This is a genomic window from Pantanalinema sp. (assembly GCA_036704125.1).
GTDB lineage: Bacteria > Cyanobacteriota > Sericytochromatia > S15B-MN24 > UBA4093 > JAGIBK01.
This window is the reverse complement of record DATNQI010000096.1, coordinates 1-55,281: the sequence shown is the minus strand read 5'-3', so window position 1 is coordinate 55,281 and position 55,281 is coordinate 1. Positions and strand designations below refer to the sequence as shown.

The following is a 55,281-nucleotide window of genomic DNA, read 5'->3' as shown; positions in this document are numbered from 1 at the left end:
CGGACACCCAGGGGGCCACGGCGATCGCGAGCCACCGCGGCGTGCTCTACGTGGGCACCGCGGACGGGTGGGTGCTCGCCAGCGCCGATGACGGCCGGAGCACCCATGCGCTCGGCAAGATGGCCGACGCGCCCATCGAGGCCCTCGGTGCCGACGAAAGCTGGCTATACGCGAGCAGCGGCAACGCCATCACCATGATGGATCTCAAGACCTTCACCCCCATGCCCTGCCACTCGGGCTTCGCAGCTCCCGTCTCGAGCCTCACGATCCTGGACGGCCAGACGGTTCTGGTGGGCATGCGCGCGCAGGGTCTCACGTCCATGCCGCGTTAGAGGGGGCCCCGTGTGCTAAGATGGGCTGACCATGAACTTTTTGAGCTGCTGCATCCAGTCCCCCGTCACCGGCACCCCCCTGGTTCGCGAAGACTCCATCTTCGTCGACTCGCGCGGCGTGACCTTCAAGACCACCCGTCACGGCTTCATGTGCGCCCAGGGGGCGCACATGGTCACCGCGACGGGGCCTTGCGCGCGCTGCGAGAAGGAATGGTGGTCCAAGCAGGGCCGCATCTCGGTGAGGGCCATCGAGGGCTGGGTCCACGAGACCCTCAAGGTCGCGAACGAGGAGCGCCAGATCCTGGTCCAGCAAGGCTGGCTGATCGACAAGATCACCGCCCAGTACACGTACCTGGTGCCGCCGGCGGGCGAGGGAGACCTCTTTCTGCCCACCTACGACCCCGAGGACATCCCGCGCGACGTCCGAAAGAGCTTCACGATCCAGGCGGGGCCCGAGCTGCCGCCCGACGAGCAAACGACGGTGACGCGGATGACGCGCAAGGGCCTGATGGCCTACAAGCGCGTGGCCCCCACCCTCACGACCATCGAAGCGCATCTGTCGTACCTGGCGGAAAACAACCAGGCCCCGCGGATCCGGGGCGGCGCCTTCGAGGTCTAAAGCGGCAGCTGGTCCGAATCGGGCACGGTCTCGGCGCCGAAGTAGGTCAGGACCGTGTCCAGCTCCCCCATCTCCGACGAGGCCACGACGGCGGAATCGGTCGCGACGGGGGCCGAGGCCTGCTTGATGCCGTTGAAGTAGAGCAGCATGCCCGCCGCGGCGATCCCGAGCGGGAGCCAGCGCCGCATGGGCCGTCTGGGCGACGCGAAAGTCGCAAGCTTGCTGACCCTGCCCTCCTCCGAAAAGCCCAGCCGCTCCATCAGCTCGCCGGGAGCACTCGCGCTCAAGCGATCGCCGGCCAGCCGGCCGACGACGCGCTCGATGCCGGCGCGATAGGCGCGGCAATCGGCGCAGGACGAGAGATGGCTCTCCAGGGCGGCACCGGGCCCGCTATGAGCGTCGAGTCCTTCCTGGATCAGCTGGTGAGCGGTGGTACAGGTCATGGGGTGATTCCTCTTTGCTCGAGCAACGCGCGCAAACGCTCGCGTCCCCTGAATAGCCAGGTCTTCGCCGTGCCGACGGGCACGCCCAGCGCCTCGGCGATCGCATCGTATGGCATGTCGTCCAGGTGGCGCAGCACGACGGCTTGCCGCCACTGCACCGGCAGCTGGGCGAGGGCGGCGAGCAGGTCCGTCTCGTCGGCGACGCGCGCGAACGCGGGGTCCTCGGCGCCAGGCTCGTGCCACTCCCCGTCCTCGATCGCCGCATCCAGCGACTCGCTCCGGCGAGACCGCACGTGGTCGACGAAGAGGTTGTTCGCTATCTTCATGAGCCACGGCCCGAGACTCGCCCCCTCGCGGAAGCCCCCCAGGGCCGAGAAGGCCCTGAGGAAGGTCTCCTGCGAGAGGTCGAGCGAAAGCTCGCGATCGCCCGACAGGCGCAGCAGCAGCCCGTAGACGCGGTCCTGGTAGGCCCGGACGATGGCGCCCTGCGCGGCGCGATCGCCTTTGGCCCCCTTGCGGACCCACTGCGCCTCGCGGCGATCGACGGGCTTTCGCACGCCGAACGGGGGGTGCGGCACGGAGCCTATCACCTAGCGCTGGCCCTTGTCGTCGCGGTCGCGACGGAAGCCCTTGCCCTCGCGGGCGCCGAAGTCGAAGGCCTCCATCTTCTTGAGCTGCTCGGGGGTCAGCACCGCGCGCGAGTCGAACCAGGACTGGATGCGCGACTCGCTCAGCTTCTGCTTGATGCCGTCGATCTCGCGGTTCTTGGCGAGGGCCTGGTCCCTGGTGGCCGAAGGGCTCTTGAGCAGGGTGCTCAGCTCCTTCTCCTTGGACTTGAGTACCTGGCGCTGGGCCTTGGCGAACTCGGTCTGCTTGCGGTGGATCTCCTCGAGCTTGGTGCGCTGCTCGGGGGTCACCTCCAGGTGCCGGAACATGCGGTCCATCCGTCGCTCGACCATGCGCTGCACGTCGCCGTGGCCTCGCGGGCCGTCGGGACCGGCGAACGCTGCGGGGGCGCCCAGGGTCGCAAGGCCCAGGGTCAAGGCGAACAGGGCAGGAAGGATTCGGGCTTTCATGGTCATTCTCCTTGTCAGGACGGGCTCGCTGCCGAGCCCGCGCTTCATCGCTCTATCCTGACTACGGGAGGCGGGCTTGAAAAGTTTCACCCATGAGGGGCAGGATAGGGATCGCCGCACGGGCTGTCAAGTCGAGCGCCCCCAGGAGCCAGCCATGACCGACGTCTCTCACCGCTTCTTCGAGCGGGTCTACGCCCTCGTCTCTCAGATACCCAGCGGACAGGTGGCCACCTACGGCCAGATCGCCCACCTGCTCGGGGCCCCCAGGGCCGCGCGCGCCGTCGGCTACGCGCTCGCTCACCTGCCGAGCGACACGCGCATCCCCTGGCAGCGGGTCGTCAACCAGCAAGGCCGGGTCAGCCCCCGGGGGATCGGGACGCTGCCGGGCGACCGCCAGCGCGCCCTGCTCGAGCAGGAGGGGCTTGGCTTCGACGCCGAGGGGCGCCTGGACCTCCGGCGCCTGCGCTGGGAAGGCCCGCCGGCATGACGCGAAGGGCCGGGGATTCCCCCGGCCCTTCGCGTCGCGAAACTGGCACTCGCTAGGCCTTCACGGCCTCCTTGACCTTCACGCAGCGGTAACCGACCCCGCGCACCGTCTTGATCTGGACCGGACAGCTCTCGAAGCGCTCCAGCTTCTCGCGCAACCGGCAGATGTGCACGTCCACCACGCGGTCGTCCCCGAAGAAGTCGTCCCCCCAGACCCGGTACAGGATGGAGTCGCGGCTGATCGCCTTGCCCAGGTTGCTCACCAGGAGGTGCAAGAGGGAGTACTCCTTGAAGGGGAGCTCGATGGGCTCGTCGTGGATCGAGACGACGTGCTGGTCCGTGTCGATGATCAGGCCGTCGACCGCCATCCGGTTGGGCGAGTCCACCATGCTGCGCTTGAGGCGATCCACCCGGCGCAGGTTCGCCTTGACGCGCGCCGTCAGCTCGATCAGGCTGAAGGGCTTGGTCATGTACTCGTCCGCGCCCACCGCGAGGCCCACCACCTTGTCGGTGTCGGTTCCCTTGGCCGTGAGCATGATGATCGGGGTGACCATCTCCGGCCGGATGGTCCGACAGACCTCCAGGCCATCGACGTCGGGCATCATCAGATCGAGGATCAACAGGTCGGGCAACTCGCGCCGGGCCGTGTCGATGGCGGCCTTGCCGCTCGCCACGGTCATGACGCTGTAACCTTCGTACTCGAGCTGCTTCTGGAGAAGCAGACGGATGTTGGGATCGTCGTCTGCAACCAAGATTTTCGCCATGAAGAGGTCCTCCTTCGGGCAGGCGAGCGATTTTCGCTTGGATCGTATATACCCTGAGGCAGCGGCTTCAAATGGATTGCCTGCCTTAGCGAGTCCTTCATACCCGGATCGCGGTGGCGGCCTCTTGCGGTTATGTTAAGCGGAAATGAAGCTCGAGCGCCTGCTGGTCGAGCTTCGCCCCGAGCCGATCGAAGACGGCGGCGGCTTCCTCGCGCTTGCGATCCGCCGCGGCGCGATCGCCCATCGCCGCCAGGATCCGAGCCTCGACCGCGGTGGCGCGGGCAAGCTCGATGGGCGCGCCGGCCTCGCCGAGGGCCGTTAGCGCCTCTCGGATCGCCTGCCGGGCCTCGACGAGCTCATCGCGCTCGGCGTGAATCAGGGCCGCGGCCGTCTGGGTCAGCCCGACCTGGGCGTCGCTCTTGTTGTCTTGCGCCTGGGCGAGGGCTTGCCGCAGTGCCTCGCGGGCCTCGGGATCGCGCGCGCCGAGATGGTAGGCCTTGGCGAGCGCCGCCAGGGCCTCGGGCAGGACCTCGACCGCATTGATGCCGCGCATGATCCCGATGCCTTCCTGGAGTCGCTCGATGGCCTCCTCGGCGCGATCGCCCGCCACCAGCACGAGCCCCATGCCGACCGCGGCCACCCCGGCCCCGAACGAATCCTGGATCTCCCGGCTCCGGTCCAGGGCCTGCCGATGGAAGTCCAGGGCCTGGGCGAGATCGCCCCGGTTGCGCAGCAGATCTCCCAGGTTGTTCATCTGGATGATCTGTCGGCTCACATCGCCGATCTGCTCGTACAGGCGCAGGCTCCGCTCGTAGTTCTCGGCGCAGCGCGCCCAGTCCCCGAGCTCCAGGTAGAGGGCGCCCAGGTTGTTGAGGCTCGAGGCCACGCCGAACACGTCCTGGATCCGCTCGCGCAGCTCCGCGGCCTGCATGTGATACGCCTCGGCCGCGCTCAGCTGGTTCTGCCGGTAGCAGACGATCCCGAGGATGCTCATGGCCATCGCCGTCTCCTTGGGATGCGCGTCGTCGTTCAGGGCCGCGAGGCTTAGCTGGCAGAGCGCGACGACCTCCTGGTAGCGGCCCTGGCGAAACAGGCTGAGGGCCTGGTCCAGGAGGATGCGCGCCCGCACGAGGGGCGCCTCGCATGCCAGGAGGTCCGAGAGGCCTTGCTCGTAGTAGGCCATCGCCTCGCCGTACTGGCCCTGCAGGTTGTAGATCCCCCCCAGGCGGCGCATGGTCTCGGCACGCTCGTGCGGCTGATCCTGCTCGGCGAGCACCGTTTTCAGGTGCGCGATCGCCTGCGCGTACTGGCCGGTGGTCGAAAGCAGCTCCGAGAGGGCGAGCAGGACCTCGGCGCGCGAGGGCGTCGCGCTTAGGTCCGTCCCGCGGTCCATGAGGGCAAGGCACTCCTCGAAGCAGTGAAGGGCTTCCTGGTTCGAGAAACCGCGCAGCGCCTTCTCGCCGGATCGAAAGAGGTAGTAGAGCGCCTTGGAGGGCACCTCGCCGAGCAGGAAGTGGCGCGCGAGCACCTCGGGGCTCTGCTCGCAGCGATCGCCGAGCTGCTGCTCTAGCGCCTGGCCCACCTTGCGGTGCAGGTCCCGGCGCGTCGCGAGCAAAAGCGAGTTGTAGACCGTCTCGTGGATGAGGGCCTGGTAGAATTGCCACTCGCCGGACGACCTGCGATGCAGGAACTCGGCGCTCACCAGCGCATCGAGCGGGTCGGCGACCTCGGGCTGCTCGGAGACGGTCGCGATCAGGCCGGGCTCGAAGTTTCGCCCGACGACCGAAGCCAGCTGAAGCACCGAGCGCAGCGAGGGACCGAGCCGATCGAGGCGCGAACGGATGACGCCGCTCACCGTGCTGGGCAGCTGGCTCGCGGCGGTCTTGACGACTTGCCAGGCGCCCGTCGCGTCGCGCTCGAGCACGCCCGCCTCCTCGAGCGAGCGCACGAGCTCTCGCAAGAAGAGGGGATTCCCCTCGCCCCGCGAGAGCACCTGCTCGCCGAGCTTGCGAAGCTCCTCGGGCCATGCGTCCGGCTCCTGCGGCAGGCCCAGCTGGAGCGCCACCAGGGCCCAGCTCTCGGTCTGGTTCAGGGGGCGCAGGACGAGGGTCGTTTGCGCGATCGGGACGCGCCACCGCGTCAGCGGGCTGCCCTCGACCGGCCGGGCCTGGCACAGCACGAGGACCCGGCTCTGCTGGAACTCGCGGGTCGCCAGGGCGTCGAACAGGGACTGGATCCACTCGATCGAGGCCTCGTCCGCCCAGTGCAGGTCCTCGAAGTTGAGGAGCATGGGCCGCTCGCGCGCATGGCCGAGCAGCAGGCCGTTGAAGGCCCGAAAAGCCATGGTGCGGCGCTGCTGCGGGGTGAGCTGAGCGAACTCGGCGCTCTCCGAACCGATGCCGAGCAAATAGGAGACGGCCAGGATCGTGCGCTTCCGGTCCTCGCCGGGCAAGGGCTCGAGGGCCTCGACGCGCTGCCGCAGGCGCGAGCGGATCCCGTCCGGCGTCTCCTGCTTCTTGACGCCGAGCCAGCGAAGGATGAAGTCGCTCAACAGGGCGTAGGGCGTCGCCTGCTCGTAGGAGATGGCGCGTACCCGCTGGGCATCCACCTCGCGCGAGGGATCCAGGCCGAAGACCAGGGCGCTCGAGAGCAGGGACTTGCCGATGCCGGCCTCGCCCGATAGCAGGACCACGCCAGGCTCGGCGGCTGCGGCCTCGGCGAAGGCCCGCTCGAGGATCGCAAGCTCGGCCTCTCGCCCCACCATGGCCACGGGCTCGATCCGCGCAGCGGGCTCGGCCTTGGGGCCGACCAGCTCGTAGACGAGGACCGGATCGACCTTGCCCTTGACCCGGATCGGCTCGAGGGGGGCGAAGTCCATGGCCTGCGTGGCGTGCCGGTAGGTCTCGTGGGTGACGAGGACCTTGCCCGGGCGCGCGGCGCCCTCCATCTGCTGGGCAAGGTTCACGGTGTCGCCCATGACGGTGTAATCGCGCTTCTGAGCGCCGCCGACCGCACCCGTGACGACCAGGCCCGTGTGGATCCCGATGCGCACCTTGAGGGTGATGCCGGTCTGGGCCTGCAGCTCCTCGGCGAAGGCGGCGGCGGCGAGCTGCATGTCGAAGGCGGCGCGCACCGCCCGCTCGGGATCGTCCTCGTGGGCGATGGGGGCCCCGAAGAGGGCCATGATCGCGTCCCCGATGTACTTGTCCACCACCCCGCCGAAGCGATAGATCGGCTCGGTGAGCACCGCGAAGAACCGGTTCACGATGGCCGTGACCTGCTCGGGGTCGAGCTTCTCGCTCATGGCGGTGAAGCCCGAGACGTCCGCGAACAGCACCGTGACCACGCGGCGATCACCCGCAGCCTCGGCGGCGCTCTCGGCGTCTATCAGCTGGCGAACACCGCACTGCGCGCAGAAGAGGGCATGGGTGGGAAGCTCGTATCGGCAGGCGTGGCAGTGCAAGAGGAACCTCGTCTCGTCGGGCCTTCAAGTATAGCGCGCGCGATGAGCAACGGCCAACTTCCCGCCTGCCGGCCTCACTGAAGGACGATGCCCACGCCGGGGTTCGGAAGGGGGGAGGGCTCGGGGGGCAGCGTCGGCAGCGGCTGCGGCGCGGCCTGCTGGCGGACCTGCTCGGCCTCCTTGAGGACCTGGCCCAGGTCGACCTGGTCGGCGACCGCCTCGAAGAGGGTCTGCGACGGGTTGCCCGCATCCGGGACGAAGGCGCCGATCTTCTCGACCAGCTGGCCGATGACGGCCGTCTGGAGGCTCAGGGCCGTCCCGGTGTCGATCTGGTCGAGGTTCGCGCTCGCCGCCTTCTGGGTGAGGGCCTTGACGTGGCTCGTCAGCACCGCCGAGGCGGTCGCGGTCTCGCCGAGCAGGGTCTCGAAGCGGGAGCTCTCGCTCAGGGCGCTGCTCTGGTTCAGCACCGCCACCGCCTTTCCCAGGCTCGTCGGCGAGACGCCCTGGGTCAGGGTCGCCAGGCGCTGGCTCTTGATGCCCTCGAAGCCCTTCTCGACCTGGAAGTCGGGATAGGCCTCGGTCATGAGGGTGGAGGCGAAGGTCACGAGGGTGGATCCCGGCGTCACGTCCACCACCTGGCGCTTGTCCTTGACCGAGGCGATGGTCGCCCCGAGCGGGGCCGCGAGGAAGCCCGCCACGCCCTGCGGGTTGCGCAGGATCGTCTGGATGATGAAGGGATGGCGCGCCCCCTGGACGACCATCCGCAGCGAGTAGCGGCCCTGCGCATCCGTCAGCGCCGTGGCCTTGACTTCCCCGGTGAGGGGGTCCACCACCTGGATGGTCGCGTTGCGCACCGCTCCGTCCGCGGTCCACTCGGCTTGCAGGGCCTGGATCCGAAGGCCGATCAGCTGGATCCGGTACGGCGCCGTGGCCAAGGGAGCCACGGTGGTCAAGGGGGCCACCGTCGTCAAGGGGGCCACGGTGGTCAGGGGCGCGACCGTGGTCAGGGGGGCCACCGTGGTCAGGCTCGGCGGCAGCCTGACGGCGCCGTCCAGGCTGAACGCGCGATAATCGGGCTCCGAGCCAGGACCGAAGCCTTGCGCGTTGCCGAGGGCCACCCCGAGCCCGTACAGGCTGCAGCCCGCCAGGGGGAGCATCGTCAGGACGATGACGCCTCTTTGGACCGCGCGCCGCATGCCACGTCCCTCCCCCATCGCCCTAGAACCCGCTCAGGGCGAACGAGGCGGTGATGACCCCCGCCTCGCGGCCGTAGACGGCGCTGTAGGTCCGCTCGTAGCGGTAACCGATGGCCGCGCGATCGCCCCAGAAGGTGATGCGCGGGTTCAGGCTCACGCTCCAGAACGAGGGCAACGCCAGGCGGCTGTCCCCGAGCTGGGCGAAGCCGTGAGGCATTGCCGCCGCGTCGAGGGCCAGGCCGAAGGGACCGAACAAAGGACGCCGGTAGTCCGCGAGGAAGGCCACCCCGTGGAAGACCTGCCAGGGGGCGAAGAGGAAGGCGGGATCGGTGCCGGGCGCCTTGGCGCCGCTCATGACCTCCACCAGGCGCGCGGCGTACCCCACCCCGAGGCCGAGCGCGCCGCCGAGCATCTCGTAGGCCAGCATCCCCCCTACCAACCCTTCGGTCTCGGTGCGCTGGTGGATGGTGCCGGGGAAGTCAGGATCGGCGATCGAATAGCCGCCGCGCGAGAGGGTGAGTAGCACCCGTGTGTCCATGGCCGGCTGCCAGCGCCAGCCGAGGTGGTAGCGCTCGAAGGAGGAGATGCGAAGCGAGAGGGCTTCGGGCGCGTAGGTCTCGGAGGCCGGCCCCCGGGAGAGGCCGAAGCGCATGCCCTCGTCGCTCGCCAGCGCGGGAGCGGTCGCCTGGAGCGCGAGGCCCGAGGCGAGAAGAAGGGTCGCTGCGTCTTGGCGCATGGCTAGATCCCCCCGGGCCAGGGGCGCAAGAGCCGCAGCTGGTGGTTGTCTCGGTCGGCGATGACGACCTCCTGAAAGGGGGTCAGGGCGATCCCCCACGGGAAGGAGAATTTCCCGCTCACCGTCGCCAGGCCATTCTCGAAGCCCGAGCCGGAACCGCCCGCCAGCGTCGAGATCTGGCCGTCGTAGCCCAGCTTGCGGATCCGATGGTTGCTCGAGTCGGCGATGAGCACGTTGCCGGCCGAGTCGATCGCAACAGCGCTGGGATTGGCGAGCTGGGCCGACATCCCGGCGATGAAGTCGGCGTTGAAGCCGGCGGTCCCGGTGCCGGCGATGGTCGCCATGGCATCAGCGGCAAGGCCTTGCCCGTAGCGGTTCCCGGCGACGGCCGGGAGCAGCCGCACGCGGTGATTCATGGTATCAGCCACGACCAGGTCCCCCCAGGAATTCAGGGCCACCGCGGTTGGATAGGCGAGCCTGGTCGACGTCCCCGGCATCCCGTCCCCATCGAAGCCCCCGATGCCCGTGCCGGCGATCTTGTACAGCGAGTTGGCGGCCATGGACTTGCCGAAGTAGGAGCCCGCGGCCACCGGCACCATGCAGACCAGATGGTTGCCGCTATCGGCGATGTACAGGTTGCCGCTCGCGTCCACCGCGACCCCCGAGGGGCCACTCAGCTGGGCACTGGTCGCGGGATAGCCGTCGGTGCAGGGGCCGGCCACGCCGTTGCCGGCGAACGTGGTGATGGTCCCCGACGGATTGACCCGCCGGATCTTGTTGTTGGTGGTGTCGGCGATGTAGAGGCTCCCGAGGGGATCGAGGGCGAGCCCGGTGGGATACTGGAGCCTGGCGGCAGTGGCCGGCCCGCCGTCGCCGCTGTTGCCGGGGGATCCGTCGCCCGCCACCGTGTAGACCCGGCCCGCGTCCATGGCGACACCGAAGTACGTGCCTGGCACCTTGGGGACCATGCGGACGCTGTGGTTGGCCCTCTCGACGAAGAGGACGCTCCCCGACGCGTCCATCACCACGCCCGTGGGCTGGTTCAGCAGCGCGCTTGCGGCCGAGGTGCCGTTCGGGCTGAAGCCGGTGCCGCCGCTCCCCACCAGGGTGCCCAGGGTCCCGCCCGTCGGCTGGACCGAGAGGGTCGCCACGTTCGGCCCAGCCACCAGGGCGATGGCGGTGCTGCCCGAGGCGATCAAGGATCCCGACGCCCCCCCGTGGAAGAGGGCGGCCTCGATCGAGGCCGAGCCGACCGGGACGCTGAAGCCGACCGAGAGCGACGCCGCGCTGGTGGAGAGCGGCGACGAGACCAGCGGCGCCTTGAGGTGCTGCGAGCTCACCGTCACCACCACCGTGTCCCACGCGGCCGGCGCCGGCAGGGCCTGGACGCGGCGCTCGAGCTCAAGGGCCAGGTCGATCCTCGCCTGGTAGAGGCCGAGTCCCGGAGCGATCGCTTGCGGGGCGCGAGCAGCGGGACTCACCGTCGCCGGGGCGCACCCGGTGACGGCCAGCGCCACGATCATCGATCGCCTAAGGGCGCGCATGGCGTGACTCGGCCTACTGGAGGTTCACGTCGATGTGGGCGCCCCGCTGCACCAGGACCCTGCGCGTCCGGCGGCTCACGACGCGATTGGACGCATCCAGCCCGACCAGCGAGACCTCGCGCACCCCTTCGAGATCGGCCGGCGCGAGGGCCGGCACCGTGACGGTCTGGCTCGCCGCTGCCGTCACCGGCGTGGAGAAGGTGGCGTTCAGCAGCGCTCCGCCCAGGTCCCGGAACTCGGTGTAGAACTTGGCGAAGGGGGAAGGCAGCTGGAAAGCGGTGAGCACGTCGATCGGCTCTCCAGCCATCAGCTGCGGGAAGCCGAACGAGGCGGTCGCCGAGCTGGAGGAGGCGTAGTAGACGGGGCTGTCGAACCAGATCTGACCCACGGTGTTGATGTAGATCGAGACGGTCGCGTCCCGCCCGGCCTCGAGCCTGATGCTGTCCGAGGCCCCCTGGCCGACGATGGCGTCGCCGGTCGCCGTGAGGCTGACAAGCAGCGAGTAGTCCGCAGAAGGCGGCAGGCCCGTGAGCACGGGGGACGTGAAGACGTTGTTCGCCGGGACCCCTGCGCGCAGGACCGTATCGGTGCGCGGCGCCTTGAGCCGCGCCGAGTTGACCCTCAGCACCAGCTGGTCCCAGGGATCGGCGTCCGCGACCCCCTGCGTCGCGAACCCCCGGCGCATGTCGACCACGCGCATGGTCAGCGAGCCGAGGCCGCTCGCGTTGGTGAAGAGCTTGACCTTGGGGACGCTCGCGCCTGATTGCTGCTGCTCGGGCCCGGCCGCAGGGGCGATACAGCCCACCAGCGTCAGCGTGGCAGCGGCCATGACAGCCAGAGCGTGGCGAGTGGGTTGGAAGGCCATGCGGAATTCTCCTGCTCGAAAACGAGAAAACGTGGGGACACCCATCCCTTCAATACCCTTGCCTGGCAGTGGATAATCCAAGCGCAGCGTGATGTTTCTCACGCTGCGCTTGAGGCATCGGGCACCTTTGGCCTACTCGAAAACCACCTCGACCCCCTTGGCCGGGGTCGGCGAGGGCAAGGGCGGCAGCGAGGGCAGGGCGGTCTTGATCTGATCCCCGTCGGTGCGGGCCTGGCCCAGATCCACTTGCTTGCCGACTGCCTCGAAAAACCCCTGGGTGCTGTCCGCGGAAGGGGGCGTGGTGAGGCTCGCCAGGCGATCGACGAGCTGCCCCAGGATCGCCGCGTTGACCCCGGGGGCCTCCTCGGTGATGCTCGCGGCGCCCGTCGCCTGCTGGGCCAGCTTGCGGACCTCGTAGGTCATGACCGCCGAGGCGGTGGCGGCGTCGCTCAAAAGCTTGTCGAAGGAGTCGGCGTTCAGGGTGCGGCTCTGGTCGAGCAGGCTCGCCGCCCCCTGCAGGCGATGGGGGGGGATGGTCCCGACCATTGCGGCGAGGCGCCCGCTCTTGATCCCCGCATACCCCTTGGTCATGTCGAAGGTCGGGTAGGCGTCGCTGAGCAGCGTGGTCGAGAGCGCGACGAGCGTCGAGCCCGCGCTGAGATCCAGGGAAGGGCGCTTGCCCACCGGCAGCGAGACGTCCACGCCCACCGGGGCTGCGAGGAAGCCCACCACCTGGCCGCGAGCGTTGCGCAGGATCGTCTGCGCCATGTAGGAATGGCGCGTCCCCTTGAAGACCAGGCGCGTCGCGTAGAGGCCGTCCTGCCCCGTCGTGGCCGTGGCTGCAACCTCCCCCGTCTCGAGGTCGACGAACTCGACCAGCGCCTCGCGCACCCCCTCGGGGCCGAAGCTGGTCGCCTGGACCGAGCGGATGGAGCTCGGGGCGTAGAGGTGGACCCCGGCGAGCGGCGCCACGGCGAGCAGGGGTGAGACCACCGTCAGGGGGCTCATTTCTGCGAGCGCCTTCGTGCCGCCGAGGGCGGCGGGCACCTGGACGTGGCCCGAGAGGACGCTGATGCGATCGGTGGCGATCTCGCTGGTCGAGCGGCCCTCGGTCGCGCCGAAGCCCATGGAGGAGGCGAGCCCGTACACGCTGCAGCCGGCCAGAGGCGCGAGAACCCCGAGCAAGAGGCCCAGCCGGAGGGCGAGGCGGCTCATCGCGCATCCTCCGGCCGGGAGCCGGCGGCCTTGGTGAAGGCGTCCCACGGGCTCCAGAGGCCGATGCCCACGAGGCCGACCCCGCCCGCCACGCGCAGGGCCTGGTCCGAAGAGCCCGAGCCCAGCTGGGTCAGCCCCAGGCAAACGGCGGCGAAGCCGAGGTGCGAGAGCCCCTTGAGCAGGTCGCCCTGCAAGACCTGGCCGGTGCCGGGCACGACGAACGAGGCGCCGACCGGCACGTAGTGGGTCCAATCGGGGGCGGCCTCTTGCCGGACCTGGGGCACCGGGGCGGCCTCGAAGCCCGGAGCCGCGCCGGAGAGCGCCAGGGTGGTGGTCAGGGCCGCAATCATGAGGGGCATCGCGATTCTCCTGTTCAGAAGCCCGAGAAGCTCATGCCGAGCGTCACGCCGCTGGATTCGCGGTGGAAGGGATCCCCCATGGTGCGTTCGTAGAAGTAGCCGAGGGTCACCCGCTGATCCGGCCAGAGGCTCAGCCTCGGCTCGACGCGAAATGCCGTCAGCCAGGGCATGCGCGTGCCGTCGTCGATGTGGGCGAAGGCGTACGGCACCCATTCCAGATCCAGGCCGACCCCGAGGGGCCCGACGACCTGGCCCCGGAGGGACTGGCGAAGGAGCGGGCCATGGAAGAGCTGCGAGCCGGCGAAGAAGAGGGTCGGGCTGGCGACCGCCTGGCTGCTGTCCGAGCGGGTGAACGTCGCCCGGTAGCCGAAGCCGGTGCTGCCTTGGAGGGGGCCCATGGCGTAGCGGCGGGAGAGCGCCGCCGCCACGCTCGTCTCGCTGCGCCGGTGCGTCACCCCGGCGTAGTCCGGGTCGTCGTAACGGTAGCCGCCGTAGCCGAGGCGCAGGGGGACGCCGTAGTCGCCCATGCCGGGCTCCCAGCTCAGGCTGAAGCGGTTGGCCCAATCGGCGCCGCCGATGAGGGCCTGAGGGGTGTAGCGCTCGGAGGTCGGACCACCGGCGTAGCCCAGGCTCGGGGCCGGGAACTCCCATGCCGGACCGGCCTTGGCGGCAGGCGCGAAGGGGCGCGCATGACCTCCGCCGCGCGGCACCACCGTGACTCGCTGCAGCACCGTCGCGGTGGGGCGCATGGCGCCCGCGCGCCTGGGGTCGCGAGGGGCGATCAAAAGCTTGATCCCCACGCCGCGGTAGGCGGGATCGGGCTCGGCGAGCAGCGGCACGCGCCCCTCGATGACCAGGTGCAGGCCCTGGATCTCGGGATCGAAGGCGGCCACGAAGGCGCTGAGCAGAGGCGAGTTCTCGATCTGGGCGTAGAGCTCGGCGAAGGGGAAGTCCGCCCGGGGGATGTCAAGCACCACGCTCTTGCCCGCGTGGGAGATGGAGGTCATGGGCGCCCGTGGGCCCTCGAACGGCAAGTAGATCGCGCTCTCGCTCGGCTCGTAGCGGATCTCTCGCACCAGGGTGATCGCCTGCGGCGGCGCGGCCAGGGCGCCATGGGGAAAGGCGCCCAGCGCGAGGCCGAGGATCAAAGCGAGGCGTCCAGGGTGCTTCATGGCGTGGTGGTGCTCCGGATGCGCGCGCGATCGGAAACGTAGAGCGAGGCCGAGGAGGCGTCCACCATGAGGCCCATCCCAGCGGGGTCGAGCAGGGAGGTGAGCTGCGCGGCCCGCGATGTCACGACGTCGAGGGCGCCCCCATCCCCCCACGCCGTGGCGATGAGCTTGTTGCGCAGGGTGACGACCCGGACCACCTTCGCCCCGGTGTCCATCACGTAGAGGTGGCCGCCGTCGAACGCGTCGTAAGCCAGATCGACGGGGCGCTTGAAGGTCGCGCCGGACGCAAGACCGCCGTCCCCCTCCGAGGCCTTGGCGAGGTCGCCCTCGGATCCGGTGCCGGCGAGAACGGTCGCCTGCTTTGTGGCGACGTCCAGCGCCAGGATGCGATGGCGCCCCGTATCGGCGACGTAAAGCAGGCTGCCGTCGGCGCTGAGCGCGAGCCCCTGAGGGTTGCTCAGCCCCACGCTGCCGGTCGTGACGCTCACGGTGGTCGCGACCGGCAAAGCCAGGTTGGCGACGCTGATGAAGGAGAGGGTGTCGTTGTTCAGCGAAACGTACAGTTGCTTGCGAACGGGGTCGTAGCACATGCCGCTGGGCTCTGCGCCCAGGTCAGGCAAGGCGGTGACGTCGTTCGTGGTTCCGAGGTTCCTCACCATGCACACCCGATCGTTGTCGGTGTCGGTGAAGAACAGGACATCCGCGCCGCTGTCCAGGCCTGGCGCGAACGCGAGCGCGCGAAGACCGGCCCCCGGAACGTAGATCAGCGAATCGACGCGGTCGCGCGCCGGGGTGATCGTCCGGATGCGCGAAGCGCCGGCATCCGCCACGTACAGCGTGCCGTCGGGAGCAAAGGCGATCCCCATCGGTCGCTTGAACTTGGCGTCGCCGGGAAGGCCGCCATCCCCCCGGTCCGAGGGCACGGTGTCGTCGGCCTCCGAGCCTCCCGCGTTCGCCAGGACGTGCGAGGTCCAGGGGAAAATGGTCGCCAGCTGGATATGGGCCTGGGTCGCGTCGTTGGCGCGCAGCTCGAGCCCCGCTTGATAGCCCAGCGCGTTGCGCAGGGGCCCATCGGCTGAATCGACGTAGGTGCTCGCATGGAGCGCGTAACCGGTGCCCGGGCGCGTGTTGGGGAAGAGAGCCGCCGACGAATCGGCCGACCCGCCGGCCACGTCGAAGCTTGCCCGGGCGAGATCCTGGTAGCGGTCGGACACCAGCGTCGCCGGGTTCGAGAGGACGAAGCTCGCCGTGGCCCAGGCCGTCGGAAGCGTCTGAACCCCTCTGCCCGCCGATCGTAAGCTGACGCGGATCCCGGCGGACACCTCACGCTGAGGCCCCATGAGATCGAACCCAGGCCCCCGCGAGACGACCGGGCCGGGAACCGTGCAGGCGGTCAATGCCAGGACCAGGGCCGCGATCGCGAACGATTTGGAAGGTGAGTGGCGCGTCATCAGGACAGTGACCTAATCGAGCGAAATCTGGCTCGAGTTCCCGATCGAGGCCCCCTTGGAAACCGTCATCACCCTGGACTTGCGGGCGATCACGTTGTTGGACGCATCGTAGCCGAGAACATAGAGCAGGCCGGAGTCCGAGTTCCCCGTGATGGCGGGAACCTGCCAGCTCAGGGTCGTCGGCGTGGTTCCAGCGGGAACGGGCACCACGACCGAGCCGAGCTTGGTCGCGTTCAGGTTGGTGCCGAAGAAGTACACCTCGACCGACTTCAACAGCGGGTTCTCGCTGGCCTTGACGAGGGTGTTGACGGTGACGGTGTCCCCCGAGACCACCTCCATCGTGTCGAACTTGTTGCCGAAGGTGCTCGCGGTCAACTGGACGTTGCCGATCGCGTTGATCTTGACCGGCACCGTCTTGTTTTCGCCGGCAGCAAGGGTGATCACGTCCGAGACTCCCTGGGCGCGAAGATTGTTGGCGGTATAGGAGGTCTTGTAAATGTCGGCGCGAAGGACGTAGTCGCTTCCCGGGCGCAGGCCGGTGAACGCGGTGAGCCCGGAGACCGGCTGGCTCGTCGCGCCTCCAGGAAGCGGGAGGGCGATGCTCGCGGTGGCCTTCTTGGGGGCCGTCAGGTTCGCGGCGGAGGTCAAGGTGAATTCGACCCGGTCCGCGTCCTCGAGGTCCGTGACGGTCTGGATGGCCTGGCGCATGTCGACCAGCGAGACGTTGAGGCTGGCATAGCCATCGGTCGTCGTGAAGAGCGGAAACTCGGCGGGCGTCTTGGGCGCGCTCGCGACGCCACTGGTGCAGCCGACGAGAAGCAACAGGGCGAGGCCGCAGAGAGGCAACGATCGACCGAAGGCGGTTCGCATGGGAACGACACTCCTTAAAATCTAAGCGACGGACGGGTGGCTAACTTCATTAGGGGCTTACCGACCGTACCCTGAAATCCTGAATTAATACTGAAACGAACCATCGGGTGACGTCGTACAAATTTACCCTCGGCAGAAAGTCGCTAAACCATAGATCGCACACCTCATAAATTTTGTGAAGATAGCGATCGAGCTCTCATGAAGCCCCGGGCGCGGCGAGGACGAGCAAACAACGGCTTGGCCTTCGTTTGCAGGAGCTTCGCTCATCCGTTACCATGGCGGAATGGATGCTTACCGACTCTTGATGGACCTGGCCGTCGTGCTGGCGGCGGCCCTCTGCCTGGGCTTCGTCTTCTACCGCCTCAAGCAGCCGGTGATCATCGGCTACCTGATCGGTGGCCTTGTGATCGGGCCCTACGGCCTCAAGTTCGTCTCGGACCTCCACACCATCGAGACCTTCGCGGAGCTCGGCGTCATCCTCCTGATGTTCGCCCTGGGGGTCGAGTTCTCCTTCTCCGAGCTCAAGCCGGTCAAGAAGATCGCCCTCTACGGCGGCAGCGCCCAGATCCTCGTCACCATCGGGGTGGCGGCCCTGGCCTCACGCCTGCTGGGCCTCGGCCTCGGAGCGGGGATCCTGCTCGGCTGCATGATTTCCCTCTCCAGCACCCTCATCGTCCTCAAGACCCTGCTCGAGCGCGGCGAGATCCAGTCGGCCCACGGCAAGGCCCTGCTCGGGCTGCTCGTCGTCCAGGACCTCGCGGTCGTCCCCTTCATGGTCGTGATGCCGAACCTGAGCGACCCCGCCAAGATCCTTGGGTGGCCCATGCTCTTCGCGCTCGCCAAGGCCGCCGTCTTCCTCGGGGCGGTCGTGTACCTGGGCGCCAAGCTCTTCCCCATGCTGATGCGCCGGGTCGCGCTCACCCGCAACAAGGAGCTGTTCCTGCTTGCGGCCATCTTCGTGTGCTTCGGCACGGCGGTCATCTCCAACCGGATGGGACTCTCGCTCGCGCTTGGCGCCTTCATCGCGGGGATCGTCGTCAGCGAGTCGGACCACAGCCACCAGATCCTCGCCGACGTGCTGCCCCTGCGCGACCTGTTCGCCACCCTGTTCTTCGTCTCGACCGGGATGCTCATCAACCCGGCCTTCATCGCGACCCACCTGCCGAGCGTGGCGGGCTTCGCCATAGCCATCGTCCTGCTGAAGGCGGCGCTGGGCTTCGGGATCGCGCGACTCTTCCGGTACTCGGGGCGCACGGCGCTTGGTATCGGACTCGGGCTGGCGCAGCTGGGGGAGTTCTCCTTCGTCCTGGCCAAGATGGGCCAGCAGCAGGGGATCATCTCCGCGGACCTCTTCGCCCTGGTGCTCTCGAGCGCGCTGGTCACCATCCTCCTCACCCCGACGCTCATGCAGGCGGCCACGCCGCTCTACCTGCGCCTGCGCCGCCTTCCCCTGTTCGGCGAGGTCCGAGGCCGGAAGGCCCGGGCCACCGTCGCCACCGCCGAGCTGACGGGGCTGGTGGACCACGTGGTGATCTGCGGCTTCGGGCGCCTCGGCCAGAACGTGTGCAAGGTGCTGGTCCACCACCAGATCCCGATCTTCGTCATCGACGTGGACCAGAACGCCCTCCAGGAGCTCTCCGCGCGCAACATCCCCTGCATGTACGGGGACGCGGCCAACGTCGAGGTGCTCAAGCACGCGCGGCTGCCCCTCGCCAGGGCGATGCTGGTGGCCCTCTCCGATCCCACCAGCTGCCAGCTCGCCCTCAAGAACGCCAAGGCCCTCAACCCCAAGCTCAACGTCCAGGCCCGGGCGCACCGTCCCCAGGACGTCGACGTGCTGTACGACCTGGGCGCCGACGAGGTGGTGCAGCCCGAGTTCGAGGCGAGCATCGAGGTCATCCGCTACACTCTCAGCCTGCTCGGCTACCCCAGCCACGAGATCCTGCGCTACAGCCACCAGATCCGTACCAAGCGCTACCGGCAGTTCGAGGACGCCTTCGACCCGACCCAGGTCCTCGATCTGGTCGAGGCGCTGGGCGAGGCCGAGATCACCTGGGTCGACATCCCGGAGGGGTCCCCGCTCAACCAGCAGAGCCTGCGCGACATCGACCTCAGGGGCCGGACCGGGGTGGGAGTGCTCGCCGTGCGCCACGCCGGCCGCGTCTCGCCCAACCCGGACGCCGACCAGGTCATCCGCGCCGGGGACTCGCTGCTCGTGATGGGCATGGCCGACCAGCTGAGCTTCCTCACCCGGCTGCTCAGCCCGCTCAGGTGAGGCCACGAGCCCCCTTTCCTGCTTTCTGACGGGATGGGGTATACTGGTCGCTAGCATCAACCGGGCGAAGCGCCGAACCGGCCCTTCGCCACCGACGAAGGGGTCACCAACCGCATGTTTTCCAAGATCCTCATCGCCAACCGCGGCGAGATCGCCTGCCGCGTCATCCGCGCCTGCCAGGCCCTCGGCATCCGCACTGTCGCCGTCCACTCCGAGGCCGACGCCAACGCCCTCCACGTCAAGCTGGCCGACGAGGCCGTCGCGATTGGCCCGGCGCCCGTGGTCCAGAGCTACCTCAAGATGGACGCGGTCATCGAGGCCGCCAGGCAGACGGGCGCCGACGCCATCCACCCCGGCTACGGCCTGCTCTCCGAGAACGCCGCCTTCGCCGCGGCCTGCGCCGAGGCGGGGATCGCCTTCATCGGCCCTCGGCCCGAGGTCATCGCCAAGATGGGCGTCAAGACCGAGGCCCGCGTCATCATGAAGCAAGCGGGCGTACCCGTGGTGCCAGGCTCCGACGGCGCCGTGGCCGACGTCGCCGAGGCCCAGGCACTCGCCAGCCTCTTCGGCTACCCGGTGATGCTCAAGGCGGCTGGCGGCGGCGGCGGCATCGGCATGCAGCTCTGCCACGACGACGCCGAGCTCGAGAAGGCCTACAAGCTGTGCGCGGCGCGCGCCAAGGCCTACTTCGGCAACGGCGATCTCTACGTCGAGAAGTACGTCGTCGAGCCCCGCCACATCGAGATCCAGGTCCTGGCCGACCACCACGGCCACGTGGTCCACCTCAACGAGCGCGAGTGCTCCATTCAGCGCCGCCACCAGAAGGTCCTCGAGGAGGCCCCCTCGCCCGTCATCGACGCGGGCCTGCGCGCCATGATGGGCGAGGTCGCGATCAAGGCCGCCGAGGCGATCGGCTACACCAACGCCGGGACCCTCGAGTTCCTGGTGGACAAGGACCGCAACTTCTACTTCCTCGAGATGAACACCCGCCTCCAGGTCGAGCACCCGGTCACCGAGCTGACCACCGGCATCGACCTGGTCCAGTGGCAGATCCGGATCGCCGCGGGCGAGGCGCTCACCCTCAAGCAGGAGGACCTCGCGCCCAGGGGCCACGCCGTAGAGGCGCGCCTCTACGCCGAGGACCCCAAGACCTTCATGCCGAGCCCCGGCACCCTCAGCGCGCTCGAGTGGCCCGAGGGGATCCGGATCGACGCCTGGGTCGAGCCCGGCACGGTGGTCAGCCCCCACTACGACCCCATGCTCGCCAAGCTGATCGCTTACGGCGAGGACCGCGCCGAGGCGATCGCCAAGCTCAAGGCCGCCATCGGTGCGCTCAAGGTCGAGGGCATCAAGACCAACGCGGCCATGATCGACGCGGTGCTCTCGCACCCCAAGTTCAAGGCCGGCACCTTCACGACCGACTTCGTCTCGACCGAGCTGATGGCCTCGGTCTAACCCTCGAACACCCCCCTCCACGAAAGGAACCTAGCACCCATGCCCAACGTCAACAGCACCATGGCCGGCACCATCATCGAGATCCTCGTCGCCCCCGGCGATGCGGTCCAGGCCGGCCAGGACGTGGCCACCCTCGAGTCCATGAAGATGCAGATGTATCTTCAGGCGGAGACCGCCGGCACGGTCAAGGAGATCAAGGTCGGCACCGGCGACTTCGTCAACGAAGGCGACGTGGTCCTCGCGCTCGAGTAGTCAAAGTTCGCCAGAAGGGAGACGGCGACGATGGCGTTGCCCAAGCGCGTGAACGTGGTCGAAGTGGGGCCCCGCGACGGTCTTCAGAACGAGAAGACCCCGGTGGCCACCGCCGACAAGGTTCGCTTCATCGATTGCCTCTCGGAGACGGGGCTGGGCCACATCGAGGTGACGAGCTTCGTCAACCCGGCGTGGATCCCGCCTTTGGCCGACGCCGTCGAGGTCGCCTCTGCGATCAAGCGTAAGCCGGGGGTCACCTACACCGGCCTGGTCCCCAACCTCAAGGGCTACCAGCGGGCCATGGAGGCCGGCATGGACGCGATCGCGCTGTTCATGTCGGCCACCGAGACCCACAGCGCCAAGAACATCAACAAGAGCGTCTCGGAGGCCCTGGGCGTCCTCGCCGAGGTGGCCTCGGCCGCTCGAGCGGACGGCGTGGCCGTGCGCGCCTACCTGTCGGTGGTCTTCGGCTGCCCCTACGAGGGCAAGGTCGACCCCGAGGCGGTGGTGCGCATCGTGCACCAGCTGCTCGAGATGGGCGTCTACCAGGTGAGCCTCGGCGACACCACGGGCATGGGCAACCCCGTCCAGGTCCGCGCCCTCTTGGAGCGCCTGTCGCGCGACGTCTCGCTCGATCGCTTCGCCCTGCACTTCCACGACACCCGCGGCACGGCCCTCGCCAACGTCATGGCGGGGCTCGACGCGGGCGTCACCACCTTCGACGCCTCGGCGGGCGGTCTCGGCGGCTGCCCCTACGCGCCGGGCGCCTCGGGCAACCTCGCCACCGACGATCTCGTCTACGTCCTTCACGAGATGGGGATCGAGACCGGCATCGACCTGGAAAAGCTCCTCGACTGCTCGGCCATGATGCAGCGGGTGCTCGGCAAGGAGCTGCCCAGCCGCTACCTCAAGAGCCGCCTGGCCGCCTGCGCGGTCTAGCTTCACCTTGGTGTTCGAGGCAGCCCACGTGCCGCAAGCGCCCTTTGTATTGGAGTCCGATATGGAACAAGTCCTGCTCACCGAGCGCCACGGGCCGGTGACCGTCCTCAAGCTGAACCGTCCCGACAAGATGAACGCCCTGAGCTTCCCCACCCTCCTGATGCTCCGCGAGGCCATCGAGGCGCTGCGCTTCGATCCCGAGGTTCGGGTGGTCATCGTCACCGGCTCGGGGGAAAAGGCCTTCTCGGCCGGCGCCGACCTGAAGGAGCGCGCCGGCATGACCCCCGTCCAGGTCAAGGAGTTCATCCGGACCATCCGCGACACCTTCACCGCCATCGAGGACCTGGGCAAGCCCGTCATCGCGGTGGTGAACGGGCTGGCGCTCGGCGGCGGCACCGAGCTTGCGCTCGCCTGCGACATCCGCCTGGCGGCCGACTCGGCCATGCTGGGCCTCACCGAGACCAGCCTCGGCATCATCCCGGGGGCGGGCGGCACCCAGCGCCTGCCCCGCCTGGTGGGCAAGGGCAAGGCCAAGGAGCTGATCTTCACCGCCCGCCGGATCCCCGCCAGCGAGGCCAAGGAGATCGGGCTGGTCGAGCAGGTGTATCCGGCCGATCGCCTGATGGACGAGGCCATGGCCATGGCCCTTAAGATCGCCGAGAACGGCCCCATCGCCCTCGAGCAGGCCAAGTACGCCGTCAACGCGGGCAGCGAGACCGACCTCAAGACCGGCATGCTCTTCGAGAGCCGCGCCTACGACGTCATCATCCCCACCAAGGATCGCCTGGAGGGCCTCGCCGCCTTCCGCGAGAAGCGCAAGCCCGTCTACTTGGGCGAGTAAGCAAGGAGAACCGATGAACCCCGCGACCCCCATGCAACACGACGAGAAGACGCTGCACGACGCGATCGCAACGATCAAGAAGGGCGGCGCCCCCAAGTACCACGACGCCAACGCCGCCAAGGGCAAGCTCTTCGTGCGCGATCGCCTCAAGCTCCTCTTCGACGAGGGCTTCGAGCTCGAGGACGCCATGTTCGCGAACTTCCTGGCCGGTGATCTGCCCGCCGACGGCGTCTACACCGGCATCGGCAAGGTAAACGGCCGCACCGTCTGCGTCATGGCCAACGACTCGACCATCAAGGCCGGCTCGTGGGGCTACCGCACCGTCGAGAAGATCATCCGCATCCAGGAGACGGCCATGAAGCTCCAGGTGCCGATGCTGTACCTGGACGACTCGGCCGGCGCGCGCATCACCGACCAGGTCGAGATGTTCCCCGGTCGCCGGGGCGCGGGCAAGATCTTCTACAACGAGGTCAAGATGAGCGGCCAGGTGCCGCAGATCTGCCTGCTGTTCGGGCCGGCGGCCGCGGGCGGCGCCTACATCCCGGCCTTCTGCGACATCACCATCATGGTCGACAAGAACGCCAGCATGTACCTGGGCAGCCCCCGCATGGCCGAGATGGTCATCGGCGAGAAGGTCTCCCTCGAGGAGATGGGCGGCGCCCGCATGCACTGCTCGGTCTCGGGCTGCGGCGACGTGCTCGTCACCACCGAGGAGGAGGCCATCCTCGCCCTCAAGCGCTACCTGGAGTTCTTCCCCCAGAACTTCACGGGCAAGGCCCCGGTCATCCCCGCCATCGAGCCCAAGCCCGGCAAGGACATCGAGGCGATCATCCCGGCCAACCAGAACCAGCCCTTCAACACGTTCGACCTGATCGACCGGGTGGTCGATGAAGGCTCGCTCTTCGAGATCAAGAAGCTCTTCGCCCCCGAGCTGATCACGGTCCTCGCCCGCATCGGCGGCCGCGCGGTCGGCATCCTCGCCAACCAGTCGCGCGTCAAGGGCGGCGTGCTCTTCACCGACACCGCCGACAAGGCCGCGCGCTTCATCTGGCTGTGCGACGCCTTCAACATCCCCCTGCTCTTCCTCTCGGACGTGCCCGGCTTCATGATCGGGTCCAAGGTCGAGCGCGAGGGCATCATCCGCCACGGCGCCAAGATGATCTCGGCGGTGTCGGACGCGACGGTGCCCAAGGTCTCGGTCATCATCCGCAAGGCCTATGGCGCGGGCCTCTACGCCATGTCGGGCCCGGCCTTCGAGCCGGACGTCTGCCTGGCCTTGCCCTCGGCCATGATCGCCGTCATGGGCCCCGAGGCCGCCATCAACGCGGTCTACGCCAACAAGATCGCCGAGCTGCCCGAGGAGGATCGCGCCGCCTTCGTCGCCGAGAAGCGCGAGGAGTACCAGCGCGACATCGACATCTACCGGCTGGCCTCGGAGATGGTGATCGACGGGATCGTCGAGCCCAACCTCCTGCGCGACGAGCTCATCAAGCGCTTCGCCGCCTACGAGTCCAAGGCCATCCCCCCGACCCCCAAGCGCCGCTCGGTGCTGCCGGTCTAGACCGGATCGCTGGGGCCTCTCCTGAGCGGGAGAGGCCCCTCTTCCAGGAATGGCGCTACGCTTTACAAGAGCGGCTTCGTTTTGGTAAGTAAAGAAGCAGCAAGCGCGCGCAGCGCGCGCTCCAAACGCGAAAGGATGACGACCGTGCCTCAAGCCCTGGACCTCACCAAGGAATTCCCCCGCAGCCCCTACACCGAGCTCGACGGCTACATGTGGCTGCCCCGGCTGATCGACAAGGCCCGCGCCGGCTTCGCCGGCACCCGCGGCGAGTACACCGCCTACCCCTGCGGCGCGGACAAGCGCTTCATCGCGGCCTACGGCCTCGATGCCGACGCCCTCGGCGAGGTGATCAAGTCGGGAGCCTCCGACGAAGAGATCGTCGCCTGGGTCAAGGCCAACCAGAAGGCCGTGACCGCCGAGGAAGTGGCAGCCTTCCGCAAGCACCAGCTCGCCCCCATCACCGACCCCGAGATGCTCGCCTACTTCACCCCCATGCGCGACGCGGCGGCCCCCGGGCGCCCTGAGATCGACAACTGGTCCAAGCTGATCGCCGTCGAGGAGAACCACGCGATCCCCGCCTCGGTCTAGCCCACCTGGCCCGCTCGCTTCGGCGAGCGGGCTTTTTCTTGGGGTCCGGCGGGTATAAGGCCGGTATGTCGAACGATCCGCCCAAGCCATCGCCTTCGAGCTCGCGGGACTTCCTGAAGTGGGGCAAGACCTTCCTCAAGGACGCCCTCTCCAAGCCGAGCGGCGACCAGCGCCACACCCGCCCCTTCGTTGCCCCGGTCCAGCGCAACCGGCACACGACCTTCCTGTCGAGCGATCCCCTCGCACTGGTCGCCATCCCCAGGGCGACGGCCGCGGAGCTCGCCGTGCGCGGGATCGTCTTTCTCGACAACGCCCAGCGCCCCCTCTTCGAGGTCCTGGCGAGCCACGAGCGCGCCTTCTCCCCCCAGATCGAGCAGGCCATCGTGGAGCGCTGCATCGCGGCCCTCGCAGAGGTGCGCGATCGCCTGTGCGCGGTCGGCGACCTCACGCCCAAGGGCTGCTACCATGGCCTGCCGCTCGCGCAGGTCCTCGAGGGGATCGCAAGCAAGGACGTGGGCGCCTTCTTCCACTTCGCGCGCCAGAACGCCGCGCACTACACCGGCAAGTCGCTCCGCTTCACCGAGGCCTTCGTGGCGTGGCTCGTCGAGCACGGCGACCCGGAGGCGCGAGTCGGCTGAGCCCTCGGGGCAGCCTCTTGGATCCGGACAGCGTCAAGGGCGCAAGCGACAAGATGCCATTCCCCCGACGCAGAGGAATCCCCGGCGCCGCCGTGCGATGATGGGGACACGAACCAAGGCAAAGCGCCCTGGTTCCAGGTCGTGATGGTCTGACCTTACCGGCCTCTGACGCCCCATCGTGAGGGCCTCTCACGCCGGACAGCGACCGGCCCTGCTGCTCCCGCCTCGCCCGGCGATTCTCGCCCGGCGACGCCGGTCGAGCAGCAGGGCTTTTTCGTGGCCCCTGGCGGAACATTTCCGCGCGCCGCCCCGTCATGGGGGCAAGACGCGCGCGGGGCGCGTGGTATACTTCTCCAGAAGATCACTCCGCTCGCCCCTCTCGGGAGCCCATCCGCAATTGGCATGCCTGGCTTTGAAATGAAGAAGCTCCTGATCCTCTCGGGTGCGATCGTCCTCGCGCTCGGGGTCTGGTGGGGCTCCTCGCTCGTCGTCACCTGGACCCGGCCCCGGCCGGCCCCGTCTGCCACCCCCGCAGGCCCGGCCTTCACCTTCTCCGGGGTCGATCTCGTCGAGTTCTCGGAGGGCGCCAAGCTTTGGGACCTCGAGGCGGACGCGGTGGTCTACGACTCGGAAAACCAGGTCGCCAACCTTCGTGGGATCCGCGCCCGGTTCTGGGAAGGGGGCCGGGTGGTCTCCACCGCGGCCTCCCCCGAGGCGGTGCTCGACACCGGCACCCGCGACCTTCGAATGAAGGGGGGGATCCAGGTGGGGGCGGCCCGATCCGACACGGCGGTGAGGGCCGACGAGATCATCTGGCAGGCCGCGTCGCAGTCGCTGCACGCGAAGGGGAACGTGGTCTTCAGCCGCGGGGTCAGCCGCCTGTCGGGGCCCGAGCTCTGGGGCGATCGCAGCTTGGAACAGGTCCGGATGGGCGCGCCGGTGCGTGCGACGATCCAGGTAGAGACAGGGTGGGACTAGACATGACGCACAACCTGCAGGCTCGGCTCTCGCTCGCCATGGCCCTCGCGCTTTGGCAGGCCCCCGCCCTGGCGGCGCCCGCCAAGCCCGCGCCGGCCCCCGCCCAGGCCCTCGACCAGATGGAGGTGCTGGCGCGCACCACCGAGTACGACGGCAGGGCTCACACCTACACCGTCAAGGGCGACGTGGCGATCACCCTCAAGGACCTGGCCGTGAGCTGTGACCAGGCGACCATCTACGCCACACCCAAGGAGGACCGGGTGGAGCGGATCGTCTTCTCGGGCAAGGTCGAGGCCAAGCGCTCAACCGGGACCTTCCGCGGCGACAAGGTCACCTACTACGTGGCCCAGCGCCGGCTCGTCGCCGAGGGCGCGACGCGCACCCGCCTGATGCTCCCCGCATCCGGCTCGGCCGCCCCCAAGATCGGAGGGTAACGCGGCAATGATCGAAACCAAGAACCTCATCAAGACTTACCGCCAGCGACGCGTGGTCAACGACGTGTCCATCAACGTCAACCGCGGCGAGGTGGTCGGGCTCTTGGGCCCCAACGGCGCCGGCAAGACGACCACCTTCTACATGGTCACGGGCCTGGTCCGTCCCAACGATGGCGCGATCACCCTGGACGGCGAGGACGTCTCGCAGCTTCCCATGCACCTGCGCGCCCGCAAGGGGATCGGCTACCTGGCCCAGGAGCCCTCGGTCTTCCGCAAGCTGACCGTCGAGCAGAACCTGCTGGCGGTCTGGGAGCTATTGGGGATCAAGAAGGCCCAGCAGAAGGAGCGCCTCGAGGAGCTGCTCGACGAGTTCCACATCCAGAAGATCCGCAAGTCCAAGGGGATGCAGCTCTCGGGCGGCGAGCGCAGGCGCGTCGAGATCGCCCGGGCCATGGCGACCAACCCGAGCTTCCTCTTGCTGGACGAGCCCTTCAGCGGCATCGACCCCCTGTCGATCTCGGACATCCAGAAGATGATCCGCCAGCTCAAGAACCGCAACATCGGCATCCTCATCACGGACCACAACGTCCGCGACACCCTGGCCATCACCGACCGGGCCTACATCCTGGCCGAGGGCCGGATCGTGGTCCAGGGTTCCCCCGACTTCATCGCCAACAACGAGCTGGCGCGCAAGTTCTACCTGGGGGAAGAGTTCAGCCTGTGATCCGCTTACCCGGCCTCTCGATCGTCGATCGCTACTTGATCGTCGAGCTGCTCGGTCCCTTCCTCTTCGGGGTGGGGGCCTTCACCGCCATCATGACGGCCACCTCGGTGCTGTTCGAGCTGATCACCCTCATGGTGCGCTTCGGCCTGCCCATCGTGACGGTGCTCCAGATCATCGCCCTGCGCCTGCCCGAGATGGCCTTCTACACCTTCCCCATGGCCATGCTGCTGGCGAGCCTGCTCGCGTTCGGGCGCCTCTCGGGCGACAGCGAGATCACCGCCCTCAAGGCCTGCGGCGTCTCCCTGTTCCGCATCATGGCGCCGGTGGCGCTCGTCAGCATCCTGGTCAGCGGGGCCACCGTGGCCCTCAACGAGTACGTGGTGCCGAGCGCCGAGTGGGCCGCCAAGAACATCCTCTACGAGGCCCAGCACCAGAAGAAGCTGCCCACCGCCCGCGAGAACGTGTTCTACCAGGAGCTGGAAGAGGGGCAACTCAAGCGGGTGTTCTACGCGCGCTCCTTCGACGGCGAGGTGATGCGCAACGTACTGGTGCAGGAGTTCGAGGGCTCGCGCCTCGACCGCATCATCCACGCCGATCGCGCCCGCTACACCGGCGGCGCCTGGACCTTCTCCGACGGCATCCTGTACCAGATGGCCGAGAACGGCGAGTATCGCTTCTTCGCGCGCTTCAAGGAGCAGCAGGTGCGCCTGCGCGAGGCCCTCTTGAGCCTTTCGAGCGAGCAGCGCGCCCCCACCGAGATGAACGTGCGCGAGCTGAGCGCTCACATCCGGCGCCTCGAGGAGAGCGGCGTGCAAGGTAGCGGCCTCAACGAATTGCGCGTACAATTGCACCAGAAGCTCTCGGTCCCGTTCGCGAGCATGGTCTTCATGCTGGTGGGAGCCCCGCTGGGGCTGCGCCCCAATCGTAGCTCCTCGTCCATCGGGCTGGGCCTGAGCATCCTCATCATCTTCGTCTACTACGTGGCCATGTTCACCTTCATGGCCCTGGGGCAGACGGGACACCTGCCGCCCGCGCTCGCCGCCTGGATGCCCAACATCCTCGGCGCGGCCCTGGGCCTCGGGCTCATCGCCCGCGCCGCGCGCAGTTAACTTCCGCATTCATAAGGAGAATACGCTTGACCATGGTTCAAACCGCCCACGACTACAAGGTCGCGGACATCAGCCTGGCTGAGTTCGGCCGCAAGGAGATCGCGATCGCCGAGAAGGAGATGCCCGGCCTGATGGCGCTGCGCGAGCGTTACGGCGAAAGCAAGCCCCTCAAGGGCGCCCGGATCGCGGGCTCGCTCCACATGACCATCCAGACCGCCGTCTTGATCGAGACGCTGGTGGCGCTCGGCGCCGAGGTCCGCTGGTCGAGCTGCAACATCTACTCGACCCAGGACCACGCCGCCGCCGCGATCGCTGCCAGCGGCATCCCCGTCTTCGCCTGGAAGGGCGAGACCGAGGCCGAGTACGACTGGTGCATCGAGCAGACCCTGCGCTGGCCCGACGGCAGCGGCCTAAACATGATCCTCGACGACGGCGGCGACCTCACGATCATGGTCCACCAGAAGTTCCCCGAGCTGCTCGCCGAGATCAAGGGCATCTCCGAGGAGACGACCACCGGCGTCCACCGCCTCTACCAGATGATGGAGCGCGGCGAGCTCAAGGTGCCCGCGATCAACGTGAACGACTCGGTCACCAAGTCCAAGTTCGACAACCTCTACGGCTGCCGCGAGAGCCTCGCCGACGGCCTCAAGCGCGCCACCGACGTGATGGTGGCGGGCAAGGTGGTCGTGGTCGCCGGCTACGGCGACGTGGGCAAGGGCTGCGCCCACTCCATGCGCGGCTTCGGCGCCCGCGTGCTCATCACCGAGATCGACCCCATCTGTGCCCTTCAGGCCGCGATGGAGGGCTACGAGGTCGTCACCATGGAGGACGCCGCGGCCCTCGGCGACATCTTCGTGACCACCACCGGCTGCAAGGGCATCGTCCGCTCCGAGCACCTGAAGGCGATGAAGGACAACGCGATCGTCTGCAACATCGGGCACTTCGACTGCGAGATCGACGTGGCGTGGCTCGTCAACGAGTCGGGCGCTGCGCTCGAGGAGATCAAGCCCCAGGTCGAGCGCTTCCTCATGCCGAGCGGCAAGGGGATCATCCTGCTCGCGCGCGGCCGCCTGGTCAACCTGGGCTGCGCGACCGGCCACCCCTCGTTCGTCATGAGCACCTCCTTCACCAACCAGGTGCTGGCCCAGATCGCCCTCTGGAGCGAGTCGTTCGAGCTCGGCGTCCACGTCCTGCCCAAGAAGCTCGACGAGGAAGTCGCCCGCCTGCACCTCGCCAAGCTGGGCGTCAAGTTGACCAAGCTGAGCGACGACCAGGCCGCCTACCTGGGCGTGCCGGTCGAGGGCCCCTACAAGCCCGAGCACTACCGCTACTAAGCACCCGCTGGGTGACACGACGGGGCCCGCCATGCCGGCGGGTCCCGCCTTATTTCGGCCCGGGACGAAAGATCCGAGCGACTTGGCCCGATAGAACGGGTACAAACAAGCAAGATCCCCATCGTCGTCTTCATCCCCCCACCGTCAGGAGGCCCCGCATGAGCACCATCAAGAACGTCGCAGGCACGAACGCTGCCCTGTCGGCAACCGGCATCAAGCCGTACAGCGAGGGCACCAAGAAGCTCCAGCAGGAGCTCAACAAGCACATCGACCAGGGCCACCTCTCGGGCCCCCGGCTGAAGGAAGACGGCAAGGAAGGCCCCAGGACCCGTGCCAAGATGCACGAGTTCCAGAACTACACCAAGGCGCAGCAGTGCGAGCCCGGCACCGCCGTGGTGCCGGTCAAGCCGACCCTCCCGCCGGCGGTCGCCCAGGGGACCGCCAAGCCGGCGCTTCCTTCCGACACGGTCGAGACCAAGTACCCCACCGTCGGCGAGTACGTGGACGACCAGATCAAGAAGGTCGGGCAGGAGCTCAAGGAGGACGCGCAGGTCGCCGCGGTGACCGCGGTCGCGGCCCCCGTCGTCGCCGTGATCGAGGCCCGCCACCTCAACCAGGCACGCGAGCGCATCGCGAAGCTGCCGATGGACCCCGACGGCAAGTGGAAGCAGGAAGCCTCCAAGATCTTCGCCGAGGAGCAGGCCGCAGCCAAGAAGGAGATCATCGCCATCCCCGGCAAGGTGGCGGACGGAGTCGTCGATGCCGCGGTGGCGGTCAAGGACGGGGTCGTCGACGGCGCCATCGCCGTCAAGGACGGGGTCGTCGACGCGGCCGAGGCCGTCGCTGACGGCGTCTCGGACGCGGCCCACGCGGTAGGCAACGCCGTGGACGCCTTCGGGGACAAGATCACCGAGATGGCCAGCGACCTCAAGGACGACGCCCAGGTCATCGCCGTGACCGCCATCGCCCCCATCCCGGTCGCCATCATCCAGGGGAAGCATCTCGAGCAGGCGCGTGAGCGGATCGCCGCCCTCCCCATGGACCCCGAGGGCAAGTGGAAGCAGGCGGCCTCCAAGATCCTCTCGGAGGAGCGGGCCGAGGCCAAGGCCGAGATCCTCGCCCTGCCCGGCAAGGTGGTGGACGGCGTCGTCGACGGCGCCATCGCGGTGAAGGACGGGGTCGTCGACGCGGCCGAGGCCGTCGCTGACGGCGTCTCCGACGCGGCCACGGCGGTCGGCAACACGGTCGTCAAGAGCTACAAGATCGCCGAGTTCGCCGTCGAGGAGGCGGTGGACGACGTGAAGGACTTCGCCGGCGACGTGGCCGACGGCGTCGGCAAGGGCGTCAAGGAAGCGCGACAGGGAGTCGGCGGTTTCTTCCAGCGCGTCGGCAAGTGGATCTCGGGCGACTAATCCCCGAGCGCGACGGACGATTTGGCAGGCGGGCCCTCGTCGAGGGCCCGCCTTCGCTCATGAGCTAGGCTGGTCTGCCTGGGATCTCGGGCCGTCGATCGGAAGGGTGAACCAGAAGGTGCTGCCGACCCCCAGATGGCTGCGCACCCCGATCTCGCCGCCGTGCGCCTCGATGATCGTCTTGGAGATGCTTAGCCCCAGGCCGGTGCCTCCCTTGTGCATCCCCTGCGGAAGCTGCGAGAAGCGCTGGAACAGCTTGGGGATGTCGTCGGCCGCGATGCCCGGGCCGGTGTCCTCGACCTCGCAGCGGACGCAATCGCCCTCCTGGCTGGCGCGCACCACGATGCGCCCGCCCTGAGGGGTGAGCTTGATGGCGTTGTTGAGGAGGTTGGTCAGCACGCGCGCGATCCGCTCAGGGTCCAGCACGACGCGCAGCGGGGCGTCCGGCGCCTCCACGCGGATGTCCAGCTGCGCCTCCTGGAGCTGGGGGCGCAGGCTCTCGATCACCGAGCGAATCTCGCTGGTCAGGTCTGCCCTCCCGAGGCGCAGCGTGAAGGTGCCCGCCTCGATCCGCGCGAAGTCCAGCAGGTCGTTGACGAGGTTCTCGAGGCGCTCGACGCCCCGCTCGATCTGCACGACGAACTCCAGCTGCTCGGGGCGCATGGGGCCTCCGACCTGGTCCTCCAGGAACTCGGCGTAGCCCTTGATCGAGGTCAGGGGGGTCCTTAGATCGTGCGAGACGGCGCTGACGAAGGCGCTCTTGAGCTGGTCCAGCTGCCGCAGCTTCTCGTAGCTCTCGCGCAGGCTCTCGTTTGCCCGGGCAAGCTCGGTGGTGCGCTCGCGCACCTGGCGCTCCAGGTCCTCGGCGCTCGCCTTCAGCCGCGCGGCCATCTGGTTGAAGGCTTGCCCCAGGAGGCCCAGCTCATCGCCCGGCAAGTCCGGGACCTGAACCTGGGTCTCGTAGTGGCCCAGCCCGAACCGCCGGGTCGCGAGCACCAGGCGCTTGAGCCTGGAGGTCAGCTGGAAGCCAAGGGTGACCGCGAGCAGCGTCCCGATCGCGAGGAAGAGGAGGATCAAGGAGAGGGTGAGGAAGCGGGCCTGCGCGAGCTCGCGCCGCTCGGCCTCCTGCGAGATCCCCACCCGGATGACGCCCTCGCTCACCTTGAGGTAGCCCCGCACGTAGGGCAGGGCGAGGTCGTGGCAGCGCCCCGCCCTCGGGTCCGTGACGTCCTGGGTCAGGATCGCGTTGCGCGCCGTGTGAGCGAGCGCCCGGCGCGTCACCGGGTCGTCGAAGCGGCGGCCCACCTCGGTCGGGTCGGTCGAGGCGATCGCCCGGCCCGAGGCACGCTCGATGATCCGGACGTAGCAGAGGTCCCGCCCCTCCTCCTTGAGGGTCTCGAGGTAGGCCTGGGCCTGGTACTTGCCCGCGAACAGGACCTGGTTGATGGAGAGCTGCACGTTGCGCGCGAACAGCTCCTCGCGCACCAGGGTCTGCTGGTGAACCAGGCGCATGTTGACCCCGTCGAGGAAGAAGGCCAGCAGGCCCAGGGTGAGGGCCAGGAAGAAGACCAGGCTGACGCTCAGGCGCGTCCGGAGCGAGACGAAGCGCGCGGGCATCACCATGTCAGCCGGTTCCCCGGGACCTGCTCGTAGGGGGGCCACGGCCGGCGGATCACCCGGGGCACCGCCCCATCCCAGCCGGGGAAGGCCGCGACGCTGGCCTTGGTGACGGGAAAGACGGTGACGAGGACCTGCCGGGGGATTCGCTCCCCGCGCAGCAGGCGATGCGTCACCTTGAGGCTCTCGGCCCCCAGGGCCCCGCAGAACTGGGCCGTGTCGATGCCGATCGCCCCTCCCTCGACGATGGATCGGACCGAGGCAGGGTCGCCATCGATGGTCGCCATCACGATGTCGGTGCGCTTGGCGGCCTCGAGCTGCCTCTTGATGTCGAGCCCGCCCCCATCGTTGACGCAAAAGACCGCATCGACCGTCCCGCGCGGATGATTGCGGGCGATCGCGCGGCCCACCGCCCTTCCCGCCTTGGGCTCGATGGCCTGGTAGCGGGCCACGATCCGGTAGGGGGTGCCCGATTTGACCAGCGCGTCCAGCAGGCCCTCCACGCGCTCGACCGTCGAGGTGACGTAGGGGTACTCGACGATGACCAAGCGCAGCGGATGGGCCCGGGTGCGCGAACGGAAGCGGTACGCCAGATACTCGCCGTCCAGGGTGCCGGCGAGCGTGTTGTTGCTGGTCAGGTAGCACGCGAGCCTACCGTTGAGGACGTACTGGTCGTAGGCCACCACCGGAATGTTGGCGCGGTTGGCGTCTTGCACCGGCCCGGAGAGCGCCGCCGAGTCGATGGGCTGGAGGATGATGGCGTCGGGGCGCCGCCGGACCAGGTGCGCCATGGCCGCGCGCTGCCGGCGGATCCCCTCCTCACCGTCCCCGCCGACGAAGGCGATCAGGCGGATGGGGCGCGGCGGACGCGAGCGGTTGATCTCGGCGGCCGCGGCCTCAAGCCCGCGTCGCATGGCCACCTGGCCGGGGATGGCCATCGACCAGTAGACGACCCCGATGACGTAGGGGGTCGCCGCACGGCCTGGCGCTGCGAGGGCGAGGGCGAGCACGCAGGCAAGAAGAAAGGGGCGCGTCGCTGCGATCATGGGCGCGGTGGATGACGGGAGGCCTCGGCAACGAGGGTCGATGGGCAGGGGGTGCGGGGCGTCATGCAGGCTGCTCCCTTCGACGGATGGACTAGGCGCATTGTACCAAGGGAACTCCCGCCTTACAATTCGTGACAACCCGAAGCGCCCGGCGGTGAGCCGGGCGCTTCGGGGCAAGAGGGGGCGGCTAGTACAGCTCGAGGTAGCGCTCGCGCTCCCACGGGGTGACCTGGAGGCGGTACTCGTCCCACTCCTGGCTCTTGGTGTCAATGAAGCGCTCGTAGATATGCTCGCCGAGGGCGTCCTGGACCACCTTGTCCTTCTTGAGCTCTTCGAGCGCCTCGCCGAGGCTGCCGGGCAGGGCGTGGATGCCGCGCGAGGTGCGCTCGGCCAGGGGCATGTGGTAGAGGTCCTCCTCGACCGCGTCGCGCAGGGCGAGCTTGCGCTCGATGCCGTCGAGGCCGGCCGCGAGCATGACCGCGAAGGCCAGGTAGGGGTTGCAGCTGGGGTCGGGGCAGCGCAGCTCGACGCGCGTGGCCTTGGGGACGCGGGGGTTGATGCGAGGGATGCGGACGAGCGCCGAGCGGTTGTTGCGGGCCCACGAGACGTAGACCGGAGCCTCGTAGCCCGGCACCAGGCGCTTGTAGGAGTTGACGGTCGGAGCGAGGATGGCGATCATGCCGGCGGCGTGCGCGAGGACCCCCGCGATGAAGTGCCGCGCGGTCTGGCTGAGGCCGTAAGGGTCGTTCGCATCGTAGAAGGCGTTCTCGCCGCCCTTGAAGAGGCTTATGTGGGTGTGCATGCCGCTGCCGGCCGCGCCGAAGATGGGCTTGGGCATGAAGGTGCAGTGCAGGCCGTGGCGCTGGGCGATCGCCTTGAGGGTGTAGCGGAAGGTCACGGCGCTGTCGGCGGTGGTGACGCCGTCGGCGTACTTGAAGTCGATCTCGTGCTGGCCGGCGGCGACCTCGTGGTGAGAGGTCTCGACCTCGATGCCCATCTCCTCGAGGGCATTCACCATGTCGGCGCGAACGTCCATGGCCAGGTCCGTCGAGAGATCGAAATAGCCGCCCTGATCGTTCGGTAGGGCCTCGACCTTGCCAGGCTCGTTGCTCTTGAAGAGGAAGAACTCGAGCTCGGGGCCGGTGTTGAACTCGTAGCCGAGGCTGCGGGCCTTGGCGACCATGCGCTGCAGCGCGCCACGGGGATCCCCGACGAAGGGTGAGCCGTCCGGCAGGAACACGTTGCAGATGACCCGGGCGTGCTTCTTGGTCTCGGACTGGTCCCACGGAATCACCCGGAAGGTGGCCAGGTCGGGCAGCAGGAACATGTCGGACTCGGCGATGCGCAGGTAGCCCTCGATGGACGAGCCGTCGAACCACTTGCCGTGCCGGATGGCGTCCTCGAACTGGGTGGTGGGGATCGTGACGCTCTTGACGACGCCGAGGATGTCGCAGAACTGGAGGTTGATGAACTTGACGTTCTGCTCCTGACACTGCGAGAGAACCTGGGCGATCGCGGCGGCCTGGGTTTCATGCGTTGCAGTCGTGGTCATGGGGGCGATGCTCCTCCTTGTGCTGGGGATCGAACCCTCCCATGCTACACGCTCTTCGCTGAAGATGATCTGAAGACCGCGCGCAAAAAAGAGAGGCCGCGACGACGCGGCCTCTCTTCAAGTTTTCAGTCGATCGAAGGGGGGGTGGGACGGCTGCTGCCCCCGGTCGAGGGCGGGGTCGGGCGGCTGCTGCCCCCGGTCGAGGGCGGGGTCGGGCGGTAATCGCCGCCGGTGGAAGGAGGCGTCGGACGATCGTCTTCGCGGGGCAGCGGGCTGTAGTAGGTGTAGCTCGAGCGGCCCGTCTCGCGGCGCGAGGTCTCGACGAACTTGCTGTCGATCCGGCCGGGGGTCGCGCTGAGGCGCTCGTTGCCGAACAGGGAGAGGAAGCCCTTGTCCAGCTTCCCGTTGCCGTTCCTGTCCGCCTCGCGCAGGACCGCGTTGACGATCTCGTCGGAGTCGAGGCCGTCGCCGTTCGCGTCGGCAAGCCCGGCATCCCCGTGGCGCAGGCCCTTGAGCACGTCATAGGTGACGGTGGTGACCGTGACGAAATCACCGGTGAGCCAGTCGCGGCTGGAGGATGAGCTGCTATCCTTGTGGCTGAAGAGGGGCGCACCCTCGGCCTTGTCGATGCGTCCGTTGCGGTCGGCGTCGAAGCGCGTGACGACCTCGTTCGCCTTCTTGCGAAGGTCGTTCATGCTGCGCTCGGAAAGGCCGGTGATGGGGTTGGACATGGGGGCAGCCTCCATTCGAGTGAGAGGTGAAGCTTGTGCCATGGTTGTCGCCCCCCCGGGCGGTCAAGTTCTTATGAATAAATTAAGGTTTGGTTGATTTTCAACCAAGAAACCGTCAGGCGCTCGGCGGGTGGAAGGTGTAGCCTCGCCGGGACGAGCGGATCAGGGCAGGCTCGGCCGAGACGCGCTCCAGCTTCCGGCGCAGGTTTTTGATGTGGGTGTGGACCACCTGGGGATTGCCGAGATGCTTGGGCTCGCCGAGGGCCTCGACCAGGAGGGCCTCGGTCGTGACGGGCCGCTCCGGGTGACCTGCGAGGAAGCTCAGGATGGCGAACTCGGAAGGGGTGAGCGGGACAGCCAGGCCCCTCAGGGTCGCGGTGTGGGAGGCGGTCTCGAGCTTGAGGGTGCCTGCCTCGATGGCCCCGGCGTCCTCGAGCCCCCGCTGGCGGGCGCGCAGGTGGACCTTGAGTCGGTACTGGAACTCCAGCTGGTCCAGGGGCTTGATCATCACGTCGGTGGCACCGGCTTGAAAGGCCTGATATTTCGCCTCCGCGCGATCGCCCAGGAAGAAGATGGGCGTGTCCATGAAGGTCGCAACGGCGCGCAGCCTGCGGCAGAGCGTAAGGCCGTCGCTGCCGGGCAGGGCCGAATCGACCAGCACCAGGGCCGGCAGGGCGGCCTCCGCCTTGCGCAGCGCCTCGCCGGCGCTTGCAGCGCTCAGCTGCTCCGTACCGCCCTGCTTCTGGACCAGGAAGGCGAGGAGCCGCTTGAGCTCGGCATCGGCCGTGGCGATCAGGATCGATGGCTTCTTCATAGTGGCCATGAGATCCTACCGCGAAGCGATAAATAAGGGTAGTCGCGTCGTCAGAGCACCAGGCCGCGGCGCTTGGCGTAAGCCACCAGCGCGGCACGCCCCTTGAGGGCCAGCTTGTCCATGATGCGCATGCGGTGCGTCTCGACGGTGCGGACGCTGAGGACAAGCTTCTCTGCCACCTGCTTGTTGGTCATGCCCTCGGCCAGGTACTTGAGGACCTCCTGCTCGCGCTCGGTGAGGCTCTCGTAGGACTGGGCCTCCTCGCCGGCGTCCACCCGGTCGAGGTAGTCCCTGATCACCTGCTTGGCCATCTCGGGCCGCAGGAAGGTCTCGCCGGCCATGACCTGCCGGATCGCATCCAGCAGCTCGTTGTCGGCCGACTTCTTGAGCACGTAGCCCGCGGCCCCCGCCTGCACCGTTCGGAACAGCATCTCCTCGTTCTCGTGCATGGTCAGCATGAGGACGCGGGTCGCGGGCAGGCGCCGCTTCAGCTCGTAGGTCGCCTCGATGCCGTTCATGCCGGGCATGGTGATGTCCATGATGACCAGGTCCGGCCGATGCTCCTCAGCCAGCTGAAGCGCCGCGGCGCCGTCGGTCGCCTCGGCGACGACCTCCAGGTTGGGGACGTTGCTGAGCATCAGCTTGAGTCCCGTCCGCAGGATCGCGTGGTCGTCGGCCAGAAGGATGCGAACGGGGGCGGCGAAGCTTTCAGTCATTGGGGGCTCGGCTCCTTGTCGGTGGCAGGGTCGTCTGGAAGCGGGACGCGCAGCGTCACCGTGACGCCGTCTCCCGCGGCGGAATCCACCGTGCAGGTGCCGCCCAGCAGGTCGGCGCGAAGCTGCATCCCGGCGATCCCGACCGATTCGGTCGGAACGGGTGCGCCCCCGCTGAGCGGGTCATCGAAGCCCACGCCGTCGTCGGCCACGACGACCTGAAGGTGGTCGGGCTCGAAGTGAACCCCCACGCGCAGGTGCGAGGCCCCGGCGTACTTGCCCGCGTTGGCGAGCGCTTCTTGCACGATGCGAAACACGGTGACCTCCTGGATGGGGTCCAGACGCACCTCTTCGCCGCGCGTCGAGAAGGCGACCTTCACCTGGTGGCGCGCGCCGAAATCCCGCACGAAAGATCGCAGCGTCGCCACCAGTCCCAGGTCCTCCAGGAGCGGGGGCCGAAGCGCGACCGACACCTGGCGCATGGTCTCGAGCGCGTCCCACGTCTGTTGCTTCAGGACGGGCAGCTGCGCCTTGACCTGGTCCAGGGTCTGAGCCCCTTCGAGCAGCTTGATGCCGAAGAGCAGCGTGGTCAAGAGCTGGCCCGCGTCCTCGTGCAACTCGCGCGCCACCTGACGCCGCTCGTCCTCCTGAAGGACGAGCATCCTCTTCAGCAGGCGCCGTATGCGCCCGTCGGGCTGGCGTACCCGCTCTGAGGACTCGGAGTTGCGCATCGCGCTAGGCCTTCTGGATCTTCGAAAGGTGAATGGGGTCGGGGAGCTCGGGCGCATGGCTCTCGCGCTTGCTCTTGGCGATGAGAACCGAGCATCCGGCGTGGGTCGAGACCTGGCTCGAAACGCTGCCGAGCAGGAATCGACCCAGGCCGGTGCGACCGTGCGAGCCCATGGCGATCAGGTCGACCCCTTCCTCCTCGGCCACCGCGAGGATGGTATCGGCCGGCACCCCGATCCGGCGCAGGGAGCGGCAGGATACGCCACGGCCCTGCAGGGTCTCGCAAGCGCGGGCGAGGATCTCATTGGCCTCCTCGGCGGTCGGCACCTCGAACGGCGCCTCGGTCGCATGGGGGATGGCGCCGTACCATCCCAGATCAACCAGGCTCGAGACCACCAGCACCACGACCTCCGCACCGGCGGCGGCGATTGCGGCGGCCTGCTCGAGTGCGAGCCGGGAGTGGTCGGAGCCATCCGTCGCCAACAGAATCTTCATGGTATCTCCTCGCAGCATTGGGATGGACTTCACACCATTCTCCCTCCCGCCATCCATGGCGCCATCCGGAAAAACTACCGGAAAGGCTGCCTTGATGAATGCGTACAAGGAGGTGGCCAAGATCATTATATCCCAGGATGGGCCGCACGGTCTGTCACTTGCGGCGAGCGACGGCGAGGCCCGGTTCACCTAAGGTGGACGAAAGGAGGGAAGCGCCCATGCGAGTAAAAACGACGGTTGCCCTCGCCATTGCAGGGCTTGTGGCAAGCGTCGTCGGCTGCGCGCAGCCGACGACGCTGACCCCGAACGCCTCAGTCGGCCACGAGCTGAGCCCGCCTGACGGGATGTCGGGGAACGACTACGAGATCCAGCGTCGCGGCGGCGGTCGCGGCGGTGGTCGCGGCGGCGGTGGCATGCGGCCGGGCGGCGGCGGGCGGCCGGGCGGCGGCGGCGGTGGGCGGCCGGGCTGGGATGGCGGAAGGCCGGGCGGCGGTGGGCGGCCAGGCTGGGACGGCGGGAGGCCGGGCGGCGGTGGGCGGCCCGGTTGGGACGGCGGGAGGCCGGGCTGGGACGGTGGGAGGCCGGACTGGGACGTCGACGTTTACTCGGGGGGCAATTACGGTGGAGTGAGCATCTACGACCCGTATCCCTACTACTACCCCTATCCCGTGAGCGCACCGGTTGCCGTACCCGTACCGGAGCCAACCCCCACCCCCACGACCTACGTGGTGGTGAACACCGGCGGCAGCTGACGTCCGACACAACGCTCCGGCCCCGGAAGGCCAGCTTTCCGCGGCCGGCGTTCAGTTCATGGATCGCGACCTCAGTCCTCGCTGGCCTGGCGCTCCAGCTCGCGGCGATCGCAAACGATGATCACCCCGCCACGCTCGTAGCGCACCACCTCGGGCTCGTGCGACCACTCTCGCATGAGCCTGACGCACTCCTCGTAGGTGATGCCGACCATCCGGGACAGGGTGGCATGGGGAAGCTTGGTCTTGAGGCGAAGGTCGTCCTTCAGGGCCGTCGCCCCCCCCTGATCCAGGGTGCCGAGGATGACGCGAGCGAGGCGCGTCCTGGCCCGGCCGGACACGACCGCGTGGAGGGTGTCCTGCAGCTCCCGGATGCGCTGGGCGAAGGTCACGAGCAGCTTCATGGCGATGGCCGGCTCGTGGGTCAGGTACGTCATCAGGTCCTCGAGCCGGATCTCGAGCACCTCGGTCGGCTCGGTCGCAAGGGCGCTGCCCGGAGCGAGCTTTCGGTCGAAGAGGGGCGCGACCCCGAACATCTCGCCCTTGCGGATCAGGCGCAGGATGGTCTCCTTGCCGCTCCTGGACGTCCGGCGGACCTGGAGGGAGCCGGAGTAGAGAAAGCGCAGGGCCGGGTCGAGAGGCTCCCCCTCATGGAAGAGGGCCTCCCCCGGCGAGAGTCGCTTGAGGACGGCGCGCTGAGAGAGAAGGGCGAGCTCGCCCTCCTCGAGGCTGCTGAAGAAGTCGAGGTGTTTCAGGTCGGCGGGGCACGGGGTAATGATCATCGAGACCTCGTGAGATGGGTGACCGATCCATCTTATCCCAACTCGAGGCGCCCCGCGCCCTTTTGGCGATCTCAGCCGACTTTGACCGCCTCGCCCTGCTCGGCGATGACCCCCTCGGCCTCCTCGGCCCAGGCCGCGACCTGGGCGCTTCGGAAGCGGGGCAGGAAGTCCCTGGCGAGCAGGGCGCGATAGAGGGCCCCGCGCCGCCCCATGGGGATCACGCGCAGCCGCTCGCGCAGGCCGGCGAACCAAGCGAGGGCCACACCGTAGGAGTCGTCGACCATCTCGGCGAGGCGATCGCGCACCCACACCGAGTAGGCAGGGCAAGTGCCGCTCGTCGAGACGGCGATCTCCAGGTCGCCGCGCGTCATCACAGCGGGCATGTAGAAGTCGCAGTTGTCCAGGTCGTCCACCGCGGCCGCCAGGATGCCGCGCCGCAGCGCCTCCTTGTACAGCCGGGCGTTGAGCTCCCGGTCGCTGGTGGCGAACATGGCGAGCCTCATCCCCTCCAGGTCCTCGATGCGGCCCTCCCGGCGGATGAGGGTCGCCCCCGGCAGGTCCTCCTTGATGTCGGGGGCGATCACGGTCACCCGCGCCCCCGCCTCGATCATGCGCTTCGCCTTGGGGATGGCGACGACGCCGCCCCCGACGACCAGGCAGGGCCAGTCCTTGAGGCACAGGTTAACGGTGAACAGGCGCATGGTTGTCTCCTAACCTTAGTGGCTGGTACCCGCCGAGCGGGTGGTCTTGTTGTACACGTTGTACTTGCCGGACGGCTTGTTCATGGGCAGGCGCTTCACCTCCTTGAAGGTGGCGGCGTCGTAGACCACCAGCGCGCCGTCCTCGTCCCAGACGCTCACCAGCGCGTAGCGGCCGTCGCGGGTGAACTCGGTGTGGGCGGCGACCTTGCCGGGAGAGGGCGTGAGGGTCCGGGCCACCTCCAGGGTGCGCTTGTCGATGATCTGCATGGTGTCCTTGTCGCGGCCGTTGAAGACGTCGGTCCAAGCGTAGGGGGTGCCCTCGTGGCTGCGCATGAAGAAGCCGGGGCCCGGGGTCTTGATCTGCTTGACGGTCTTCCAGGTGTCCATGTCGATGACGCTGATCAGGCCCTCCTTGAGGTTGGGGGTGGCGAGCACCGGGTGCCCCTGGTACTCCCAGGTGATCCCCGAGCCCAGGTGAGGCATGCCGGGCAGGTCGATCTCGGCGATCTGCTTGCCCGCGTCCATGTCCACCACCTGCCCGTTCTTTCCGCCGCGCCCGGCACCGATCAGGTGCTTGTAGGACTGATCGAAGAAGAAGTCGTCGAGGATGTCCGCAAGCTTGATGCGGCGCACCTTGAAGCTCGGCCCCCCGACCAGCATCTCGCCGGAGTCGGGCCCGTGGTCGTGGACCCACGCCTTGGCCTTCGGCGTGCCGCCGTAGGGGATCTCCCAGACCTCGGGGGCGTCCTTGAGGGCGACGACGAAGCTCGAGCGCGGCGCGGCCTGGTAGACGGCGCTCACCCGCGAGGGCTTGCCGTCCTCGCCCTTGACCGGCATCACCTTGAGGGGCGAGAGATCCTCGGCGTCGAGGATGACGAGGCTCTGGGGCAGGTAGTTGCCGACCAGGACGTACTTGCCGTCGTCGGAGACCGCGAGGTTGCGGGTGTTGATCCCGGCGCGGATCTCGGCGACGGTCTTGAGGTTGTAGATGTCGAACTTGGTGATCCAGCCGTCGCGCGAGGCGAAGTAGACGAAGCGCCCGTCGGGTGAGAACTTGGGGCCGCCGTGCAGGGCGAAGCGGGTCTTGAAGCGGTGGATCGGCTCGAAGCGATCGCCGTCGAGGATGGTCGCGTGGTGATCGCCCGTCTCGACCACCACGAAGAGGTTGAGCGGGTCCGCCTTGAAGACGGGCTTGTTCGGAAGGCGCTTGGCGGCCTGGTCGACCACGTGCGACGCGCGGATCTCGGGCATCTCCCAGCGCGGGGCCTCGCCGGCCGGGGTGTAGAGATAGTCGACCAGGGCATCGAGCTGCTCCTTGGAGAGCTGGTCCTTGAAGCCCGGCATCTGGGTGGCCACGCGCCCGTCGCTGATGGTCTTCAGCGCCTCGGGCCGGCGCAGGCGCTCGAGGCTCTCGGGCATAAGGGCAGGGCCCATTCCGCCCAGCCGCTCGGCGCCGTGGCACTGGGCGCATGACTGGTCGTAAAGCTTCTTGGCGGCCGATGCGTCGGTGGCATGAGCCGCCTGGCCCATGGCCAGCAGAAGGGGGATCGAAAGCCAGAGCGCTTTCATCGGGCACCTCCTACGCAGGCAGCCTGCGCGATTTCCTCGTCGGTCAGGTAGCAGCCGGGATCCTCGCTCCACGGATCGCCGGTGAGCTGCAGGGCCCGCGAGCGGGTGTTGCCGCCGCAGATGGCGAAGTGGGCGCAGGTGGCGCAGCGGCCCTTGACCTGACGCGGCACCTGGCGCAGGCCGAGCATCAGGGGATCCTGGGTCTGGCCCCAGATCTCCGAGAAGGGGCGCTCGCGCACGTTGCCCAGGGTGTGCTCCCACCACATGGTGTCGGGGTGGACGTTGCCCAGGTTGTCGATGTTGGCGACGTTCACCCCGGTCGAGTTTCCGCCCCACTGCTCGAGCTTGGCGCGCAGGCCCTCGACCCGATCCGGGTGGCGGCTAGCGGCCCACTGGAGCAGGTAGACGGCATCGGCGTCGTTGTTGCCCGTGACGAACTCGCGGTCGCCGCCTTGCTCCGCGTCGCGGTAGGCCGCCTCGAACAGGAGATCCAGGGCGTCGCGGGTGGTCTTGAAGTAGGCGTCCTCCTTGCGGTTGACGTTGCCGCGCCCGGCGTAGTTGAGGTGCGAGAGGTAGAACTTGGCGATCCTCTCCTCCTCCAGGAGGTGCAGGAGGCTGGGAAGATCGGCCGAGTTGCCCTCGGTGAGGGTGAAGCGCACCCCGACCTTGATGCCCTTGTCCCGGCACCGGCGGATGCCGTCCAGGGAGGAGGCGAAGGCGCCCTCTTTGCGGCGGAAGCGATCGTGAGTCTCGGCGATGCCGTCCAGACTGATGCCGACGTAGTCGAACTTGGCCGCCGCGATCCGGTCGATGTTCGAGTCGTCGATCATGGTGCCGTTGGTCGAGAGGGTCACGTAGAAGCCGAGGGACCTGGCGCGCTCGGCGATGAGGAACAGGTCGGGATGGAGCAGGGGCTCGCCACCCGAGAGGATCAGCGCAGGCACCCCGAAGGCGCGCAGATCGGCCATCACCGAGAGGATCTCGTCGGTCTCGAGCTCGCCGGGGAAGGCGCGGTTGGACGAGATGGCGTAGCAGTGCTTGCACGCGAGGTTGCACCGCCGGGTGAGGTTCCAGATCACCACAGGCCCGGTGGGGTTGCGCTTGGGGCGCAGGGGCGTCGGGTGCAGCAACTCTCGGATGGATTGGGAAACTCGGAACATGGTGCGTCCTTTCAGGCGTTCAGGCGAAGGCCCGTCTTCTTGAGGATCCGGGTGCTGTAGAGGATCAGGTGGCCGCGGTCGGCCTCGCCCAGCGCCTCGGCGATCAGGCGGGCCTGGGCCTCGACCTCCTCGCGGGTCCTGGCATGCAGCATGGCAAACAGGTTGTAAGGCCAGTGCGGCAGGTGGCGCGGGCGGTGGTAGCAGTGGCTGACGAAGGGGAAGGAGCCGATCCGCGCGCCCAGCTCGTCGATGGCCTCGTCGGGCACGTCCCAGACGGACATGCCGTTGGCGCGGTAGCCCAGGGCGTAGTGGTTGGGCACCGCCCCGATCCGGCGGATGACGCCCTCGGCGAGCATGCGTTCAAGGCGCGCCTTCACCTCGTCGGGAGTCGTCCCCACGGCCTCGGCCACGGCGCGGTAGGGCTCGCTCACCAGGGGCAGCCCCCCCTGGGTGGCCAGGATGATGGCGCGATCGAGGGCGTCCGACTGACTCATGCTTCCAACCTCAGGCCGACGAAGAACTCCTTGAGCTTCGGCATCGGATACACCGGGTAGCCGGTCTTTTCGGCGATGGCGTCGAGCGCCGCCTGCGCCGCTTCGGGGGTCTCGGTCGCCACCACGAACCACATGTTGAGGACATGCTCGCGCTCGTAGTTGTGGGCGATCTCGGGCATGGCGTTGACGATCTCGGCCACCCGCTCGTAGTCCTCGCTCGGCACCTGCATGGCCGTGAGGATCAGGCTGCCCCCCAGGCGCTCCGCGTGGTACATGGGGCCGAAGCGGCTGAGGATCCCGCGCGAGAGCAGGGACTCCAGGCGCGCGAGGAGCTCCGCCTCGGGAATGCCGAGGGTCTCGGCGACCTCGGCGTAGGGGCGATCCGTGATCGGGAAGCCACCCTGCAGCTGATTGACGATGGCCTTGTCCAGCGCGTCCATCACGCCTCTTCTCCCTTTTCGTGGTAGCGGGCTCCGCGCTGCTTGAAGCGCCGGGTGCTGAACAGGACCTCGCACGAAAGCTCGGCGAGCTCGGGCTGCAGGCGCAGCGTCGCAAGCTTGCCCAGGGTCTCCTCTCGGCTCCGGCCGTGAAGCATGCAGAACAGGTTGTAGGGCCAGCCGGGCCGGCGAGGCCGACGGTAGCACAGGCTCACGAGCTGGGTTTCGACCATGGCCGCGGCGGCGGCGGCGACTTGCTCGTCGGGCACGTCCCAGACGACCATGGCATTGGCGCGGTAGCCCAGCTCGTGGTGGCGCACGACGACCCCGAAGCGCTTGATCTGGCCCTGGTCGACGAGGCGGCTCAGGGTGAGGATCAGCTGGTCCTCGGTCATGCCCAGCTCCTCGGCGATCGCCGCGTACGGCCGCTCCACCAGGGGCAGCCCCGCCTGCACCGCCGCAATCACGGCCTTGTCGTCGTCGTTCAGTGCCATCTCAGGTCGAACCCCAGATCGATGTGAAACTGCTCCTCGAGCGGCAGGTCCAGGACCGCGAGCCCCGTGCGCGCCTCGATCTCGGCGAGCACCGCCGCGAGCCGGTCGCGGCTTTCGGCCGTGACCACGAACCAGAGGTTATGCGAATGCTCGCGCTCGTAATTGTGGTTGACCTCGGGGTAGGCGCTGACCAGCGCGGCGACGTCCTCGAGGCGCTCGGGAGGGACGCTGAGGGCCGCAAGGGTGCTCGCCCCAACGCGGTTGGGGGCGAAGACGGGCCCCACCCGGCTGATGGCGCCCTCGGCCTGGAGCCGCGCGAGCGCCTCGATCACCTCGACCTCGCTCACTTCGAGACACCGCGCAAGCTCGGCATAGGGGCGCGGGGTGAGCGGGAAGCCTCGCTGGAAGTCGTTGAGCAGACGTCGCTCCAGCTCGGTCATGCCTACATCCCCATCCGGCCGGCGCGCGAGGTGAAGAAGATCCCGCTCGGCTTGTCGGACTTGAACGACGTCAGGTGTTCCAGGCTATTGGCGTCGTAAATCTCGATCCGGTCCTCGTCGCGCACCGAGAGCCAGACCTCCTCGCCGCGCGGGGTGAACTCCATGTGGAGCACGCCCTTGCCCGGATTCAGGGTCTTGACGACCTTGCGGGTCGGCACGTCGATCACCTGGACCGTGTCGTTGTGCGGGAAGGCGAAGTTGACCCAGACCTGTCGGCCGTCGGGGCGCGCGACCACGAACACCGGCTGGCCGTGGACGGGGATGCGCCCGACCTCCTGCCAGCGGCCGTGGTCCATGACGAGGACCTCGTGCCGCCCGACGGCGGGCACCAGCGCCTCGCTGCCCGTCAGGGCCCAGCCCTCCAGGTGCGGCATCTTGTAGACCGGCAGCTTCTCCTGGCCCTTGCCGTAGTTCGCGAGGATGCGCTTGACGCCCTTCTCGGGGTTCCACAGGTCCAGCATGGCCAGGCCGTCCTCCCCGAAGAGGCCCGCCACGTAGTAGCGCCCATCCGGGGTGATGAAGGCGTCGTAGGGCTCGCTGCCAGCACCCGGGTACTTGGTGAGGACCGGCTTGTGCGGATTCTTGAGGTCCGCCACCCAGATCTCGCCGGCCTCGAAGAGGCTGAAGGCGAAGCGATGCTCGCTCAGGTCGATCAGTCCGATGACCTTTGAGGCCTTCGCGCCGGAGGCGGGAACGGCCGGGATGTCGCAGAGCTGCTCCAGGCTCTCGGCGTCGAAGACCTTGACGCCGCCGGGCTCGTAGTTGGAGACCGCGATGAGCTTGCCGTCCTGGGAGATGGCTCCTCCGATGCTGTTGCCGCCCTGGACGACGCGCTTGACCAGGATCCGCTTCAGCAGATCGACCTTGGTTAGGCCGCCGTCACGACCGAAGACGTAGGCGTAGCGGCCGTCGCGCGAGAAAACCAGCGAGGCATGGGAAAGGTCGCCCAGCCCGTCGATCTCGCCGAGGACCGTCCGGCCCGTGGTCTCGACCACCTGCACCCGACCGGCGGCGCGCTCGATGATCACCCCCAGGTCCCCGGTGCCGCGCACCTCCTCGTTGCCGCGCAGGATCTGCGAGCAGCCACCGAGCGAGAGGGCCACGCCGAGGGCGAGCAGGGTTCTAAGGCGCATCGGGGAAACCTTTCTGAAGCGAGCGAGCGATCCATGCGGCCTCGTCCTCGGCGAGGATCGGCCGCCAGGGGGGCATTGCGGTGCCCGGGACTCCCTCGAGAATAACACGGGCCAGGGCCTCGGTGGACTTACCCTTCAGATTCTCGGGGAGAATGGCGGGACCGAGCCCCCCCTTGAAGCGCAGGCCGTGGCACGAGCCGCAATCCTGCCGAACGATGTAGGCGAGCTCCGCCTGGCGCGCGGGGGTCGGCTCGGCGACGGCCCTCGCGCCGACGGCCCAGGCGAACGCGAGGGGGACCGAAAGCAGGGCGAGCGCGCCGATCCGGCTACGCATGGGCGCTGAGCTCCTCGGTGGGGTGAGAGGGATTCCACGCGAGAGTCTCGGCAAGGCGGACCACCTTGCCGATCACGATCAGGGTGGGCGGCTTGAAGCCCTTTCGGGCGATCTCGGCGCTGAGCGCGCCGAGGGTCGTGATCCCGACGCGCTGGCGCGGGGTGGTGCCGTTCTCGATCAGGGCGACGGGAGTCTCGCGGTCCAGACCGGCCGCGACGAGGCGCTCGCTGATGACGTCGGCGTTGGCGGTGCCCATGTAGACCGCCAGGGTGGTGTTCGGATCCGCGAGGGACTCCCAGTCGAGCTCGAGATCGACACCCGAGCGGCAGTGACCGGTGACGAAGCGGACCCCGGTCGCAAGACCGCGGTGGGTGAGGGGAATGCCGGCATAGGCGCTGCAGGCCGAGGCCGAGGTGATGCCGGGGACGACCTCGAAGGGGATGCCGTGGGCGACGAGCTCCTCGGCCTCCTCGCTGCCACGTCCGAAGACGAAGGGGTCGCCGCCCTTGAGGCGGACCACGCGACGGCCGGCCTTGGCGAGCTTGACCAGGCGCTCGTTGATCTGGTCCTGCGGAACGGAGTGGCGGCTCGCTTCCTTGCCCACGTAGACGCGCATGACCCCGGGCGGCATCAGGGCGAGGACGGCCTCACTGACCAGCCGATCGTAGATGACCACGTCGGCCTCGCGCAGCAGGCGAAGGGCTTTGAGGGTCAAGAGCTCGGGATCCCCGGGCCCCGCTCCGACGAGATAGACGCATCCGGCTTTCATGGTGTACCCCCAAGGTGAAAGGGTGGGGGGCAGGGCGTGCCCTGCCCCCCGGTGGTGCCTAGTAGATGTCGTGCTGGGTGTTGTAGACGTTGAACTTGCCGGTCGGGGTGATCAGGCGCTTGTCCTTGATGACCTTCTTCAGCTTCCGGGTCTTGTCGTCGAACACGACCAGCGCGGACTCCTTGTCCTTGGGCGCCCAGACCGAGAACCAGATCTCGTCGCCCTTGACGTTGTACTCGCCCTGGACCACGCGGCCGCCGGCCACGCCCGCGAGCTTCACGACGTTGACGATCTCGGGATCCTGGTCAGGCTTCTTGACGTTCCAGATCGCGACCGACTCGCTGATCTCCTTCTCGGGGTTGAGCGGGGTGTCGACCCACAGGTTGTTCGACTTGGGGTGGGTCTTGAGGAACAGCGAGCCGCCGCCCTGGCCGTAGAGGGTCCGAACGACCTTCCAGGCCTGCTTGGGGTGCTTGACGGGGTCGGTGCCGATCAGGGTGATCGAGTCGTCGCCCAGGTGGCCGGTGGCCCAGACGGGACCGAACTGGGGATCGACCCAGTTGGCGCCGCGGCCGGGGTGCGGGGTCTTGCCGACCTCGACCAGAGCGCTGACCTTGTTCTCCTTGGTGTCGACCACCGCGACCTTGTTGGAGGCGTTGGCGGCGACCAGGAAGTAGCGGCCGGTCGAGTCAAAGCCGCCGTCGTGCAGGAAGCGCGCGGCCTCCATCTCGGTGACCTTGAGGTTCTTGAGATCCGTGTAGTCGACCGCGAGGATCTTGCCGGTCTCCTTGACGTTCACGATGAAGGTCGGGTTGTAGTGCGAGGAGACGATGGAGGCCACGCGGGGTTCCGGGTGGAAGTCCTGGGTGTCGACGGTCATGCCGCGGGTCGAGACGATCTTGAGGGGCTTGAGGGTCTCACCCTGCATGATCACGTACTGGGGCGGCCAGTAGGCGCCGGCGATGGCGTACTTGTCCTCGAAGCCCTTGAACTTGGAGGTCTCGACCGAGCGGGCCTCCATGCCGATCTTGATCTCGGCGACGTTGTCGGGGCTCTCCATCCACAGGTCGATCAGGTTGATCTTGCCGTCGCGGCCGATGACGTAGAGGTAGCGGCCCGAGGCCGACATGCGCGAGATGTGGACCGCGTAGCCGGTCTTGATGATCTTGATGATTTCCTTGCTGTCACCGTCGATCAGGGCGATCTCGCCGCTGTCGCGCAGGGTCACCGAGAACAAGTTCTTGAGGTTGAGCTTGTTCATCTGCTTGGTGGGGCGCTTGGCGACGGGGACGATCTCCTTGTAGGAGGCCATCATCTCCTTCATCCCGAACTCGGGGGGCTGGGGGGGCTCCTGCAGGACGTAGCGGGCCATGATGTCCACTTCGCCCGCGGTCAGCTCGTTGGAGGTGCCGAAGTTCGGCATGCCGCCGGGCGAGCCGTTGGTGATCATGTTCTTGAGGTAGTCATAGCCACGCTTGCGGGTGATGTCGGTGGTGAGGGGCTTGCCGGTGGCGCCCTTGCGAAGCACGCCGTGGCAGCCGGCGCAGCGCTGGAAGAAGATTTCCTTGCCGCGCGCAAACTCGCCGTCGGTCATGCTCGGCACGGTGCCGGGTGCCTGCGCGTTGGCCACGAGGCCGGGCATGAGGGGGATGGCGGCGAGCATGGCGATGCCGGCCATCAGGGTCAACTTACGGTGCATAGACGCTAGTCTCCTTGCGTGCCTAGAAGGCTTGGGTGAGCGAGAGGGTGGGGCCGAAGTTGTGGAAGGTCAGCTTGTCGCTCCACGCGCCACCCAGCATGGAGCCGAGGACGCCCACCGAGAGGGTGGTCGAGGTCGCGACCTTCTGGTTGAGGTTCGCCCCGTAGAAATACAGGTTGCCGGGCTCGGCGCCGCCGCTGTTCGGGCCCCAAAGACGAGCATAGGATCCCAGGGCGTTGACCGAGAAGCCGCCGCCGAAGGTCTTGGCGACGTTCAGGGCCACCTCGGGGCCCTCCTTGAAGCCGGCGCTCAACGTCTTCGCATTGCTGCCGAGGCCGGTCATGCGGATGCCGCCCATGGTGGTGGCGCTGATGCCGGTGTCGCCCAGGTCGAACTTGTACATGGCGCGCACCGTCGCCGACTGGGAGGTGTTGTAGAAGGTGTAGACGCCGAGCTGGGGCGTGATCCAGTACTGCTTGGTGTAGTAGACGAAGAGGTCGTTGCGGTTCGCCGTGTCCGGCTCCACCTGGAAGACCTGCCAGAGCATGACCTGGTCGGTCATGGTCGGGGCGGCCTGGGCCGGCGATGCGACCACGGCGGCCAGCGCCGCGAGGGCAATGGGAAGGGTGTGGCGATACATGGGCGAATGCCTCCGATGAGACTCCCGAAACGCGCGTGCTTCCGGGATTTGGGTGCGTGTCGTGCTGTCTCGGAGCCGTTCTGACGCAGATTCGCTGGATATGAGGGCTTGCGAGGCTAACTTTTAGTCAGATCGTCCATAGTGCGCATCCGTATTTTTCCGATCCGGGGCCAACTTCCGTAGTTTGCCGCAGGCGAAAAGCCGGTGACTCCGTAGTTTTTGCGGATATGCTCGACGGATGGGGCGATGCTAGTCTCGCCACTGCGCCCGTCCTTATTTTCGTTCCCAGGTCACGGGCATCCCCCTCGCTCTTCGGAAAGGAGAGTCCACATGCGAAATCCCCTGTTGGTGGGCCTCGCCGTGTTGTCGCTCGGAGCGGCCGTGGCATCCCCTGCCCTGGCCGGCCCCGACAAGGCGCTCAGCGCCTGTGCGACCTGCCACGACATCAGCCCGGCCAAGAACAAGCTGGTCGGCCCCCCCCTCTTCGGCACCTTCGGCTCCAAGCCGATCACCGACGGCATCGCCGTCGCCAAGTGGGACGAGGGCTCCCTGGACAAGTGGCTGACCGACCCCGGCAAGATCAAGCCGGGTACCCTGATGACCTACACGGTCGGCAACCCCAAGAAGCGCCTCGAGATCATCAAGGCGATGAAGGAGCTCAAGTAAGACCAGCATTCGCTAAGGGCTTGCATTCTTAGTCGAAACGGGCGATAGCGGCTGCTATCGCCCGGCCTCATTTCAGGGCCTCCTTGAGCTAGCTCATTTTCGGGGATCCCCGCAAGCGCTAGACTAGGGCAGGCCGCCGCATACCCCCGTACTCGGGGGCATGCACGCCCATCATCGAGGCGATGAAGGAGCTCTACCAAGACCAGGGTTCGCCAAGGGCTTGCACCTCCAGTCGAACCAGGCAATCGTACCCGCATGGGCACCCCCCCTGCAACCCTTGCCTGTCTGGGTAAATGATTGTAACTAAGGCAGCTCATATACCCACGCTGCCGATTTTGGGTATTTCATAGGGCGGAGGAAAAGGTCAATGCTGCATTCCGTTCCTGGTTTCGAGGAAAGTCGGCTCAGTAAGCTCACCAGTATTGCTGGGCGGGGCTATCGGGCCGACTCCCACTTGTTCCTGACGTTGCCTGCAGTCCTGATGCTCGTCTCGGTGGGGGCCTGCATGATGCGATCGGCGAGCGGGATGCTCGCGACGATGGTGGCGCTTAGCGGCATCTGCGTCCTGGCAGCGCTCTTCGGTCTCGGCCTGCTCGCCAAGACGTTCCGAGAGGTGTTTCGCGGGGGGGACGAGCCAGGCTCGGACACCCCGGTATCTGGTTCCTAAGCCCGCACGCGAAGAAAGGAGTAATACTTGGACAACGAGAAAGCCGCCGCACTAGGCAAGTGGCTCTTCTTCGGAGGAACGGCCGTTAGCCTAGCGGTGATGTTCTTCTATCTGGCGCCCTTGTCTCTGAGCCACATGGACAAGTCCGCCCACATCGAGGGCAAGCCGGTTCCCACCGATGTAGTGAACGGCAAGAAGGTCTTCCACAAGTTCGTCTGCGTCGACTGCCATACCATCCTCGGTGACGGTACGCAGTACGCCCCCGATCTCGGCCGCATTGCCATTTCGCGGGATGACGACTTCCTCAAGAAGTGGGTCCGTGACGCGCACGGGATCAACCCCAACAGCGCGATGCCCTCCTTCCCGGCGATGACCGAGCAAGAAGCCTCGGATCTCGTTTCCTTCCTCAACTTCACCAGCAAGGTGAACCTGCCCGAGGATCTCTGGGCGGAGATGAAGGCGAAGAAGGATCCGTACGACAAGCGTGCGTATCAGCCCGAGACCAACCCCTTCGCTCTGAGCTACTGGCCGCCCCGTCCGATGAACGCGGACCAGGCCGCCGCCCCTGCTGCCGCCGCCGGCCAGGATCCGATGGTCGCCGAGGGTCAGCAGCTCTTCCACTCCAACACGGTGGCCGCCTGCGTGACGTGCCACACCGTCGAGGGCAAGGGCGGAAAGATCGGCCCCGACCTCTCGGACGTCGGCGCAGCGACCCGCAAGTCGCTGTTCGGGACCCCGGTTGACGCCAAGTTCATCGAGACCAAGTTGATCGACCCGGCCGCGGACAGTCCCGCGAAGACGTCGGCAATGCCCTCGTTCAAGGCCCTCTCGGGTCACCAGCGCGACGCCCTGGTGGCCTACCTGAGAACCCTCGGGCATTAGAAAGGAACCGGTATGTCTCTATCCATCAAGTACGAAAGCCAACGCCTAGCATACCCCTTCTTCCTGATGTCGGGCCTGGTGTTTGCGCTGCAGATCATCTTCGGCCTCCTGGCGGCTGCCCAGTTCATCTGGCCGCAACTGGGGCTGGGCTCGGTGCCCTTCAACATCTCCAAGGAAATCCACGTCAACTGCCTGGTCGTCTGGCTGCTCATGGGCTTCATGGGGGCCACCTACTACATGACCCCGCTCGAGTGCGAGCGGGAGATCTACAGCCCCATGCTCGCCAAGGTCCAGTTCTGGGCGCTCTCGGGCGCCGCGGTGGTCTTGGTCCTGGGTTACTTGTTCGACGGCGCCACCGGGCACGCGTTCAACAACCTGTTCCTCGACACGGGGCTCTTCTCGGAAGGCCGTGAATACATCGAGGCCCCGCGCTGGGCCGACTGGGCGATCGTGGCCGTCATCCTGGTCTATCTCTACAACGTCGGTATGACCTACTTCAAGGGCAAGAAGACCGATATGATGGTCATGATGCTCGTGGGTCAGCTCTGCCTGGCGGTCGCCTACCTGCCCGGCATGTTCTTCAACACCGCCATCTCCAACGACCTCTTCTGGCGCTGGTGGGTCATCCACTACTGGGTCGAGGGCTCGTGGGAGCTCATCGCCTCGGCCATCCTGTGCTTCCTCCTGATGACCATCCTCAAGGCCCCCCGCCGCTCGATGGAGCGCTGGATGTGGCTCGAGGTCGCGCTCGTCATGATCTCCGGCCTGCTCGGGATCGGTCACCACTTCTACTGGATCGGCACTCCCCAGATGTGGCTGTGGATCGGCTCGATCTTCTCGGCGATGGAGCCGATTCCCCTGCTCGTGATGGTCTGGGACGCGTTCCGGCACAGCCAGGAGCACGCGCGTAACATCACCAACAAGCCCGCCCTCTACTGGACGGTCGGACACGCGCTGTTCAACTTCGTCGGCGCCGGCCTCTGGGGCGTCATCCACACCCTCGCCCCGGTCAACGCCTACACCCACGGCACCCAGATGACGGTCGCCCACGGCCACCTGGCCTTCTTCGGGGCCTACGCGATGCTGATCATCGCCGCCTGGTACGTGGCGCTGCCGACGCTGCACGGCTACACCACGGAGACGGCCTGGGACCAGAGTCGCGGCATGAAGGGCTTCTGGTGGATGGTCCTCTCCATGTGCGGGATCACCCTCATCCTGACCGGCGCCGCCTTGGTGCAGGTCTACCTGGAGCGGGTGGTCGGAATGGACTTCGTCACGGTGAAGAACCAGTACAACATGCTGTTCTGGGTTGCGCGCTTCATCTCCGGGGTCACGTTCCTGTGGGGCTGCGTCTACATCTGGCGCGACCTCATCAAGATCGCTCCGGCTCGAGCACCCAAGAGCTCGGCGCACCTCGCGCCGACCGCCTAGCGGACACTCAAGCGTCGCGCCCCGGATGCCGGGGCGCGACGTTTGCCAAGCGGAGGATTATCAATGGATTTGTTCATGCTGGGTTTCACCGGAGTCTTCCTGGTCGTCACGCTGTGTGGCGGAGTCTACGCGCTTTACAAGATCAACAAGCGCCTGTCCTCGGAGATCTGAGCCATGTCACATCACTACCTGACGTTTTTCTTCCTGTTCCTGTGGATGGTGGCCCCTCTGGTCTGCTTCTGGCAGGCGCCGCACAAGAACCGGGACCCCTACCTCTGGATTTTCGGTGCGACCCTCCTGGGTCCCCTCGTCGCGCTGGTCTACCTGAGCCTACCGGCCAAGAAACCTGCCTAGAAAGCCGCTTATGACCACTCAGTCGAATACCTTTGGGCGTCGCTACTTCCGTAACCGCAAGATCGCCCAGATCCTGACGTCGCTCTTCTGGATCTCGCTGCCGCTTTCGGGGCTGCTGCAGGTCGATATCCGCCACTTGGCCCTGGTCGTCGCAGGGCGCCCCTGGCCCCCGCGCGTGATCCTGCCCGCCGACGCCCTCAAGCGAGGGGCTTCCGCCCACTGGGACGTGGTGGCGCCCGTGCTCTTGCAGGGCGTGCTGCCGGTGGCGATCTTCGTGATCGCCGTGATCGTGACGGCGCGCCTCTTCGGCCGGGTGCACTGCGGATACAGCTGCACCTATGGCCTCCTGGCCGAGACGGGCGAGGCCATGTTCCGGTGGGCGAAGAAGCCCGGCCCCGGCCGAGCCATGCGCCTCGCCCTGGTCTGGCTGTGGGTGGTCTCGGCGGCCCCCCTCGTCGCGTTCACGATCCTGTCGCTGTTCGTCCGGCCCGAGGGAGTGATCGAAGCCTTCCGGACCCACAACCTCGGGATCATCGTCCCCTTCTCGTACCTCACGGTGCTGGCGGCTATCGTGGGCGGGTTTGTCCGGTTGCACTTCTGCCGCTACGTCTGCGGCGTGGGCCTGATCCAGACGCTGTCATGGATGACCAACAAGAAGGCGCTCGAGGTGGGCTTCAACCCCACGGCCGCCGCCGATGGCTCCCACGGGTCGATGCGGGACTGCACCGGCTGCCACGAATGCAAGAATGTCTGTCCCATCGGGTTCGACCCGCGCCAGCCCAAGCGGTACATGATGGCCTGCTTCCAGTGCGGAGAGTGCCTGAAGGCCTGCGAGGACGAACTCCATCCGCTCGGACGGGGGATTGCGCTCGGGTTTCACTTCCAGGAGCCCGACTATCCCTTGCCCGCTCAGGAGGTGAAGCCCACTCCCCGGCATGTGGACTGAGCGCTCATCGTCCCGGTGCAGCTGAGCAAGAAAAATGGGGCGGGCC

59 protein-coding genes (1 of these 59 only partly in view) are annotated in these 55,281 nt (G+C 67.7%); 23 read left to right on the top strand and 36 right to left on the bottom strand.

The genetic code is table 11. The features are described from left to right. Positions 1–332, top strand: the 3' end of a protein-coding gene (locus V6D00_15030; protein HEY9900488.1) for a hypothetical protein. The gene continues 730 nt to the left of window position 1, outside the view; the window shows 332 of its 1,062 coding nt (coding positions 731–1,062); its start codon lies beyond the left edge, outside the window; its stop codon occupies positions 330–332. A 31-nt stretch (positions 333–363) separates the two neighbouring features. Then, entirely contained in the window at positions 364–951 is a 588-nt protein-coding gene (locus tag V6D00_15025) for a hypothetical protein (GenBank protein HEY9900487.1), read from the top strand. On the opposite strand, the gene V6D00_15020 is transcribed toward V6D00_15025, so the two are convergent. Genes V6D00_15020 through V6D00_15010 form a run of 3 tightly spaced genes read right to left on the bottom strand, consistent with a single transcriptional unit; the run spans position 948 to position 2,470 of the window. Continuing rightward, the gene (locus tag V6D00_15020; GenBank protein ID HEY9900486.1) at positions 948–1,394 is read right to left on the bottom strand and encodes a hypothetical protein; all 447 of its coding nucleotides are present in this window, start codon (positions 1,392–1,394) and stop codon (positions 948–950) included. The genes V6D00_15025 and V6D00_15020 overlap by 4 nt on opposite strands. After that, positions 1,391–1,972, bottom strand: a complete 582-nt coding sequence (locus V6D00_15015; protein ID HEY9900485.1) for a sigma-70 family RNA polymerase sigma factor — start codon at positions 1,970–1,972, stop codon at positions 1,391–1,393. The genes V6D00_15020 and V6D00_15015 overlap by 4 nt, the downstream gene beginning before the upstream one ends. 12 nt (positions 1,973–1,984) lie before the next feature. Then, complete coding sequence (locus V6D00_15010; protein ID HEY9900484.1) at positions 1,985–2,470, bottom strand: periplasmic heavy metal sensor; 486 nt, start codon at positions 2,468–2,470, stop codon at positions 1,985–1,987. A 154-nt stretch (positions 2,471–2,624) separates the two neighbouring features. On the opposite strand from V6D00_15010, the gene V6D00_15005 reads away from it, so the two are divergent. Then, a complete protein-coding gene (locus tag V6D00_15005) occupies positions 2,625–2,957 on the top strand; it encodes a methylated-DNA--[protein]-cysteine S-methyltransferase (protein ID HEY9900483.1) in 333 nt (110 codons plus the stop codon). A 52-nt stretch (positions 2,958–3,009) separates the two neighbouring features. On the opposite strand, the gene V6D00_15000 is transcribed toward V6D00_15005, so the two are convergent. The 11 genes from V6D00_15000 to V6D00_14950 all read right to left on the bottom strand — a co-directional run bounded on the left by V6D00_15000 (position 3,010) and on the right by V6D00_14950 (position 16,591). Further along, entirely contained in the window at positions 3,010–3,720 is a 711-nt protein-coding gene (locus V6D00_15000; protein HEY9900482.1) for a response regulator transcription factor, read from the bottom strand. A 130-nt stretch (positions 3,721–3,850) separates the two neighbouring features. Then, on the bottom strand, positions 3,851–7,183 hold the full coding sequence (locus V6D00_14995; protein ID HEY9900481.1) for an adenylate/guanylate cyclase domain-containing protein: 3,333 nt from the start codon (positions 7,181–7,183) through the stop codon (positions 3,851–3,853). Between the two features lie 74 nt (positions 7,184–7,257). Further along, a complete protein-coding gene (locus V6D00_14990; GenBank protein HEY9900480.1) occupies positions 7,258–8,379 on the bottom strand; it encodes a hypothetical protein in 1,122 nt (373 codons plus the stop codon). A 22-nt stretch (positions 8,380–8,401) separates the two neighbouring features. Beyond that, positions 8,402–9,115 (bottom strand): hypothetical protein, encoded by a 714-nt coding sequence (locus tag V6D00_14985; GenBank protein HEY9900479.1) that lies wholly within the window; start codon positions 9,113–9,115, stop codon positions 8,402–8,404. A 2-nt stretch (positions 9,116–9,117) separates the two neighbouring features. Next, positions 9,118–10,659, bottom strand: a complete 1,542-nt coding sequence (locus V6D00_14980) for a hypothetical protein (GenBank protein HEY9900478.1) — start codon at positions 10,657–10,659, stop codon at positions 9,118–9,120. Positions 10,660–10,672: 13 nt separating this feature from the next. Then, on the bottom strand, positions 10,673–11,524 hold the full coding sequence (locus V6D00_14975) for a hypothetical protein (protein HEY9900477.1): 852 nt from the start codon (positions 11,522–11,524) through the stop codon (positions 10,673–10,675). Positions 11,525–11,656: 132 nt separating this feature from the next. Next, entirely contained in the window at positions 11,657–12,739 is a 1,083-nt protein-coding gene (locus V6D00_14970; protein HEY9900476.1) for a hypothetical protein, read from the bottom strand. Then, on the bottom strand, positions 12,736–13,098 hold the full coding sequence (locus V6D00_14965) for a hypothetical protein (protein HEY9900475.1): 363 nt from the start codon (positions 13,096–13,098) through the stop codon (positions 12,736–12,738). The genes V6D00_14970 and V6D00_14965 overlap by 4 nt, the downstream gene beginning before the upstream one ends. Before the next feature lie 14 nt (positions 13,099–13,112). Next, positions 13,113–14,270 (bottom strand): hypothetical protein, encoded by a 1,158-nt coding sequence (locus V6D00_14960; GenBank protein HEY9900474.1) that lies wholly within the window; start codon positions 14,268–14,270, stop codon positions 13,113–13,115. Continuing rightward, positions 14,267–15,721: a hypothetical protein gene (locus V6D00_14955; GenBank protein ID HEY9900473.1), complete on the bottom strand. Its 1,455-nt coding sequence runs from the start codon at positions 15,719–15,721 to the stop codon at positions 14,267–14,269. Before V6D00_14955 ends, V6D00_14960 begins: the two co-directional genes overlap by 4 nt. A 12-nt stretch (positions 15,722–15,733) precedes the next feature. Continuing rightward, positions 15,734–16,591, bottom strand: a complete 858-nt coding sequence (locus V6D00_14950) for a hypothetical protein (GenBank protein HEY9900472.1) — start codon at positions 16,589–16,591, stop codon at positions 15,734–15,736. Positions 16,592–16,874: 283 nt separating this feature from the next. Between V6D00_14950 and V6D00_14945 the strand changes: the two genes are divergently transcribed. The 14 genes from V6D00_14945 (at position 16,875) to V6D00_14880 (ending at position 31,131) form a co-directional block, all read left to right on the top strand. Next, entirely contained in the window at positions 16,875–18,866 is a 1,992-nt protein-coding gene (locus V6D00_14945; GenBank protein ID HEY9900471.1) for a cation:proton antiporter, read from the top strand. A gap of 114 nt (positions 18,867–18,980) precedes the next feature. Further along, the gene (locus V6D00_14940; protein HEY9900470.1) at positions 18,981–20,321 is read left to right on the top strand and encodes an acetyl-CoA carboxylase biotin carboxylase subunit; all 1,341 of its coding nucleotides are present in this window, start codon (positions 18,981–18,983) and stop codon (positions 20,319–20,321) included. Positions 20,322–20,360: 39 nt separating this feature from the next. Then, the gene (locus V6D00_14935; protein ID HEY9900469.1) at positions 20,361–20,573 is read left to right on the top strand and encodes a biotin/lipoyl-containing protein; all 213 of its coding nucleotides are present in this window, start codon (positions 20,361–20,363) and stop codon (positions 20,571–20,573) included. Positions 20,574–20,603: 30 nt separating this feature from the next. After that, positions 20,604–21,512 (top strand): hydroxymethylglutaryl-CoA lyase, encoded by a 909-nt coding sequence (locus V6D00_14930; protein ID HEY9900468.1) that lies wholly within the window; start codon positions 20,604–20,606, stop codon positions 21,510–21,512. 61 nt (positions 21,513–21,573) lie between these two features. After that, entirely contained in the window at positions 21,574–22,353 is a 780-nt protein-coding gene (locus tag V6D00_14925) for an enoyl-CoA hydratase (protein ID HEY9900467.1), read from the top strand. A gap of 13 nt (positions 22,354–22,366) precedes the next feature. Further along, a complete protein-coding gene (locus V6D00_14920; protein ID HEY9900466.1) occupies positions 22,367–23,914 on the top strand; it encodes an acyl-CoA carboxylase subunit beta in 1,548 nt (515 codons plus the stop codon). A gap of 144 nt (positions 23,915–24,058) precedes the next feature. Then, on the top strand, positions 24,059–24,502 hold the full coding sequence (locus V6D00_14915) for a DUF5069 domain-containing protein (protein HEY9900465.1): 444 nt from the start codon (positions 24,059–24,061) through the stop codon (positions 24,500–24,502). Positions 24,503–24,567: 65 nt separating this feature from the next. Beyond that, positions 24,568–25,140: a hypothetical protein gene (locus V6D00_14910; GenBank protein ID HEY9900464.1), complete on the top strand. Its 573-nt coding sequence runs from the start codon at positions 24,568–24,570 to the stop codon at positions 25,138–25,140. Between the two features lie 417 nt (positions 25,141–25,557). Beyond that, positions 25,558–26,118, top strand: coding sequence for an LPS export ABC transporter periplasmic protein LptC (lptC, locus tag V6D00_14905; protein HEY9900463.1), 561 nt, complete (start codon positions 25,558–25,560; stop codon positions 26,116–26,118). A gap of 2 nt (positions 26,119–26,120) precedes the next feature. Next, positions 26,121–26,552, top strand: a complete 432-nt coding sequence (locus V6D00_14900; protein HEY9900462.1) for an LptA/OstA family protein — start codon at positions 26,121–26,123, stop codon at positions 26,550–26,552. Between the two features lie 7 nt (positions 26,553–26,559). After that, positions 26,560–27,276, top strand: coding sequence for an LPS export ABC transporter ATP-binding protein (gene lptB, locus V6D00_14895; protein HEY9900461.1), 717 nt, complete (start codon positions 26,560–26,562; stop codon positions 27,274–27,276). Then, a complete protein-coding gene (locus V6D00_14890; protein HEY9900460.1) occupies positions 27,273–28,385 on the top strand; it encodes an LptF/LptG family permease in 1,113 nt (370 codons plus the stop codon). The genes lptB and V6D00_14890 overlap by 4 nt, the downstream gene beginning before the upstream one ends. Positions 28,386–28,417: 32 nt before the next feature. Next, a complete protein-coding gene (ahcY, locus tag V6D00_14885) occupies positions 28,418–29,719 on the top strand; it encodes an adenosylhomocysteinase (GenBank protein HEY9900459.1) in 1,302 nt (433 codons plus the stop codon). A gap of 158 nt (positions 29,720–29,877) precedes the next feature. Next, positions 29,878–31,131 carry a hypothetical protein gene (locus V6D00_14880; GenBank protein HEY9900458.1) on the top strand — a complete coding sequence of 418 codons (1,254 nt, stop codon included), beginning with the start codon at positions 29,878–29,880 and terminating at the stop codon, positions 31,129–31,131. A 57-nt stretch (positions 31,132–31,188) separates the two neighbouring features. Here V6D00_14880 and V6D00_14875 read toward each other — a convergent pair whose 3' ends face one another. From V6D00_14875 to V6D00_14840, 8 genes are all read right to left on the bottom strand, one after another. Further along, positions 31,189–32,754, bottom strand: coding sequence for an ATP-binding protein (locus V6D00_14875; GenBank protein ID HEY9900457.1), 1,566 nt, complete (start codon positions 32,752–32,754; stop codon positions 31,189–31,191). Then, complete coding sequence (locus tag V6D00_14870; protein ID HEY9900456.1) at positions 32,748–33,794, bottom strand: sugar ABC transporter substrate-binding protein; 1,047 nt, start codon at positions 33,792–33,794, stop codon at positions 32,748–32,750. Before V6D00_14870 ends, V6D00_14875 begins: the two co-directional genes overlap by 7 nt. Positions 33,795–33,981: 187 nt before the next feature. Continuing rightward, a complete protein-coding gene (gene glnA, locus V6D00_14865; GenBank protein ID HEY9900455.1) occupies positions 33,982–35,346 on the bottom strand; it encodes a type I glutamate--ammonia ligase in 1,365 nt (454 codons plus the stop codon). A gap of 125 nt (positions 35,347–35,471) precedes the next feature. Continuing rightward, positions 35,472–36,077, bottom strand: a complete 606-nt coding sequence (locus V6D00_14860) for a hypothetical protein (protein ID HEY9900454.1) — start codon at positions 36,075–36,077, stop codon at positions 35,472–35,474. 115 nt (positions 36,078–36,192) lie between these two features. Continuing rightward, positions 36,193–36,891 (bottom strand): response regulator transcription factor, encoded by a 699-nt coding sequence (locus V6D00_14855; protein HEY9900453.1) that lies wholly within the window; start codon positions 36,889–36,891, stop codon positions 36,193–36,195. A gap of 50 nt (positions 36,892–36,941) precedes the next feature. After that, entirely contained in the window at positions 36,942–37,607 is a 666-nt protein-coding gene (locus tag V6D00_14850; protein HEY9900452.1) for a response regulator transcription factor, read from the bottom strand. Beyond that, on the bottom strand, positions 37,604–38,266 hold the full coding sequence (locus tag V6D00_14845; protein ID HEY9900451.1) for a sensor histidine kinase: 663 nt from the start codon (positions 38,264–38,266) through the stop codon (positions 37,604–37,606). Before V6D00_14845 ends, V6D00_14850 begins: the two co-directional genes overlap by 4 nt. 73 nt (positions 38,267–38,339) lie before the next feature. Then, a complete protein-coding gene (locus tag V6D00_14840) occupies positions 38,340–38,828 on the bottom strand; it encodes a universal stress protein (GenBank protein HEY9900450.1) in 489 nt (162 codons plus the stop codon). A gap of 626 nt (positions 38,829–39,454) precedes the next feature. On the opposite strand from V6D00_14840, the gene V6D00_14835 reads away from it, so the two are divergent. Further along, positions 39,455–39,580, top strand: coding sequence for a hypothetical protein (locus V6D00_14835; GenBank protein ID HEY9900449.1), 126 nt, complete (start codon positions 39,455–39,457; stop codon positions 39,578–39,580). Positions 39,581–39,651: 71 nt separating this feature from the next. Here V6D00_14835 and V6D00_14830 read toward each other — a convergent pair whose 3' ends face one another. From V6D00_14830 to V6D00_14770, 13 genes are all read right to left on the bottom strand, one after another. Beyond that, the gene (locus V6D00_14830) at positions 39,652–40,359 is read right to left on the bottom strand and encodes a Crp/Fnr family transcriptional regulator (protein HEY9900448.1); all 708 of its coding nucleotides are present in this window, start codon (positions 40,357–40,359) and stop codon (positions 39,652–39,654) included. Between the two features lie 71 nt (positions 40,360–40,430). After that, positions 40,431–41,060 (bottom strand): bifunctional precorrin-2 dehydrogenase/sirohydrochlorin ferrochelatase, encoded by a 630-nt coding sequence (locus tag V6D00_14825; GenBank protein HEY9900447.1) that lies wholly within the window; start codon positions 41,058–41,060, stop codon positions 40,431–40,433. Between the two features lie 15 nt (positions 41,061–41,075). Beyond that, on the bottom strand, positions 41,076–42,629 hold the full coding sequence (locus V6D00_14820; GenBank protein ID HEY9900446.1) for a cytochrome D1 domain-containing protein: 1,554 nt from the start codon (positions 42,627–42,629) through the stop codon (positions 41,076–41,078). After that, positions 42,626–43,789 carry a heme d1 biosynthesis radical SAM protein NirJ gene (gene nirJ, locus V6D00_14815; protein ID HEY9900445.1) on the bottom strand — a complete coding sequence of 388 codons (1,164 nt, stop codon included), beginning with the start codon at positions 43,787–43,789 and terminating at the stop codon, positions 42,626–42,628. The genes V6D00_14820 and nirJ overlap by 4 nt, the downstream gene beginning before the upstream one ends. An 11-nt stretch (positions 43,790–43,800) precedes the next feature. Continuing rightward, complete coding sequence (locus V6D00_14810) at positions 43,801–44,283, bottom strand: AsnC family transcriptional regulator (protein HEY9900444.1); 483 nt, start codon at positions 44,281–44,283, stop codon at positions 43,801–43,803. Next, positions 44,280–44,723, bottom strand: a complete 444-nt coding sequence (locus tag V6D00_14805; protein HEY9900443.1) for an Lrp/AsnC family transcriptional regulator — start codon at positions 44,721–44,723, stop codon at positions 44,280–44,282. Before V6D00_14805 ends, V6D00_14810 begins: the two co-directional genes overlap by 4 nt. Continuing rightward, positions 44,723–45,214 (bottom strand): hypothetical protein, encoded by a 492-nt coding sequence (locus V6D00_14800; GenBank protein HEY9900442.1) that lies wholly within the window; start codon positions 45,212–45,214, stop codon positions 44,723–44,725. Before V6D00_14800 ends, V6D00_14805 begins: the two co-directional genes overlap by 1 nt. Beyond that, complete coding sequence (locus V6D00_14795) at positions 45,205–45,654, bottom strand: hypothetical protein (protein HEY9900441.1); 450 nt, start codon at positions 45,652–45,654, stop codon at positions 45,205–45,207. Before V6D00_14795 ends, V6D00_14800 begins: the two co-directional genes overlap by 10 nt. A 2-nt stretch (positions 45,655–45,656) precedes the next feature. Beyond that, a complete protein-coding gene (locus V6D00_14790; GenBank protein HEY9900440.1) occupies positions 45,657–46,847 on the bottom strand; it encodes a cytochrome D1 domain-containing protein in 1,191 nt (396 codons plus the stop codon). After that, positions 46,837–47,181, bottom strand: coding sequence for a cytochrome c (locus tag V6D00_14785; protein ID HEY9900439.1), 345 nt, complete (start codon positions 47,179–47,181; stop codon positions 46,837–46,839). Before V6D00_14785 ends, V6D00_14790 begins: the two co-directional genes overlap by 11 nt. Then, positions 47,174–47,950, bottom strand: a complete 777-nt coding sequence (cobA, locus tag V6D00_14780; protein HEY9900438.1) for a uroporphyrinogen-III C-methyltransferase — start codon at positions 47,948–47,950, stop codon at positions 47,174–47,176. The genes V6D00_14785 and cobA overlap by 8 nt, the downstream gene beginning before the upstream one ends. A gap of 58 nt (positions 47,951–48,008) precedes the next feature. Further along, on the bottom strand, positions 48,009–49,649 hold the full coding sequence (locus V6D00_14775; protein ID HEY9900437.1) for a cytochrome D1 domain-containing protein: 1,641 nt from the start codon (positions 49,647–49,649) through the stop codon (positions 48,009–48,011). A 22-nt stretch (positions 49,650–49,671) separates the two neighbouring features. Then, positions 49,672–50,289: a hypothetical protein gene (locus tag V6D00_14770; protein ID HEY9900436.1), complete on the bottom strand. Its 618-nt coding sequence runs from the start codon at positions 50,287–50,289 to the stop codon at positions 49,672–49,674. Between the two features lie 330 nt (positions 50,290–50,619). On the opposite strand from V6D00_14770, the gene V6D00_14765 reads away from it, so the two are divergent. Then, entirely contained in the window at positions 50,620–50,955 is a 336-nt protein-coding gene (locus V6D00_14765) for a hypothetical protein (protein ID HEY9900435.1), read from the top strand. A 435-nt stretch (positions 50,956–51,390) separates the two neighbouring features. Here V6D00_14765 and V6D00_14760 read toward each other — a convergent pair whose 3' ends face one another. Then, a complete protein-coding gene (locus tag V6D00_14760; GenBank protein ID HEY9900434.1) occupies positions 51,391–51,513 on the bottom strand; it encodes a hypothetical protein in 123 nt (40 codons plus the stop codon). A gap of 136 nt (positions 51,514–51,649) precedes the next feature. Between V6D00_14760 and V6D00_14755 the strand changes: the two genes are divergently transcribed. From V6D00_14755 to V6D00_14740, 4 genes are all read left to right on the top strand, one after another. After that, positions 51,650–52,504, top strand: coding sequence for a cytochrome c (locus V6D00_14755; GenBank protein ID HEY9900433.1), 855 nt, complete (start codon positions 51,650–51,652; stop codon positions 52,502–52,504). A 12-nt stretch (positions 52,505–52,516) separates the two neighbouring features. Beyond that, positions 52,517–53,935: a cbb3-type cytochrome c oxidase subunit I gene (locus V6D00_14750; protein ID HEY9900432.1), complete on the top strand. Its 1,419-nt coding sequence runs from the start codon at positions 52,517–52,519 to the stop codon at positions 53,933–53,935. A 174-nt stretch (positions 53,936–54,109) separates the two neighbouring features. Further along, positions 54,110–54,289 carry a hypothetical protein gene (locus tag V6D00_14745; protein ID HEY9900431.1) on the top strand — a complete coding sequence of 60 codons (180 nt, stop codon included), beginning with the start codon at positions 54,110–54,112 and terminating at the stop codon, positions 54,287–54,289. 10 nt (positions 54,290–54,299) lie between these two features. Beyond that, entirely contained in the window at positions 54,300–55,235 is a 936-nt protein-coding gene (locus tag V6D00_14740) for a 4Fe-4S dicluster domain-containing protein (protein ID HEY9900430.1), read from the top strand. The last annotated feature ends 46 nt before the right edge of the window (positions 55,236–55,281 follow it).

Coding starts and splice junctions, on each gene's coding strand:
- V6D00_14960 (HEY9900474.1), bottom strand. CDS start 14,270: ATGAAGCACCCTGGACGCCTCGCTTTGATCCTCGGCCTCGCGCTGGGC.
- V6D00_14910 (HEY9900464.1), top strand. CDS start 24,568: ATGTCGAACGATCCGCCCAAGCCATCGCCTTCGAGCTCGCGGGACTTC.
- nirJ (HEY9900445.1), bottom strand. CDS start 43,789: ATGTTCCGAGTTTCCCAATCCATCCGAGAGTTGCTGCACCCGACGCCC.
- V6D00_14830 (HEY9900448.1), bottom strand. CDS start 40,359: ATGATCATTACCCCGTGCCCCGCCGACCTGAAACACCTCGACTTCTTC.
- V6D00_15020 (HEY9900486.1), bottom strand. CDS start 1,394: ATGACCTGTACCACCGCTCACCAGCTGATCCAGGAAGGACTCGACGCT.
- V6D00_14805 (HEY9900443.1), bottom strand. CDS start 44,723: ATGGACGCGCTGGACAAGGCCATCGTCAATCAGCTGCAGGGTGGCTTC.
- V6D00_14965 (HEY9900475.1), bottom strand. CDS start 13,098: ATGCCCCTCATGATTGCGGCCCTGACCACCACCCTGGCGCTCTCCGGC.
- ahcY (HEY9900459.1), top strand. CDS start 28,418: ATGGTTCAAACCGCCCACGACTACAAGGTCGCGGACATCAGCCTGGCT.
- V6D00_14980 (HEY9900478.1), bottom strand. CDS start 10,659: ATGCGCGCCCTTAGGCGATCGATGATCGTGGCGCTGGCCGTCACCGGG.
- V6D00_14740 (HEY9900430.1), top strand. CDS start 54,300: ATGACCACTCAGTCGAATACCTTTGGGCGTCGCTACTTCCGTAACCGC.
- V6D00_14945 (HEY9900471.1), top strand. CDS start 16,875: ATGGATGCTTACCGACTCTTGATGGACCTGGCCGTCGTGCTGGCGGCG.
- V6D00_14985 (HEY9900479.1), bottom strand. CDS start 9,115: ATGCGCCAAGACGCAGCGACCCTTCTTCTCGCCTCGGGCCTCGCGCTC.
- cobA (HEY9900438.1), bottom strand. CDS start 47,950: ATGAAAGCCGGATGCGTCTATCTCGTCGGAGCGGGGCCCGGGGATCCC.
- V6D00_14800 (HEY9900442.1), bottom strand. CDS start 45,214: ATGGCACTGAACGACGACGACAAGGCCGTGATTGCGGCGGTGCAGGCG.
- V6D00_15005 (HEY9900483.1), top strand. CDS start 2,625: ATGACCGACGTCTCTCACCGCTTCTTCGAGCGGGTCTACGCCCTCGTC.
- V6D00_14750 (HEY9900432.1), top strand. CDS start 52,517: ATGTCTCTATCCATCAAGTACGAAAGCCAACGCCTAGCATACCCCTTC.
- V6D00_14970 (HEY9900476.1), bottom strand. CDS start 12,739: ATGAGCCGCCTCGCCCTCCGGCTGGGCCTCTTGCTCGGGGTTCTCGCG.
- glnA (HEY9900455.1), bottom strand. CDS start 35,346: ATGACCACGACTGCAACGCATGAAACCCAGGCCGCCGCGATCGCCCAG.
- V6D00_14950 (HEY9900472.1), bottom strand. CDS start 16,591: ATGCGAACCGCCTTCGGTCGATCGTTGCCTCTCTGCGGCCTCGCCCTG.
- V6D00_14920 (HEY9900466.1), top strand. CDS start 22,367: ATGAACCCCGCGACCCCCATGCAACACGACGAGAAGACGCTGCACGAC.
- V6D00_14940 (HEY9900470.1), top strand. CDS start 18,981: ATGTTTTCCAAGATCCTCATCGCCAACCGCGGCGAGATCGCCTGCCGC.
- V6D00_15010 (HEY9900484.1), bottom strand. CDS start 2,470: ATGAAAGCCCGAATCCTTCCTGCCCTGTTCGCCTTGACCCTGGGCCTT.
- V6D00_14975 (HEY9900477.1), bottom strand. CDS start 11,524: ATGGCCTTCCAACCCACTCGCCACGCTCTGGCTGTCATGGCCGCTGCC.
- V6D00_14770 (HEY9900436.1), bottom strand. CDS start 50,289: ATGTATCGCCACACCCTTCCCATTGCCCTCGCGGCGCTGGCCGCCGTG.
- V6D00_14935 (HEY9900469.1), top strand. CDS start 20,361: ATGCCCAACGTCAACAGCACCATGGCCGGCACCATCATCGAGATCCTC.
- V6D00_14850 (HEY9900452.1), bottom strand. CDS start 37,607: ATGACTGAAAGCTTCGCCGCCCCCGTTCGCATCCTTCTGGCCGACGAC.
- V6D00_15000 (HEY9900482.1), bottom strand. CDS start 3,720: ATGGCGAAAATCTTGGTTGCAGACGACGATCCCAACATCCGTCTGCTT.
- V6D00_14855 (HEY9900453.1), bottom strand. CDS start 36,891: ATGAAGAAGCCATCGATCCTGATCGCCACGGCCGATGCCGAGCTCAAG.
- V6D00_14900 (HEY9900462.1), top strand. CDS start 26,121: ATGACGCACAACCTGCAGGCTCGGCTCTCGCTCGCCATGGCCCTCGCG.
- V6D00_14765 (HEY9900435.1), top strand. CDS start 50,620: ATGCGAAATCCCCTGTTGGTGGGCCTCGCCGTGTTGTCGCTCGGAGCG.
- V6D00_14790 (HEY9900440.1), bottom strand. CDS start 46,847: ATGCGCCTTAGAACCCTGCTCGCCCTCGGCGTGGCCCTCTCGCTCGGT.
- V6D00_14810 (HEY9900444.1), bottom strand. CDS start 44,283: ATGAGTCAGTCGGACGCCCTCGATCGCGCCATCATCCTGGCCACCCAG.
- V6D00_14845 (HEY9900451.1), bottom strand. CDS start 38,266: ATGCTCGTCCTTCAGGAGGACGAGCGGCGTCAGGTGGCGCGCGAGTTG.
- V6D00_14880 (HEY9900458.1), top strand. CDS start 29,878: ATGAGCACCATCAAGAACGTCGCAGGCACGAACGCTGCCCTGTCGGCA.
- V6D00_14955 (HEY9900473.1), bottom strand. CDS start 15,721: ATGACGCGCCACTCACCTTCCAAATCGTTCGCGATCGCGGCCCTGGTC.
- V6D00_14990 (HEY9900480.1), bottom strand. CDS start 8,379: ATGCGGCGCGCGGTCCAAAGAGGCGTCATCGTCCTGACGATGCTCCCC.
- V6D00_14820 (HEY9900446.1), bottom strand. CDS start 42,629: ATGAAAGCGCTCTGGCTTTCGATCCCCCTTCTGCTGGCCATGGGCCAG.
- V6D00_14870 (HEY9900456.1), bottom strand. CDS start 33,794: ATGATCGCAGCGACGCGCCCCTTTCTTCTTGCCTGCGTGCTCGCCCTC.
- V6D00_14785 (HEY9900439.1), bottom strand. CDS start 47,181: ATGCGTAGCCGGATCGGCGCGCTCGCCCTGCTTTCGGTCCCCCTCGCG.
- V6D00_14925 (HEY9900467.1), top strand. CDS start 21,574: ATGGAACAAGTCCTGCTCACCGAGCGCCACGGGCCGGTGACCGTCCTC.
- lptC (HEY9900463.1), top strand. CDS start 25,558: ATGAAGAAGCTCCTGATCCTCTCGGGTGCGATCGTCCTCGCGCTCGGG.
- lptB (HEY9900461.1), top strand. CDS start 26,560: ATGATCGAAACCAAGAACCTCATCAAGACTTACCGCCAGCGACGCGTG.
- V6D00_14930 (HEY9900468.1), top strand. CDS start 20,604: ATGGCGTTGCCCAAGCGCGTGAACGTGGTCGAAGTGGGGCCCCGCGAC.
- V6D00_14760 (HEY9900434.1), bottom strand. CDS start 51,513: ATGCCGCTAAGCGCCACCATCGTCGCGAGCATCCCGCTCGCCGATCGC.
- V6D00_15025 (HEY9900487.1), top strand. CDS start 364: ATGAACTTTTTGAGCTGCTGCATCCAGTCCCCCGTCACCGGCACCCCC.
- V6D00_14825 (HEY9900447.1), bottom strand. CDS start 41,060: ATGCGCCTGTTCACCGTTAACCTGTGCCTCAAGGACTGGCCCTGCCTG.
- V6D00_14875 (HEY9900457.1), bottom strand. CDS start 32,754: ATGGTGATGCCCGCGCGCTTCGTCTCGCTCCGGACGCGCCTGAGCGTC.
- V6D00_14745 (HEY9900431.1), top strand. CDS start 54,110: ATGTCACATCACTACCTGACGTTTTTCTTCCTGTTCCTGTGGATGGTG.
- V6D00_14795 (HEY9900441.1), bottom strand. CDS start 45,654: ATGACCGAGCTGGAGCGACGTCTGCTCAACGACTTCCAGCGAGGCTTC.
- V6D00_14860 (HEY9900454.1), bottom strand. CDS start 36,077: ATGTCCAACCCCATCACCGGCCTTTCCGAGCGCAGCATGAACGACCTT.
- V6D00_14840 (HEY9900450.1), bottom strand. CDS start 38,828: ATGAAGATTCTGTTGGCGACGGATGGCTCCGACCACTCCCGGCTCGCA.
- V6D00_14775 (HEY9900437.1), bottom strand. CDS start 49,649: ATGCACCGTAAGTTGACCCTGATGGCCGGCATCGCCATGCTCGCCGCC.